This is a genomic window from Streptomyces sp. NPDC086519 (assembly GCF_040686075.1).
GTDB classification, from domain to species: domain Bacteria; phylum Actinomycetota; class Actinomycetes; order Streptomycetales; family Streptomycetaceae; genus Streptomyces; species Streptomyces shenzhenensis.
In genome coordinates, this window is record NZ_JBFBJL010000072.1 from 1 (window position 1) to 46,088 (window position 46,088).

General features: G+C 71.3%; 46 protein-coding genes. 24 read left to right on the forward strand and 22 right to left on the reverse strand.

Going from position 1 to position 46,088, the window contains the following annotated elements:
* Nucleotides 1–84 precede the first annotated feature (84 nt).
* The 3 genes from AB0P24_RS40395 to AB0P24_RS40405 all read right to left on the reverse strand — a co-directional run bounded on the left by AB0P24_RS40395 (nt 85) and on the right by AB0P24_RS40405 (nt 3,823).
* The gene (locus tag AB0P24_RS40395) at nt 85–867 is read right to left on the reverse strand and encodes a hypothetical protein (protein WP_365803091.1); all 783 of its coding nucleotides are present in this window, start codon (nt 865–867) and stop codon (nt 85–87) included.
* Between the two features lie 296 nt (nt 868–1,163).
* Nucleotides 1,164–2,384, reverse strand: coding sequence for an acetyl-CoA C-acetyltransferase (locus AB0P24_RS40400; RefSeq protein ID WP_365803094.1), 1,221 nt, complete (start codon nt 2,382–2,384; stop codon nt 1,164–1,166).
* Nucleotides 2,385–2,728: 344 nt separating this feature from the next.
* A complete protein-coding gene (locus AB0P24_RS40405; protein ID WP_365803096.1) occupies nt 2,729–3,823 on the reverse strand; it encodes an SGNH/GDSL hydrolase family protein in 1,095 nt (364 codons plus the stop codon).
* Between the two features lie 292 nt (nt 3,824–4,115).
* Between AB0P24_RS40405 and AB0P24_RS40410 the strand changes: the two genes are divergently transcribed.
* Nucleotides 4,116–5,507, forward strand: a complete 1,392-nt coding sequence (locus AB0P24_RS40410) for a cystathionine beta-synthase (RefSeq protein ID WP_365803098.1) — start codon at nt 4,116–4,118, stop codon at nt 5,505–5,507.
* A gap of 384 nt (nt 5,508–5,891) precedes the next feature.
* Here AB0P24_RS40410 and AB0P24_RS40415 read toward each other — a convergent pair whose 3' ends face one another.
* Nucleotides 5,892–6,308, reverse strand: coding sequence for a hypothetical protein (locus AB0P24_RS40415; protein ID WP_365803101.1), 417 nt, complete (start codon nt 6,306–6,308; stop codon nt 5,892–5,894).
* A gap of 71 nt (nt 6,309–6,379) precedes the next feature.
* Nucleotides 6,380–7,003, reverse strand: coding sequence for a carbonic anhydrase (locus tag AB0P24_RS40420; RefSeq protein ID WP_365803103.1), 624 nt, complete (start codon nt 7,001–7,003; stop codon nt 6,380–6,382).
* Between the two features lie 344 nt (nt 7,004–7,347).
* Here AB0P24_RS40420 and AB0P24_RS40425 point away from each other — a divergent pair, with 344 nt between their 5' ends.
* From AB0P24_RS40425 to AB0P24_RS40435, 3 genes are all read left to right on the forward strand, one after another.
* Nucleotides 7,348–8,856 (forward strand): aromatic amino acid ammonia-lyase, encoded by a 1,509-nt coding sequence (locus AB0P24_RS40425; protein ID WP_365803105.1) that lies wholly within the window; start codon nt 7,348–7,350, stop codon nt 8,854–8,856.
* Nucleotides 8,853–9,695 (forward strand): MurR/RpiR family transcriptional regulator, encoded by an 843-nt coding sequence (locus tag AB0P24_RS40430; protein WP_365803107.1) that lies wholly within the window; start codon nt 8,853–8,855, stop codon nt 9,693–9,695. The genes AB0P24_RS40425 and AB0P24_RS40430 overlap by 4 nt, the downstream gene beginning before the upstream one ends.
* Before the next feature lie 80 nt (nt 9,696–9,775).
* A complete protein-coding gene (locus AB0P24_RS40435) occupies nt 9,776–10,378 on the forward strand; it encodes a hypothetical protein (protein ID WP_365803109.1) in 603 nt (200 codons plus the stop codon).
* A gap of 7 nt (nt 10,379–10,385) precedes the next feature.
* On the opposite strand, the gene AB0P24_RS40440 is transcribed toward AB0P24_RS40435, so the two are convergent.
* The 5 genes from AB0P24_RS40440 to AB0P24_RS40460 all read right to left on the reverse strand — a co-directional run bounded on the left by AB0P24_RS40440 (nt 10,386) and on the right by AB0P24_RS40460 (nt 14,075).
* The gene (locus tag AB0P24_RS40440) at nt 10,386–10,760 is read right to left on the reverse strand and encodes a hypothetical protein (RefSeq protein ID WP_234533499.1); all 375 of its coding nucleotides are present in this window, start codon (nt 10,758–10,760) and stop codon (nt 10,386–10,388) included.
* Nucleotides 10,761–10,776: 16 nt separating this feature from the next.
* Nucleotides 10,777–11,289 (reverse strand): roadblock/LC7 domain-containing protein, encoded by a 513-nt coding sequence (locus AB0P24_RS40445; RefSeq protein WP_365803111.1) that lies wholly within the window; start codon nt 11,287–11,289, stop codon nt 10,777–10,779.
* Nucleotides 11,290–11,320: 31 nt separating this feature from the next.
* Nucleotides 11,321–12,133, reverse strand: a complete 813-nt coding sequence (locus AB0P24_RS40450) for a transcriptional regulator (protein WP_365803113.1) — start codon at nt 12,131–12,133, stop codon at nt 11,321–11,323.
* Nucleotides 12,130–12,519 (reverse strand): hypothetical protein, encoded by a 390-nt coding sequence (locus AB0P24_RS40455; RefSeq protein WP_365803115.1) that lies wholly within the window; start codon nt 12,517–12,519, stop codon nt 12,130–12,132. The genes AB0P24_RS40450 and AB0P24_RS40455 overlap by 4 nt, the downstream gene beginning before the upstream one ends.
* Nucleotides 12,520–12,692: 173 nt before the next feature.
* A complete protein-coding gene (locus AB0P24_RS40460) occupies nt 12,693–14,075 on the reverse strand; it encodes a diaminopimelate decarboxylase (RefSeq protein WP_365803175.1) in 1,383 nt (460 codons plus the stop codon).
* A gap of 164 nt (nt 14,076–14,239) precedes the next feature.
* Here AB0P24_RS40460 and hutU point away from each other — a divergent pair, with 164 nt between their 5' ends.
* From hutU to hutI, 4 genes are all read left to right on the forward strand, one after another.
* Nucleotides 14,240–15,904 carry a urocanate hydratase gene (gene hutU / locus AB0P24_RS40465; protein WP_365803117.1) on the forward strand — a complete coding sequence of 555 codons (1,665 nt, stop codon included), beginning with the start codon at nt 14,240–14,242 and terminating at the stop codon, nt 15,902–15,904.
* A gap of 260 nt (nt 15,905–16,164) precedes the next feature.
* Nucleotides 16,165–17,367, forward strand: a complete 1,203-nt coding sequence (locus tag AB0P24_RS40470) for an allantoate amidohydrolase (RefSeq protein ID WP_365803119.1) — start codon at nt 16,165–16,167, stop codon at nt 17,365–17,367.
* Nucleotides 17,364–18,704: a formimidoylglutamate deiminase gene (locus tag AB0P24_RS40475; RefSeq protein ID WP_365803121.1), complete on the forward strand. Its 1,341-nt coding sequence runs from the start codon at nt 17,364–17,366 to the stop codon at nt 18,702–18,704. Before AB0P24_RS40470 ends, AB0P24_RS40475 begins: the two co-directional genes overlap by 4 nt.
* Nucleotides 18,705–18,739: 35 nt before the next feature.
* The gene (gene hutI, locus AB0P24_RS40480; RefSeq protein ID WP_365803123.1) at nt 18,740–19,918 is read left to right on the forward strand and encodes an imidazolonepropionase; all 1,179 of its coding nucleotides are present in this window, start codon (nt 18,740–18,742) and stop codon (nt 19,916–19,918) included.
* Between the two features lie 25 nt (nt 19,919–19,943).
* Here hutI and AB0P24_RS40485 read toward each other — a convergent pair whose 3' ends face one another.
* Nucleotides 19,944–20,837 carry an RNA polymerase sigma factor SigF gene (locus AB0P24_RS40485; protein WP_365803125.1) on the reverse strand — a complete coding sequence of 298 codons (894 nt, stop codon included), beginning with the start codon at nt 20,835–20,837 and terminating at the stop codon, nt 19,944–19,946.
* Nucleotides 20,838–21,161: 324 nt separating this feature from the next.
* Between AB0P24_RS40485 and AB0P24_RS40490 the strand changes: the two genes are divergently transcribed.
* The 6 genes from AB0P24_RS40490 (at nt 21,162) to AB0P24_RS40515 (ending at nt 26,545) form a co-directional block, all read left to right on the forward strand.
* A complete protein-coding gene (locus AB0P24_RS40490; RefSeq protein ID WP_365803127.1) occupies nt 21,162–21,581 on the forward strand; it encodes an STAS domain-containing protein in 420 nt (139 codons plus the stop codon).
* Between the two features lie 178 nt (nt 21,582–21,759).
* The gene (locus AB0P24_RS40495; protein WP_365803128.1) at nt 21,760–22,278 is read left to right on the forward strand and encodes an ATP-binding protein; all 519 of its coding nucleotides are present in this window, start codon (nt 21,760–21,762) and stop codon (nt 22,276–22,278) included.
* A gap of 242 nt (nt 22,279–22,520) precedes the next feature.
* On the forward strand, nt 22,521–23,237 hold the full coding sequence (locus AB0P24_RS40500; RefSeq protein ID WP_365803131.1) for an LPXTG cell wall anchor domain-containing protein: 717 nt from the start codon (nt 22,521–22,523) through the stop codon (nt 23,235–23,237).
* A 28-nt stretch (nt 23,238–23,265) separates the two neighbouring features.
* Entirely contained in the window at nt 23,266–24,147 is an 882-nt protein-coding gene (locus AB0P24_RS40505) for a hypothetical protein (protein WP_365803134.1), read from the forward strand.
* 71 nt (nt 24,148–24,218) lie between these two features.
* On the forward strand, nt 24,219–25,232 hold the full coding sequence (locus AB0P24_RS40510) for a hypothetical protein (RefSeq protein WP_365803177.1): 1,014 nt from the start codon (nt 24,219–24,221) through the stop codon (nt 25,230–25,232).
* 2 nt (nt 25,233–25,234) lie between these two features.
* The gene (locus tag AB0P24_RS40515; protein WP_365803136.1) at nt 25,235–26,545 is read left to right on the forward strand and encodes a hypothetical protein; all 1,311 of its coding nucleotides are present in this window, start codon (nt 25,235–25,237) and stop codon (nt 26,543–26,545) included.
* Between the two features lie 142 nt (nt 26,546–26,687).
* Here the strand turns inward: AB0P24_RS40515 and AB0P24_RS40520 are convergent, their stop codons facing one another.
* Entirely contained in the window at nt 26,688–28,184 is a 1,497-nt protein-coding gene (locus AB0P24_RS40520) for an oligopeptide:H+ symporter (protein WP_365803138.1), read from the reverse strand.
* Nucleotides 28,185–28,670: 486 nt separating this feature from the next.
* On the opposite strand from AB0P24_RS40520, the gene AB0P24_RS40525 reads away from it, so the two are divergent.
* Both AB0P24_RS40525 and AB0P24_RS40530 read left to right on the forward strand, forming a co-directional pair.
* The gene (locus AB0P24_RS40525) at nt 28,671–29,348 is read left to right on the forward strand and encodes a response regulator transcription factor (protein WP_016436346.1); all 678 of its coding nucleotides are present in this window, start codon (nt 28,671–28,673) and stop codon (nt 29,346–29,348) included.
* A gap of 118 nt (nt 29,349–29,466) precedes the next feature.
* On the forward strand, nt 29,467–30,738 hold the full coding sequence (locus AB0P24_RS40530) for an ATP-binding protein (protein WP_365803140.1): 1,272 nt from the start codon (nt 29,467–29,469) through the stop codon (nt 30,736–30,738).
* A gap of 13 nt (nt 30,739–30,751) precedes the next feature.
* On the opposite strand, the gene AB0P24_RS40535 is transcribed toward AB0P24_RS40530, so the two are convergent.
* Nucleotides 30,752–31,255 carry a GtrA family protein gene (locus AB0P24_RS40535; protein ID WP_365803142.1) on the reverse strand — a complete coding sequence of 168 codons (504 nt, stop codon included), beginning with the start codon at nt 31,253–31,255 and terminating at the stop codon, nt 30,752–30,754.
* A 217-nt stretch (nt 31,256–31,472) separates the two neighbouring features.
* On the opposite strand from AB0P24_RS40535, the gene AB0P24_RS40540 reads away from it, so the two are divergent.
* The 4 genes from AB0P24_RS40540 (at nt 31,473) to AB0P24_RS40555 (ending at nt 35,602) form a co-directional block, all read left to right on the forward strand.
* Nucleotides 31,473–32,612, forward strand: coding sequence for a 5-(carboxyamino)imidazole ribonucleotide synthase (locus tag AB0P24_RS40540; protein WP_365803144.1), 1,140 nt, complete (start codon nt 31,473–31,475; stop codon nt 32,610–32,612).
* On the forward strand, nt 32,609–33,130 hold the full coding sequence (gene purE, locus AB0P24_RS40545; protein ID WP_365803146.1) for a 5-(carboxyamino)imidazole ribonucleotide mutase: 522 nt from the start codon (nt 32,609–32,611) through the stop codon (nt 33,128–33,130). The genes AB0P24_RS40540 and purE overlap by 4 nt, the downstream gene beginning before the upstream one ends.
* 21 nt (nt 33,131–33,151) lie before the next feature.
* Nucleotides 33,152–34,330 carry a dipeptidase gene (locus AB0P24_RS40550; protein WP_365803148.1) on the forward strand — a complete coding sequence of 393 codons (1,179 nt, stop codon included), beginning with the start codon at nt 33,152–33,154 and terminating at the stop codon, nt 34,328–34,330.
* A 165-nt stretch (nt 34,331–34,495) separates the two neighbouring features.
* Complete coding sequence (locus AB0P24_RS40555) at nt 34,496–35,602, forward strand: dipeptidase (protein ID WP_365803150.1); 1,107 nt, start codon at nt 34,496–34,498, stop codon at nt 35,600–35,602.
* A gap of 53 nt (nt 35,603–35,655) precedes the next feature.
* Here the strand turns inward: AB0P24_RS40555 and AB0P24_RS40560 are convergent, their stop codons facing one another.
* Nucleotides 35,656–36,045, reverse strand: a complete 390-nt coding sequence (locus AB0P24_RS40560; RefSeq protein ID WP_365803152.1) for a VOC family protein — start codon at nt 36,043–36,045, stop codon at nt 35,656–35,658.
* Between the two features lie 76 nt (nt 36,046–36,121).
* A complete protein-coding gene (locus AB0P24_RS40565; RefSeq protein WP_365803154.1) occupies nt 36,122–36,481 on the reverse strand; it encodes a VOC family protein in 360 nt (119 codons plus the stop codon).
* Between the two features lie 117 nt (nt 36,482–36,598).
* On the opposite strand from AB0P24_RS40565, the gene AB0P24_RS40570 reads away from it, so the two are divergent.
* Nucleotides 36,599–37,105 carry a CGNR zinc finger domain-containing protein gene (locus tag AB0P24_RS40570; RefSeq protein WP_365803156.1) on the forward strand — a complete coding sequence of 169 codons (507 nt, stop codon included), beginning with the start codon at nt 36,599–36,601 and terminating at the stop codon, nt 37,103–37,105.
* A gap of 225 nt (nt 37,106–37,330) precedes the next feature.
* On the opposite strand, the gene AB0P24_RS40575 is transcribed toward AB0P24_RS40570, so the two are convergent.
* Nucleotides 37,331–38,674, reverse strand: a complete 1,344-nt coding sequence (locus tag AB0P24_RS40575) for a UDP-glucose/GDP-mannose dehydrogenase family protein (protein WP_365803158.1) — start codon at nt 38,672–38,674, stop codon at nt 37,331–37,333.
* A 178-nt stretch (nt 38,675–38,852) separates the two neighbouring features.
* Here AB0P24_RS40575 and AB0P24_RS40580 point away from each other — a divergent pair, with 178 nt between their 5' ends.
* Nucleotides 38,853–40,010: an acyl-CoA dehydrogenase gene (locus AB0P24_RS40580; RefSeq protein WP_365803160.1), complete on the forward strand. Its 1,158-nt coding sequence runs from the start codon at nt 38,853–38,855 to the stop codon at nt 40,008–40,010.
* 147 nt (nt 40,011–40,157) lie between these two features.
* Here AB0P24_RS40580 and AB0P24_RS40585 read toward each other — a convergent pair whose 3' ends face one another.
* The 5 genes from AB0P24_RS40585 to AB0P24_RS40605 all read right to left on the reverse strand — a co-directional run bounded on the left by AB0P24_RS40585 (nt 40,158) and on the right by AB0P24_RS40605 (nt 43,060).
* A complete protein-coding gene (locus tag AB0P24_RS40585; RefSeq protein WP_365803162.1) occupies nt 40,158–40,643 on the reverse strand; it encodes a hypothetical protein in 486 nt (161 codons plus the stop codon).
* A gap of 84 nt (nt 40,644–40,727) precedes the next feature.
* Nucleotides 40,728–40,952, reverse strand: coding sequence for a DUF397 domain-containing protein (locus AB0P24_RS40590; RefSeq protein ID WP_365803163.1), 225 nt, complete (start codon nt 40,950–40,952; stop codon nt 40,728–40,730).
* Nucleotides 40,953–41,527: 575 nt separating this feature from the next.
* The gene (locus AB0P24_RS40595; protein WP_365803165.1) at nt 41,528–42,358 is read right to left on the reverse strand and encodes a helix-turn-helix transcriptional regulator; all 831 of its coding nucleotides are present in this window, start codon (nt 42,356–42,358) and stop codon (nt 41,528–41,530) included.
* Nucleotides 42,355–42,885 (reverse strand): DUF6879 family protein, encoded by a 531-nt coding sequence (locus tag AB0P24_RS40600; RefSeq protein WP_365803167.1) that lies wholly within the window; start codon nt 42,883–42,885, stop codon nt 42,355–42,357. Before AB0P24_RS40600 ends, AB0P24_RS40595 begins: the two co-directional genes overlap by 4 nt.
* Nucleotides 42,869–43,060: a hypothetical protein gene (locus tag AB0P24_RS40605; protein ID WP_365803179.1), complete on the reverse strand. Its 192-nt coding sequence runs from the start codon at nt 43,058–43,060 to the stop codon at nt 42,869–42,871. The genes AB0P24_RS40600 and AB0P24_RS40605 overlap by 17 nt, the downstream gene beginning before the upstream one ends.
* A 359-nt stretch (nt 43,061–43,419) precedes the next feature.
* Here AB0P24_RS40605 and AB0P24_RS40610 point away from each other — a divergent pair, with 359 nt between their 5' ends.
* The gene (locus tag AB0P24_RS40610) at nt 43,420–43,785 is read left to right on the forward strand and encodes a four-helix bundle copper-binding protein (RefSeq protein ID WP_365803169.1); all 366 of its coding nucleotides are present in this window, start codon (nt 43,420–43,422) and stop codon (nt 43,783–43,785) included.
* A gap of 207 nt (nt 43,786–43,992) precedes the next feature.
* On the opposite strand, the gene AB0P24_RS40615 is transcribed toward AB0P24_RS40610, so the two are convergent.
* Complete coding sequence (locus AB0P24_RS40615; RefSeq protein ID WP_365803171.1) at nt 43,993–45,291, reverse strand: LCP family protein; 1,299 nt, start codon at nt 45,289–45,291, stop codon at nt 43,993–43,995.
* A gap of 120 nt (nt 45,292–45,411) precedes the next feature.
* On the opposite strand from AB0P24_RS40615, the gene AB0P24_RS40620 reads away from it, so the two are divergent.
* The gene (locus tag AB0P24_RS40620) at nt 45,412–45,960 is read left to right on the forward strand and encodes an acyl-CoA thioesterase (protein ID WP_365803173.1); all 549 of its coding nucleotides are present in this window, start codon (nt 45,412–45,414) and stop codon (nt 45,958–45,960) included.
* The last annotated feature ends 128 nt before the right edge of the window (nt 45,961–46,088 follow it).

Sequence of the window (46,088 nt, forward strand, 5' to 3'; positions counted from 1 at the left end):
GTTCCCCGCGCCCCCTTCTTTTGCTTTCAGGGGCGCGGGGAACTGCGCGACCAGCCCCCACGCACCCGCACCCGGCGAAGCACCTCAGAGCGACGCTATGACCCTGTCCGCCAGGATGTACACGTTCTCTTCTCCGCAGGCGAACGTCAGCGTGTACGCGCCGGAGATCCCCGACCCGCCCAGCAGGTACGGCGTCTCCCCGGCGGTCAGGGCGGCGGCCAGCCGTTCCGCCGTCTCGCGGTGCCCCGGCGTCATGCACAGGGTCGTGCCGTCGGCGAAGACGTAGACGTCCAGCGTGCCCAGCGGCCCGGGGCGGACGTCGGAGAGTTCGACCTGGGACTCGGCCAGCTGCTCCAGCGTCGCGACCGTACGCTCGTGGTCGTTCACCACCGGCGACTGCACCGGCACGAAGTCGGGGTGGGACGGGTGACGCCGGCGCGCGGCCGCCAGTTCCGGTGACTCCCCGGTGAACTCGTCCGTCTCCGCGGCCGGCTCGGCGACCGGCTCCAGGCCCACGAAGTCCGTCTGCCGGGGCAGGAACGGCTCGCCGTCCGCCAGCCACAGCAGCGACGGCGCGTCGGAGACGTCACGCGCCTCCTGCGCCGCCCAGAAGGCCCGTGCCTCGGCGAGCTCCCGCTCCCGCTCCTCGGCCAGCGCCTCCGCCACCGCGGCCCGTATCTCCTCGGCGTCCGCGTGGCTGCGGGCCGCCGGCATGAGCGCGCGCAAGGTCGCGGCCTGGTTCTGGGCGAGCTGGGTGTGCAGCTCGGCGACCTGACGGCGCAGCTTCAGAACGGTGCGCAGGACAGCGACGCCCACGGCGCCCGTGGCGGCCGTGGTGAGCAGCAAGGCGATCGGCATGGCGCTCACTGACGTACTCCCGGTTCAAAGTCGACCCCCGACTTCCTACATCAGCTTGAAGGGCGGACTATCAAGCTGTCAGTGCGTAACGTCACGAAACGGACAGAACTTTGGGTCTGGGGTTTGCTCGCACCATCATGCTGACCTGCGGTGATGCCTCCCTGGAGGGAGATAGGTCACATCCTGGGGGAGATTGGATCACAAATCGGCCCGGTGTTCGGGGTTTTCTCGAACACCGGGCCGCGGTGTCACGGTGGGTTCCGTGACGGTCACTCAGGGGTGACCTGGGGGTGGTGCGGTGGGGCTCAGCTGAGGCGCTCGATGACCATCGCCATGCCCTGGCCGCCGCCGACGCACATCGTCTCCAGACCGAACTGCTTGTCGTGGAACTGGAGGGAGTTGATGAGCGTGCCGGTGATGCGGGCGCCGGTCATGCCGAAGGGGTGGCCGACGGCGATGGCGCCGCCGTTCACGTTCAGCTTCTCCAGCGGGATGCCCAGGTCGCGGTAGGAGGGGATCACCTGGGCGGCGAACGCCTCGTTGATCTCGACCAGGTCGATGTCGTCGATGGTGAGGCCGGCGCGGCCCAGGGCCTGCTTGCTCGCCTCGACCGGGCCGAGGCCCATGATCTCGGGGGAGAGGCCGGAGACGCCGGTCGACACGATGCGGGCGAGCGGGGTGAGGCCGAGCTCGCGCGCCTTGGTGTCGGACATGATGACGACCGCGGCGGCGCCGTCGTTCAGCGGGCAGCAGTTGCCGGCGGTGACCATGCCGTCGGGGCGGAAGACCGGCTTCAGGCCTGCGACGCCCTCCAGGGTGACGCCGGCGCGCGGGCCGTCGTCCTTGCTGACGACCGTGCCGTCGGGGAGGGTGACGGGGGTGATCTCGCGCTCCCAGAAGCCGTTCTTGATGGCTTCCTCGGCGAGGTTCTGGGAGCGGACGCCGAACTCGTCCATGTCCTGACGGGTGACGCCCTTGATGCGGGCCAGGTTCTCGGCGGTCTGGCCCATCGCGATGTACGGGTCGGGGAGCAGGCCGTCCTCGCGCGGGTCGTGCCAGGTGGAGCCGGTCGACGCGGCGGTCGCGGCGGTACGGGCCTGGGCCTCGGCGAAGATCGGGTTCATGGTGTCCGGCAGGCCGTCCGAGCTGCCCTTGGCGAAGCGGGAGACCATCTCGACACCGGCCGAGATGAAGACGTCGCCCTCGCCGGCCTTGATGGCGTGCAGGGCCATGCGGCTGGTCTGGAGGGACGAGGAGCAGTACCGGGTGATGGTGCAGCCGGGCAGGTGGTCCATGCCCATCTGCACGGCGACGATACGGCCGAGGTTGTAGCCCTGCTCGCCGCCGGGCAGACCGCAGCCGAGCATCAGGTCGTCGATGTCCTTCGGGTCCAGCTCGGGGACCTTGGCGAGGGCGGCCTGGACGATCGTCGCGGCGAGGTCGTCGGGGCGCAGGTCCTTCAGGGAGCCCTTGACGGCGCGGCCGATCGGGGAACGGGCGGTCGAGACGATGACGGCTTCGGGCATCACGGCTCCATTGGCATGCGGGGACTGGCAGGGGTGATTGGGAAGTTACCCGTACGTATGTCATCGGTCACCGGTGTCGGAGTGTGACACTGACCGCACTTTCTAAGCGCTTGCTTGGCTGTGGGCTCGGCCGCGGACCGGTGGGGGCTGGTCGCGCCCACGCGGCGGAGCCGCACATCGACACAGCCCCGCGCCCCATACGGGGCGCTGTCCAGCCGCTCCTTTCCGGCCACTCGGCCGCGGGCAGGCGTGCCGCAGGGCGGCACGGGTGGGCGCAGCGGCACCCTGCGAGCGCCGGTCAGCGGCACCCTGCGAGCGCCGGTAAGCGCCCCCGTCCCGGGCCCCTACTCGGTCGTCCCGGCCCGCGACCTCGCCTCTTCGGAAGCCGCGTCGGGCGGGACGGCGGGCGGCTCCACGTTCCGGCGCCGGCGGCGTTTGAGCAGGGCCCACGGTCCCCGCGCCCCCGTCGGCATCGCCGCCGTGACCTCCGTGCCGGCCTCGGCCGCCGCCTCCGCCGCGGCCCGGGCGACCGGCAGGAAGCCCTCGCGGCGGGTGACGTCGGGGCGTTCCTCCTCCGCCGGCCAGAGGCCGAGGGCGGCGCAGACCGTCGGCAGCACCGCCATCGCCGCTGTGGCGTAGCCCTCCGCCGAAGGGTGGTAGTTGTCGGGGCCGAACAGCTCGCGGGGGTTGGCCGCGAACTCCGGGCCCAGCAGGTCGCCCAGTGACACCGTGCGGCCGCCCTGTTCCACCGTGCCGATCGTCTGGGCGGCCGCCAGCTGCCGGGACGCCCGCCGGGCCAGCCAGCGCAGCGGCTGTCGTACCGGCTCGATCGTGCCCAGGTCGGGACAGGTGCCGACCACCACCTCCGCGCCCGCCGTGCGCAGCCGGCGCACCGCCGAGGAGAGGTGGCGGACCGAGCGGGTCGGCGGCATGCGATGCGTGACGTCGTTCGCGCCGATCATGATCACGCAGACGTCGGGGACCGGCGAGGCCGAGCCCAGGACCAGCGACACCTGGCGGTCCAGGTCGTCGGACTGGGCGCCGGGCAGTGCCACGTTGCTGAGCTCGACCGGGCGTTCGGCCACCGCCGCGAGACCCGATGCCAGCAGCGCGCCCGGCGTCTGGGCGGCCCGGTGCACGCCCTGCCCGGCCGCCGTGGAGTCGCCGAGCATCGTCAGGCGGATGGGCGGCTCACCGAGGGCGTCGTACCCTCCCCCACTCTCGGCTTCGCTCGGGTGGGGGGACCCCCACCCGTAAAGGCCGTCCGCCGTCGGCACCCGGCCGCCGCTGTTGCCGTTGTGCACCGCCGTCCTGGCCATCCGCACCTCGGCCAGCACCAGGCCCACCGCGGCCGCGCCGACCAGCCCGACCCCGCCGCCGCCGTACGCCGCCCCGGCCGCGATCCGCCGGGCCACCCGCGCCCTCGACATGTTCGTCATGCGCCGCCGCCACCTCCTCGTTGCCGCTCATCCACTCCTTGCCCCGTACCGCCCGCGCGCCAATCTCAACGGGGAGTGAACCTCCGAAGCGGGCCTCAGGGTCCGTCCGGCGGACCCCGCCGCGGACGCGGGGTGTGACGCGCACTCGCCCGCTCACGCGGGAGGCACCCCCATCACCCCGCTCACCTGCGCCGATGAGTGCCGTTACGTTCCTGCGACCTGATCCGCCGGTCAGGCCCTAGGCTGGCGGCACCACTAGGACCACATCTTTTGCAAGCAACCGGAGACAACGGTGCGATACCACGACTCGATGATCAGCCTCGTCGGCAACACCCCGCTGGTGAGACTCAACAGCGTCACCCAGGGCATCCAGGCCACCGTGCTCGCCAAGGTCGAGTACTTCAACCCGGGCGGCTCCGTGAAGGACCGCATCGCGCTGCGGATGATCGAGGCCGCCGAGAAGAGCGGGGAGCTCCGGCCGGGCGGCACCATCGTCGAGCCGACCAGCGGGAACACCGGGGTGGGGCTGGCGATCGTGGCCCAGCAGAAGGGGTACAAGTGCATCTTCGTGTGCCCCGACAAGGTGAGCACCGACAAGATCAACGTGCTGCGGGCGTACGGCGCCGAGGTCGTGGTCTGCCCGACGGCGGTCGACCCGGAGCACCCGGACTCGTACTACAACGTCTCCGACCGGCTGGTCCGCGAGACGCCCGGTGCCTGGAAGCCGGACCAGTACTCCAACCCCAACAACCCCCTTTCGCACTATCACTCGACCGGACCCGAGCTGTGGGAGCAGACGGAGGGGAAGATCACCCATTTCGTGGCGGGGGTGGGCACCGGGGGGACGATCTCCGGCACCGGCCGGTATCTGAAGGACGTCAGTGACGGTCGCGTCCAGGTGATCGGCGCCGACCCGGAGGGGTCCGTGTACTCCGGCGGATCCGGGCGCCCGTACCTCGTCGAGGGCGTGGGCGAGGACTTCTGGCCGACCGCCTATGACCGGACCGTCGCGGACGAGATCGTCGCCGTGTCGGACAAGGACTCCTTCCAGATGACCCGCCGGCTGGCCAAGGAGGAGGGGCTGCTGGTCGGGGGCTCCTGCGGGATGGCGGTCGTCGCGGCGCTGCGGGTGGCCGAGCGGCTCGGCCCGGACGATGTCGTGGTCGTCCTGCTGCCGGACAGCGGCCGCGGTTACCTGAGCAAGATCTTCAACGACGAGTGGATGGCCGACTACGGCTTCCTGGAGGACGAGGGCCCGAGCGCCCGCGTCGGCGACGTGCTCAGCGACAAGGCCGGCGGCTCCATCCCCTCCCTCGTCCACATGCACCCGGACGAAACCGTCGGGCAGGCCATCGAGGTGCTGCGCGAGTACGGCGTCTCGCAGATGCCCGTCGTCAAGCCGGGCGCCGGTCACCCGGACGTGATGGCCGCCGAGGTCGTCGGCTCGGTCGTCGAACGCGAGCTGCTCGACGCGCTGTTCAGCAAGCGGGCCTCTCTGGAGGACCCGCTGGAGAAGCACATGTGCGCCCCGCTGCCCCAGGTCGGCTCCGGCGAGCCGGTCGCGGACCTGATGTCGGTGCTGGGCGCGGCCGACGCCGCGATCGTGCTCGTCGAGGGCAAGCCCACCGGTGTGATCAGTCGGCAGGACCTGCTGGCGTTTCTCGCCAAGGGCGGCAAGCAGTAGCGAACGTCCGGTGAACGGCCCGTGACACCGCGGAACTTGCTGTTCCCGGTCCGCGTGGTGGACTTCGCGGAAGTGGTACGAGCGTGTCACGTGCGCGCAGCACACGCTTAACACGGGTCCGGCAGATTAGTGGGCGTCGGCAGGGCGGGAGCGGCTCCCCGCCCCGGCCGGCACCGAACGTCCAAGGACCTCCGGAGCGGCTCCCGGACCTCCATGGACGCCCGGACGTGAGACCCGGCCCTGACCCGGTCCACGTCCCTCGCGGGGACCGCCGTCGTCCCGCCCCCCTTTTAGGGGGTGCGGCGGTCCCCGCGCACACCTCTCTGCGGCTGTTGCCGGCGTCGGCCGACCCGCGAGGTCCCCCCGTTCCGGCTCCGGCCCCGGTCAGTCCTCGTCGCCGCGGTCGCGCCGGTGGAACAGGCCGGGGTTGAGGCGGACGACCTGGGCCACGTTGACCCCCACGACGCCGCACCACGTGACCAGCAGTCCCGGCAGATGCGCTGTGCCGGCGCCGATCGCCGACAGCGGTATCGCCAGCACCAGCGAGACGATCCCGAAGCCGAAGCGCTCGCCCCACGAGTCGGTGCCGCTCCTGGCGCCGCGCGCCCCGCGGGCCACCTGCATCTGCTGCTCGGCGAGGGTCCTGCGCAGCCGGCGCTCGACCGCGCCGTCGATGCGCTGGTCGATCTTCTCCAGGAAGGAGTCGGCCAGTTCCGACTCGTACTCGGGCCCAAGCTCCCTGCGGGCGTGCAGAGTGGCGTCGAGTTCCTTCTTCAGGTCGGTGTCCCGCGCGTCCGTCATGGTGCTCACGGTAGGGATCCAGGGCCCCCGCCGCACTGGGGAAATCCCCCGCATCCGGCAGGGGGCCGCCCTCAGGACAGCAGCGACACCAGTCCGCTGCCGGAGTCGAACCGGGCCGCCATCACCGACGCCCCCGCGAACCCGCAGTCCGCGCGGATCGCGTCCCGCGCCCACACCGTCTGGGCCCGCATGGTGTGCTCGGCCCAGTCACCGGGCAGCGACCTGGTGCGCAGGGCGGCCGGCGCGATCTGGTCGGCGAGCAGTTCCAGATGACCGGGGACGGGCGCGCCGGTGCGCAGCCGGGCGAGGGTGGCGGCGACGGCCCCGCAGCCGTCGTGGCCGAGGACGACGACAAGCGGGACGCGCAGTTCCTGTACGCCGTACTGGAGGGAACCGAGAACCGCCTCGTCCAGCACCTGGCCGGCCGTCCTCATGCTCAGCAGATCGCCGAGGTCCTGGTCGAAGACCAGTTCCGGGGCGGCTGGGGAGTCCACGCAGCCGAGCACCGCCGCGAGCGGGCGCGGTGCGGCGGCCCGGCGCCGGCGGGAGCGGCCGGTGGCGTACCGCCGGTTGCCCTGGAGCAGTTCGTCGAGGGCCGCGCTCGCCGAGGCGGGGACGACGGCCGCCGACGAGTGGGCGACGGCCTGCGCGCCGACGGCGGTGGCCGTCGGAAGGGCCGTGGGGTTCCGGGCCATGACGCTTCCTCAGGTGCTGGCGCTGATGGTTCTCATTACTGTACGCGTCGGAAAGATTACGTTCAGTATTGGTTTAACGGCTCTTGGCCGGATCATCGCCCGCGCGATACCGATCGCGGTGGCCCCGGTCGGTCGGCGGCCGGCGCCCAGGGCGGCCCGTGCCGCTTCGTGCGGGCGGCCGCCACCTCCTCCTCTTCGGCCCGGCCCGGCATCCCCGGCCGTGGGTGGATCATGAGATGTCCCTTGCCTGACTGTATAAAGTCATGCAGAGTTGTCGGTATGTGAATAGTCCGTCAACGGCCTGGCGCCCGTTGACGGACGACCGGAAGGCAAGGTTGGGCGTGATGTCGTCTGGTGCTGCGGACGCTCCCGGAATTGACCATTCCGGCCTGGTGGTCCTCGACGGCGTCGGCATGGGCGTCGAGGACGTCGTACGCCTCGCCGACGGCACCGCCCGCCCGGTCCCGGGCACCGGGGCGATGCGCCGCGCGGAGGAGTCCTGGAACGCCGCCCGGCAGATCGCCGCGACCGGCCGCGTCTACGGCCGTTCCACCGGCGTCGGCGCCAACCGGAACGAGGACGTGCCCACCGAGGCGGCCGCCGGCCACGGACTGCGGCTGCTGCGCAGCCACGCCGGGGCGATCGGCGAGGAGCTGCCCGCCCGGCAGGTGCGCGCCATGCTCGCGGTGCGGGCCAACCAGCTGCTGGCGGGCGGCGCCGGCCTCAGGCCCAGTGTCGTGACGGCGCTGTGCGAGGCGCTGGAGTCGGGCGCGTACCCGGTCGTCAACGAGTTCGGCTCGGTCGGCACCGGGGACATCGCGGCGCTGGCGCAGACGGGCCTCGCGCTGGCGGGGGAGCACCCCTGGCGGGGCTTCGGCGCGCCGGAACCCCAGCCGCTGGACAACAACGACGCCCTCGCCCTGATCAGCAGCAACGCCCTCACGCTCGGCCAGTCGGCGCTCGCCCTGCACGAGCTGCGCGGGCTGATCGAGGCCACCCAGGTGGTGGCGGCCCTGTCCCTGCTCGCCGTCGACGGCTCCCACGAGGCGTTCGCGGCGCCCGTGCACGCGGCCCGTCCGCACCGGGGCAGCGTCGAGGTCGCCCGGCGGATGCGGGAGCTGATCGGCGCCGCCGACCGGCCGACCCCGCCGCTCGGCCGGATCCAGGACCCCTACGGCTTCCGCTGCCTGCCCCAGATCCACGGCCCGGCCCACGACGCGGCCGACGCCCTGGAGGGCGTCCTGGCGATCGAGATCAACGCGGCCGCCGAGAACCCCCTCATCTCCCCCGAGGATCTGGCCGCCTACCACCACGGCGGCTTCTACGAGGCCCAACTCGCCCTCGCCCTGGACCACTTCCGGCTCGCCGTCACCCAGGTCGCACGCCTGTCCACCTCCCGGCTCTCCACCCTCAACGAACCCGCCTACACCCGGCTGCGACCCTTCCTCGCCGACCACGAACCCGCCTCCTCCGGCGTGATGATCCTGGAGTACGCCGCCGGCGCCGCCCTCGGCGACCTGCGCGCCTTCTCCGCGCCCGCCTCCCTGGGGCACGCTGTACTCTCCCGAGGCGTCGAGGAACAGGCCAGTTTCGCCTCGCTCGCCGCCCGTCAAACGCTGCGCGCCTGCCGTGCGTACCGTCTGGTGGTCGGCTGCGAACTCGTCGCCGCCGTAAGGGCGCTGCGCCAGCGCGAGCTGCGTCCCGACCCCGGGCTCGGGGCGGGGCGGGCGCTGGAGCTCGCCGAGGCGGCGCTGGAGGCGGACCCGGCCGACCGGCCGCTCACGGACGACGTCACCGCGGCGGCCGGGCTGCTCGACCGGTTCACGGACATCTGGAGGGGGAGCACGTCATGAACGTGACCGACAGCCCTGCGACTCGGTTGCAGGCGCTCTTCGAGGGGCACCGGCTCACGCCGACCCAGCGGCGCATCGCGCACAGCATGGTGCGGCGCGCCGTCGACGTGCCCTTCCTGTCCAGCGTGGAGCTGGCCGAACTGGCCGGGGTCAGCCAGCCCTCCGTCACCCGCTTCGCGGTCGCCCTCGGCTTCGACGGCTACCCGGCGCTGCGCAGGCACCTGCGCGAGGTGGTCCCCGCCGAACACGCGCCCGGCTCCGGGGCGTACAACGAGTACCAGCAGGCCGTCGAGGCCGAGATCGAGAACCTCCGGCACCTCGCCGAGGCGCTCGCCGACCCGCGCCCGGTGCAGCAGGCCGGCCGGCTGCTGGCCGCCTCCCGGCCGCTCCCGGTCCTCGGCCTGCGCGCCGCCGCCTCCCAGGCCTACGGCTTCACCTACTTCGCCGCCAAGGTGCACCCGGACGTACGGCTGCTCAACGAGGGCGGCACGATGATCCACGACCGCGTGGACGCGGCCGTCCTCGCCGGCGCCACGGCCCTGCTGTGCTTCGCGCTGCCCCGGCATCCGCGCGAGGTCGTGGACACCCTGGCCTACGCCAAGGAGGCCGGGCTGACCGTCGTGACCGTCGCCGACTCCGCCTTCGCCCCCGTCGCCAAGGTCTCCGACCTGCTGCTGCCGGCCGCCGTCGGCACCGGGCTCGCCTTCGACACGGCCTGTGCGCCGATGCTGCTCGGCCGGGTGCTCCTGGAGGCGATGTGCGACGACCTGCCGGACGCGCAGGCCCGCCTGGAGGAGTTCGACACGCGGGCGGCGGCACGCGGTCTTTTCGTCGAGTAGGGCTTTAAGACTCGTCTCACGTTCGCTGGTTAGCGTTCCGCCGTACGGACTGGGCCGAGAGCGGCGAGGAGGCTGCGGACATGGCGCGTGCGGGACGAGGGGCACGAGGAGGGCAGGGACTTGCCCGGGTGGCCGTGGTCGTACGGGCCGGGGCCGCGCCGCTGTGGTGGTCCGGGGTGTTCGCGGCGGGCGTCGGCGTGCTGCCCTCCGGGATCACCGGGCGGCGGATCGGCGTCATGGCCGGGGCCGCGCTGTTCATCATCGGCGCCGCCGTCGTGGCGCTCACCCGCCGCAAGCGCTACACCGCGCTGGTGCACGGCGCCGCCCGGGCCGGCAAGCACGACGTCCTCCAGGACCGGGCGGTGACCGTGCGGAACTGGCGCCGGGGACACCGCTGGTGGCTGCTGCTGGCGTTCGCCGCCGCCCTCGGCAGCTCCTTCGCGCTGCCCGCGGCGGGCGGCATGCTGCTCGCCGGGACCGGCACCGGGCTGCGCCTGAAGGCGGCCTGGCTGGGCCGCCGGGAGAGGGCCGGCGAGCACCTGGTGTGGCTGCGCGTCGACTGGCTCGACAAGCGCGGCGGCCGCCCGGCCGGCAAGGCCGTCAAGGCCTACCGCGGTACCGGCATCGCGGCGGGCGACGCGGCCCCGGGCGGGGCCCGCCGCCGCACCGCGGCGCTGGTGTGAGGCCCGGTCAGACCTCCAGGTCCTCCTCGACCCTCTTCAGCTGGTGCCGGGCCATCGCCAGGTTGGCGCGCGACTGGTCGAGCACCAGGTAGAGGAAGAGGCCGTTGCCGCCCCGGCCCTTGAGCAGCCGGATCAGGTGGTACTGGTTGGAGAGTGTGATCAGTATGTCCTCGATCTCGCCCTTGAGACCGAGGTGCTCCATGGTGCGCATCTTGGCGCGGATCACGTCGGTGTTGCCGGCCGCGGCCACGTTCAGGTCGAAGGACTTGCTGCCGCCCATGGTGCCCAGCGCCATTCCGCTGGTGTAGTCGACGAGCGCGACACCCGTCGCGCCCTCGATGGAGGTGAGGCACTCTTTCAGGGCGGTTTCGGTGTTGGCCATGACTTTCTGGTTCCTTTCAACTGTCGGTTGCGGTGCGCGCCTCGCTGCTGGTGCTGGTGCGTGGCGTGCGCGTGGTTCTGGTCCGTGTGGCCGCGCTGCGGGCCGGGCGCAGGGCCTTGGCGGCGGCCTCGGCCGCGGCCTCGGCGGCGTCGACCAGCTCGCCGATCCGGGCGGCGGCCCGGCGGCCCTCCAGGTGGAGCCGGCCGACGTTCACCCGGTCTTCGGCGAGCAGGGTGAGCACGGCGCTGCGGCCGGCGGCATAGGTGGCGACATAGCCGTCCTCGCCGCGCACCACCAGCTCCTTGAGTTCGCCCTTGCCGGTGGCGTCGGAGACCCGGACGGCGACGCCGAGCTCGGCCGCGGTGAGCGCGGCGAGGCCCTCCGGATCGACGCCCGGGCAGTCGTGGGCGATGACCAGGCCGTCGACACCGGCCGCGAGGGCGCCGGTGAGCTGGGGCATCCGGGTGCGCAGCCGACGAAGTTCGTCGAGGACTGCCTCTCTGCCGGAGCTGCCGGGTTCTGCGGCCATCAGCTGTCTCCTCTCGGCGGGGCGGTGCCGTTCAAAGGGCCTCCAGCGCATCCCTGAGCCTCTTCAGCAGCGCGATGTCGGGGTCGGTGACCGGGGGAAGCGGGGGCGGCAGGGGCACGGTGTTCCTCGGGACGAGGAGTCCGGCCGCCGCCAGCCGCCGTACGTCCACCAGCGTGTGGAAGGCCGGCCTGCCCAGCTCCCGGGCGATCTGCGGGGCCGTGCGGACGCCGTCCACCCGGTCCAGGACCGCCCGCTGCCGGGGGGTGACCGGTGGTGGCGCGACGGGGTCGGCGCGGATCAGCGGGGCGCCGTCCGCCGACGGATCGGGCCAGATGCGGTGCAGCAGCTCGCGGCGGCGCAGGGTCTCGTGCTCCAGGGCGGTGACGGGAACCGCGCGCAGCGGTCGGACCGCGCCCGGCGGGCCGGCGGCGGCCGTGGTGGTGCCGTAGCGGAACCGGCCCGGGGTGCTGCTGGGCGCCAGCGCGAAGTATCCGGCGTCGTACAGGGCGCCCAGCCGGCACAGCTCCAGGGCACCCCTCGGGAGCAGGCCGGCGGCGAGCAGCCGATGGGTGGCGGCGGGTATGTCGTCGGTCCAGGGCCAGGCCGCCGCGTCGAGTGTGCCGTGGGCGGTGAGGAGCACGTCGAGGCCGGGGGCGAGGGGGCTCTCGGCATGCACCACGCGGCCCTCGGCCAGGTGCAGGGTGCCGTGCTCGCGGACCAGGGCACCGGTGGCCCGCTCCTCGGCGAGGCGCGTCAGCATCGGTGAGAGCGCGCCGGGCGCTCTCTCGTGCGGGGCCGTCCGGTCCCGGACCGGCAGCGGCGGCGGTATGTCGACCACGGTCATCCCAGCACCAGCCGCTCGGCCATCTCGCCGAGCCGGATCCGGGCGAGGGCGAGATTGCCGTCCTCGCGGGCCAGCCACAGATGCAGGAACACGGTGGCGTCGAAGGACGTGACCACGAACCGCAGCAGGTGGTAGCTGTCCCGGTTGCTGACGATCAGGTCCTCCACCGGAGGAGTCACCTCGGTGTCGTCCGTCGTGCTGAACGCCCCGTGCTCGGCGGCCAGCCGGGCCAGTTCGGCGGCCTCCGCGGCGGTGGTCTCGTGGTCACCGCCGGGCGCCTCCCCGACCGTCCCCAGGGCCAGCCCGCTGGTCCAGTCGACCAACGCGGCGCCCCGGGCACCGGGCAGGCGCATCGCTTCCAGTAAGCACTCGTCGATTCCGGGCACCGTGGCTCCCCTCCTGCCGCGTGGCTCTCCGGTTGAGTGACGCAGACACTACGCACCGTGTGCGGGAGGGGAGCAGGTGTTTGGCATTTTCCGGTGGAACATGCGTCCGGCAGACTAGTGTTGGTCAACTGGACTGCTTTTCACACCAGTTGATCGCCGCCGTCCGAGGTGTCTCAACGGCTTCCGGTGGCGCGCAGGGTGGTGAGCGCGTCGGCGTGCGCCCCTCCGGATTCGGCCACCACCTCGGCGACCGTCTGCGGGTCCCGTACGACGGCGAACGCCACGCCCCCGTCGCCGTCCGGCGCGAAGCCGTAAACCCCGGGCCGGGCGAGGGAGTTGTAGGAGTAGTGGGTGCCGAAGTAGTACGCCCCGGTGTCCAGCGCGGCCGCGAAGTCCCCCTGGTCCAGCGGCGGCAGGGCGCGCCCCTCGGCGAGCAGGTCGCCCGAGAAACAGGCCGGACCCGCCACGTCCTGCACCACCGGCGCCCCCTCCTTGGGCCGCCCCTTCGCGTCGTACGCGGCGATCCTGAGCGGCCACGCCCCCGGCACGTACACCGTCCGCGGCGCCACCTGCACCCCCGCGTGCGTCACCGCGATCCGCCGCCCGCCGGAGCTCTTCGCGTACTCCACCCGGGCCACCACCGTGCCGTGCCGGGCCAGCAGCGACCGCCCGAACTCCGTCACCAGCCCGTACCGCCCGTCGAACAGGCCCGGCACCGCCTCCGCCAGCAGCCGCGCGTACTGCGCGTACGTGGGCTCCGTCGCCTCCGAGGCGAAGTTGACCGAAAGCCCGCCCCCGATGTCGAGGGTGTCCACCTGCCGCCGCCCGGCGCGCGCGTTGATCTCCTCGGCCAGCGCGTACGTCTCCGCCACGCCCCGCGCCAGCAGCGACAGCGAGATCCCCTGCGACCCGACGTGCGCGTGCAGCCGCGTCAGCCACGGCCGCTCCGCGAACGCCTGTACGACCCACTCCCGGGCCCCCTCGTCCCGCAGCCCCACCCCGAACTTCGAGGTCGCGGTCGCGGTGGAGGTGGCCCCGATCGTCCCGGCCCCGATCTGCGGGTTCACCCGGATCCCGAGCGGCGAACGGGTGCGGCCGGACTGCCGGAGCGCGTCGATCCTGGTGAGCTCCTGCGGGTTGTCGGCGTTCACGGCCATGCCCAGTGCCAGTGCCTCGCGCAGCTCCGCCTCGGTCTTCGCGGGCGCGTCGAACACCATCAGCTCCGCCGGCATCCCGGCCGCCCGCGCCAGCGCCAGCTCGCCCGCGCTGGCCACCTCGGCGCCCAGGCCGGCCTCGGCCAGCAGCCGCAGGACCGGGACCAGCGGGTTCGCCTTCACCGCGAAGGCGTGCAGGATCGCGGTGCCGGGCGCGGCGACCGCCTCGAACGCCCGGCGCAGCGCCGCGGCCGACGCGCGGATGCCCCGTACGTCCAGCAGACCTACGATCGGCGCGTCCGGCCCCAGCAGTCCCTGCTCCACCGCTGCCCGCACGGCGTCGTCCCGCCGCCCGACCCGCTCGTCCTCGTCCCCGCGTCCGTCCACGACGTCCCCCGACATGTCGTCGTCCACACCCTTAAGGCCCATAAGTCCAGCCAAACACCTGGGCTGCGGCCGCGCTGCCGGACCCCTGTATTGACTAGTTCTATTCAGCAAGCCAGGATGTGAATAGCCGTAGGAACACTTCGTCGGCCGCTGATCCCGGATCCGCTAGGAGGCAGACCATGTCAGGACCCCGCCCCGTACGAGCGCCGCGCGGTACGGAACTGAGCGCCCTGGGATGGCAGCAGGAAGCCGCCCTGCGGATGCTGCAGAACAACCTGGACCCCGAGGTCGCCGAACACCCCGACAAGCTCGTCGTCTACGGCGGCACCGGCAAGGCCGCCCGCGACTGGCGCTCCTTCGACGCCATGGTGCGCACCCTTCGCACCCTCAAGCAGGACGAGACCATGCTGGTCCAGTCCGGCCGCCCGGTCGGCGTGATGCAGACCCACGAGTGGGCCCCGCGCGTCCTCATCGCCAACTCCAACCTCGTCGGAGACTGGGCCAACTGGGAGGAGTTCCGCCGCCTGGAGGCCCTCGGCCTGACCATGTACGGCCAGATGACCGCCGGCTCCTGGATCTACATCGGCACCCAGGGCATCCTCCAGGGCACCTACGAGACCTTCGCCGCCGTCGCCGCCAAGAAGTTCAACGGCACCCTCGCCGGCACCATCACCCTGACGGCCGGCCTCGGCGGCATGGGCGGCGCCCAGCCCCTCGCCGTCACCATGAACGACGGCGTCGCGATCTGTGTCGACTGCGACCCGCGCGCCATCGAGCGCCGCATCGAGCACCGCTACCTCGACGTGAAGGCCGACAGCCTCGACCACGCCCTCCAGCTGGCGACCGAGGCCCGCGACGCCCGCCGCCCGCTGTCCATCGGCGTCCTCGGCAACGCGGCCGAACTGGTGCCGCAGCTGCTCGCGATGAACGCCCCCATCGACATCGTCACCGACCAGACCTCGGCCCACGACCCGCTGTCGTACCTGCCGGTCGGCGTCGCCTTCGAGGACATGGCCGACGCGGCCGCCAAGGACCCGGCAGGCTTCACCACCCGCGCCCGCGAGTCCATGGCCCGGCACGTCGAGGCCATGGTCGGCTTCATGGACGCCGGCGCCGAGGTCTTCGACTACGGCAACTCCATCCGCGGCGAGGCGCAACTGGCCGGATACGACCGGGCGTTCGCCTTCCCCGGCTTCGTCCCCGCCTACATCCGCCCGCTCTTCTGCGAGGGCAAGGGCCCCTTCCGGTGGGCGGCCCTGTCCGGCGACCCCGCCGACATCGCCAAGACGGACCGGGCCATCCTCGACCTCTTCCCGGAGAACGAGTCCCTCGCCCGCTGGATCAAGATGGCCGAGGAGCGGGTCCACTTCCAGGGGCTGCCCGCGCGCATCTGCTGGCTCGGCTACGGCGAGCGGGACAAGGCCGGCGAGCGGTTCAACGACATGGTGGCGAGCGGCGAGCTGGCCGCGCCGCTGGCGATCGGCCGCGACCACCTCGACTGCGGCTCCGTGGCCTCTCCCTACCGCGAGACGGAGGCCATGCTGGACGGCTCCGACGCGATCGCCGACTGGCCGCTGCTGAACGCGATGGTCAACGTGGCCTCGGGTGCGTCCTGGGTCTCCATCCACCACGGCGGCGGGGTGGGCATGGGGCGGTCGATCCACGCGGGGCAGGTGACGGTCGCCGACGGCACGAAGCTGGGCGGGGAGAAGATCCGACGGGTTCTCACCAACGACCCCGGCATGGGTGTCATCCGGCACGTGGACGCCGGGTACGACATCGCGGAGTCGGTTGCCGAGGAGCGGGGGGTTCGGGTTCCGATGCGTGAAGGTGAGTCCGCGTGACGAGGGGCGGGGACTCCTCGGTGGGGGCTGAGCTCTCGTTGCCGGGTGCGGGTGCGGCTGTGCCCACCCGTTCCGCCCTGCGGAACGACTGCCCACAGCCTGTACGGGCCGAGGGCCCGCAGCCTGTACGGGCCGAGGGGCCGCAGCCTGTGCGGGGCGAGGGGCCGCAGCCTGTGCGGGGCGAGGGGCCGCAGCCTGTGCGGGGCGAGGGGCCGCGGCCTGGTGCCGCGTCGGCCGACAGCGCTGCCTCCTTCCATGCCATGTGGCGTGAGCTGCTTCCCGTCGGCCGTCACCCCGACTCCCACGGCTACCGGCGGTTCGCCTGGACCGGGGCCGATGCCGAATGCCGGGCCTGGTTCCAGGGGCAGGCCGAGGCGCGTGGGCTCGCGTACGAGGTCGACCGGAACGGGAATCAGTGGGCCTGGCTCGGGGATCCGGAGGCCGGGGACGCCGTCGTCACCGGGTCGCATCTGGACTCCGTGCCGGACGGCGGGGCCTTCGACGGGCCCCTCGGTGTCGTGTCCTCCTTCGCCGCGCTGGACGAACTCCGGCGGCGGGGAACGGAGTTCACCCGCCCCCTCGCCATCGTGAACTTCGGTGACGAGGAGGGTGCCCGGTTCGGGCTCGCCTGTGTCGGGTCCCGGCTGACCGCGGGGCACCTGACCGTCGAGCAGGCCCACCGGCTCACCGACGGCGACGGCATCACCCTGCCGCAGGCCATGGCGGCCGCCGGCCACGACCCCGACGCCATCGGCCCCGACCCCGAGCGGCTCGCCCGCATCGGCGCCTTCGTCGAACTGCATGTCGAACAGGGCCGGGCGCTGGACCTGTCCGGCGACCGGGTCGGCATCGCCAGCGCCATCTGGCCGCACGGCCGCTGGCGGTTCGACTTCCGGGGCGAGGCCAACCACGCCGGCACCACGCGGCTGGCGGACCGGCACGACCCCATGCTGTCCTACGCCGAGACCGTGCTCGCCGCCCGCCGCGAGGCCGAACTCGCCGGTGCCGTCGCCACCTTCGGCAAGATCGCCGTCGAGCCGAACGGCGTCAACGCCATCCCCTCCCTGGTGCGCGGCTGGCTCGACTCCCGCGCCGCCGACCAGGCCACCCTCGACACCGTCGTCGGCGGCATCGAGACGGCGGCCCGGGAGTACGCGCAGGCGCACGGCATCGACCTGGACGTGGTCCGCGAGTCGTTCACGCCGGTCGTGGAGTTCGACCACGCCCTGCGCGACGAACTCGGCCGGATCCTCGGCAAGGACACCGGTCTCACCGTGCCCGTCCTGGGTACCGGGGCCGGACACGACGCCGGGATCCTCTCCGGCAGCGTCCCGACGGCCATGCTGTTCGTGCGCAACCCCACCGGCGTCTCGCACTCCCCGGCCGAGTTCGCGGCCGAGGACGACTGCATGGCCGGGGTGAGCGCGCTCGCCGACGTACTGGAAGGGCTGGCCCGCGAGTGACGACACGGACGACGTACTGGTTGGAGTACGCCTGGCTGGACCCGCACGTCCAGCCGGGCGTCGCCGTGGAGGTGGCCGGCGGCCGGATCACGGCGGTGCGCACCGAGGTGCCCGCGCCGCCGCCCGGGGCCGAGGTGCTGCGCGGCCTCACCCTCCCCGGTCTGGCGAACGCCCACTCGCACGCCTTTCACCGCGCGCTGCGCGGCACCGTCCAGGTGGGCTCCGGGACCTTCTGGACCTGGCGTGACGTGATGTACGGCTTCGCCGGCCGGCTGACCCCGGAGACCTACCACGCGCTCGCCCGCGCGGTGTACGCCGAGATGGCCCTGGCGGGTGTCGCCTGCGTCGGCGAGTTCCACTACGTCCACCACGCTCCCGACGGCACCCCGTACGCCGACCCCAACGCCATGGGCGAGGCGCTGATCGCGGCGGCCGCCGACGCCGGCATCCGGATCACGCTCCTCGACACCGCCTACCTCTCCGCGGGTTTCGGTGAGCCGCCCAACGCCCATCAGCGGCGCTTCTCCGACGGCAGCGCGGAGGCCTGGGCCGAACGCTGTGCAGTTCTCAAGGAACGGGATCACGCACGGATCGGGGCGGCGATCCACTCCGTACGGGCGGTGCCCGCCGCGCAGCTGGCGACCGTGGCGCAGTGGGCCGACGAGCGGCGGGCCCCGCTCCACGTGCACCTGTCCGAGCAGACGGCGGAGAACGACGCCTGCCGGGCCGCCCACGGCTGCACGCCCACCCGCCTGCTCGCCGACCACGGCGTCCTCGGCCCGCGCACCACCGGCGTCCACAACACCCACCTCACCGACGAGGACATCGCGCTGATCGGCGGCTCCGGCACCGGCACCTGCATGTGCCCGACCACCGAGCGCGACCTGGCCGACGGCATCGGCCCCGCCGTCGCACTCCAGAAGCAGGGCTCGCCGCTCTCCCTCGGCTCCGACAGCCACGCCGTCATCGACCTGCTCGAAGAGGCGCGCGCGATGGAGCTCGACGAGCGGCTGCGCACCCGCACCCGGGGCCACTGGACGGCCGCCGCCCTGCTGCACGCCGCCTGTGCCGACGGCCACGCCGCCCTCGGCTGGGACGACGCCGGCACCATCGGGACCGGCATGCTCGCCGACCTCACCACGATCGCGCTGGACTCGGTCAGAACGGCGGGGCCGCTGCCCCGCCTCGGCGCCGAGACGGCCGTATTCGCCGCGACCGCGGCGGACGTACGGCACACGGTCGTCGGAGGCCGGCACGTCGTACGAGACGGTGCGCACACCCTCGTACCCGATGTGCCACAGGCCCTCGCGCGGGCCGTCGAAGCCCTTCGCGCCTGACGACCGACCCACTCAAGGACTCCGACGAGGCCACTATGAGCAGCAGCACCGTCATCACCAACATCGCCACGCTGGTCACCAACGACCCCTCCCTCGGTGACAACTCCCCTCTCGGTCTGATCCAGGACGCGGCCGTCGTCATCGACGGCGACCGTGTCGTGTGGACCGGTGAATCCAGCAAAGCACCCGCCACTGACAATCGGGTCGACGCGGGCGGCCGGGCGGTGCTGCCGGGCTTCGTGGACTCCCACTCCCACTTGGTCTTCGCGGGCGACCGCACCCAGGAGTTCAACGCCCGCATGTCCGGCCGCTCGTACACGGCGGGCGGCATCCGCACCACGGTGGCCGCGACCCGGGCCGCGTCGGACGAGGAACTGGAGCAGAACCTCACCCGTTACCTCACCGAGGCCCTCCGCCAGGGCACCACCACCTTCGAGACGAAGTCGGGCTACGGCCTGACGGTCGCCGACGAGTCCCGCGCCCTGCGCATCGCGGCCCGGCACACCGACGAGGTGACGTACCTGGGCGCCCACATCGTCTCGCCCGACCACGCCGACGACCCGGCCGCGTACGTCGCCCTCGTCACCGGCGAGATGCTGGACGCCTGTGCGCCGTACGCCCGGTGGATCGACGTCTTCTGCGAGAAGGGCGCCTTCGACGGCGACCAGGCCCGGACGATCCTCACCGCGGGCAAGGCCAGGGGCCTGACCCCGCGCATCCACGCCAACCAGCTCTCCTACGGCCCCGGTGTCCAGCTCGCGGTGGAACTCGACGCGGCCAGCGCCGACCACTGCACCCACCTGACGCCCGAGGACGTGGACGCCCTCGCCAACAGCCGGACGGTCGCCACCCTCCTGCCCGGCGCCGAGTTCTCCACCCGCGCCCAGTGGCCCGACGCCCGCCGCCTCCTCGACGCCGGCGCGACGGTCGCCCTCTCCACCGACTGCAACCCCGGCTCGTCCTTCACGTCCTCCGTCCCCTTCTGCGTCGCCCTGGCCGTCCGCGACATGCGGATGACCCCCGACGAGGCGGTCTGGTCGGCCACGGCGGGCGGCGCGGCGGCCCTGCGCCGGGACGACATCGGCCGCCTGACCCCGGGCGCCTACGCCGACCTGCTCCTGCTGGACGCCCCGAGCCACGTCCACCTGGCCTACCGGCCGGGGGTGCCGCTGGTCAGCGAGGTGTGGCGGCGGGGCGTACGGGTCGCCGGCTGAGTCGGCCCGTCCCCGCCCACCGGGGCTATTCGTCCAGGGTGAGTGCCCTGCGCAGCCGCACGAGGGTGCGGGACAACAGGCGGGACACGTGCATCTGGGAGATCCCGAGCTCGTCGCCGATCTCCGACTGGGTCATGCCCGCGACGAAGCGGAGGGAGAGGATGGTGCGGTCCCTGGACGGGAGTTCCGCGATGAGGGGCTTGAGGGACTCGATGTACTCGATGCCCTCCAGGCCGTGGTCCTCGTAGCCGATGCGGTCCGCCAGGGCGCCCTCGGACTCGTCCTCCTCGGGTTGCGCGTCGAGGGAGGAGGCCGTGTAGGCGTTGGACGCCGCCATGCCCTCGACGACCTCCTCGCTGGAGAGGCCGAGGCGTTCCGCGAGCTCCGCGACGGTGGGGGCACGGTCCAGTTTCTGGGCCAGTTCGTCGCCCGCCTTGGCGAGGTCCAGGCGGAGCTCCTGGAGGCGGCGCGGGACCCGTACCGACCACGACGTGTCGCGGAAGAAACGCTTGATCTCGCCGATGATGGTCGGCATCGCGAAGGTGGGGAACTCGACGCCCCGGGAGAGCTCGAAGCGGTCGATCGCCTTGATCAGGCCGATGGTGCCGACCTGGATGATGTCCTCCATCGGCTCGCTGCGGGAGCGGAAGCGGGAGGCGGCGAACTTGACCAGCGCGAGGTTCAGTTCGACGAGGGTGTTGCGGACGTACGAATATTCGTGGGTGCCTTCCTCCAGCGACTCCAGCCGCTCGAAGAGGGTCTTGGACAGGGCTCGCGCGTCGACCGCGCCGACCTCGTCGTACGGGGGGATCTCCGGGAGGCCGAGTCCGGCGAAGAATCCCTCGATGGCATCCAGTGTTTCCGGTGGGGGAGTCGACGTCGCCGTCAGGGGGTACGAGGCGTCGAGCCGGGGTGACATGGTGTCCTCCATCGTTCTCGGCAATAAGGCTGCCGGAGCCGTGCGTGCACTGCGGTGTGCGGCGCCTCCAAAGCCGGCCGTGTCGGTTGACGTGTTCTTACCTGTGTTCGTGTCCCTACTAGCCCTACCCGCTCCGTCGAGCCACTCGCAAGTCCGTTCTATTATCTTTTGTCCCGTTCTACACGGTTGTTCGGGTGTCGGGTTGCGTGCAGAAGGCGTAATGTTCGAGGGCGTCGGCATGGCGTTCGGCAGACATCGGTGGGCATCGTCGGACATCGGTCAGACGGTGGCGAAAGCGGTCACGACCTCGGGAGAGAGACGGCAATGGACCACGGGACGGTCGGCAGCGCACAGTCGGGCCGGCTGCTGGTGGAGGTGCGGGAAGAAGGCTCCAGCGCCGTCGTGATTCCGGCGGGTGAGCTCGATCACCACACCGCCGACCTGCTGCGCGAGCCGCTGGACGATCTTCTCGACAAGGGGTTCTCACGCCTTGTCGTCGACTGCTCACGCCTTGAGTTCTGCGACTCCACCGGACTGAACGTGCTGCTCGGCGCCCGCCTGCGGGCCGAGGCCGCCGGGGGCGGGGTGCATCTCGCCGGGATGCTGCCCGTCGTCGCCCGGGTCTTCGAGATCACGGGGGCCGAGGCCGTCTTCACCGTCCACGACTCCGTCGAGGCGGCGCTGGCCGACGAGGGCGCCGACGACGGGGGCGGCGGTACCGACACGGCCGGTGGCGAGGACTGAGCCCCGGTCCGGCGTCCGGAACCGGGGGGTGTTCCCGTGGATCGCTCGGGCAGGAGAGATTCTGGATCTGTCGCCGCCGGCCCGGCCCCGTCCGAGCCGATCGCGCCCCAGGCCCGTATGAACTGCAGCAACGCGAAATTTTCCATGTGAACCGGTGAATCGGTGAGGTGAAGCGCTGATGAGCACCACCCGGCCTTACCCGCCGGGCGACCGCGGCCCGGAGCCCAGCGGCGCTTCGGGGGTGTCCGAGGAGGCGGCGTCCGATGCGCCACCCACCTCGACGGGGGGTCGTCAGGTCCGCAGGCTGCGCCTCGACGGCGAGAGCGGGGTCGTACCGCTCGCCCGCGATTTCACCCGCCAGGCGCTGCACGCGTGGGGGTGGCTGCCGGCCGCGACCGCCGACCACCGGGCCGCCGCCGAGGATGTGCTGCTCGTCGTCTCCGAGCTCGTGACGAACGCGTGCCTGCATGCGGAGGGGCCGGACGAGCTGTTCCTGGCCTGCGACAAGAAGGTGATCCGGGTGGAGGTGTCGGACCGGGGGACCGGGCAGCCGGCGCCGCGGACGCCGCACCGGGCGGGGCGGCCCGGGGGGCACGGCATGTTCATCGTCCAACGGCTCTGTCTGGACTGGGGGGTTGTACGGACGGCGGGGGCGGCCGGGAAGACGGTCTGGGCGGAGCTGGGGGCACCCGCGTAACAGGGGCACCCGCGTAACAGGGGGCGGCGCTTCCTGGGGCGTCCTTCGGCTGGCGGCCGGTGAGGGCCGGCCGCGCCCACGCCGCGGTAGCCGCCTGTCGGACACAGTCCCGCGCCCCTGACGGCGCGCCACAGCTCACGGGCCGCTTTGGCATCCCCACACTTCCGCCACGCCCTTTCTCTTCCCTCCTCATGGGCCCCGGCGTACCTTGACGGCCGAATCTGATACCTCGTCAGTAGCGAATGGGGTGGCCGACCGTGTCGTCGTACCCGAAACGTACCGCCGTGCTCGCGTCCGCCGCCGCCCTGGCCGGATCGGCGGTGCTGCTCGCCGCCCCCGCGGCGCACGCCACCGTGGTCAACGTCAACTACAAGTGCCAGACGCCGATCGGCCCGAAGAGCGCTGTCTCTCCGATCGACATCAAGGGCGTCAAGAGCGGCAGCGGCTACAGGATCACGATGTCCTGGCAGAAGGGCGTCTCCTCCAGCCCCGTCGAACTCGGCAAGGGCGCCGTGAACCCGAGTGCCGTCATCAAGCTGGGCGGCGCCGACAGCGGCACCCTGAACGTCACCGGAGCCGCCAACCAGGCCGCGATCCCCGCCAACACCCCCATCAAGATCAACGACTTGAGCGGCACCTACACCCCGGAGAAGTCCGGCAAGGTGACGTTCACCGCGGGCACGCTCACCATCAAGGCGCTCGGTACGACGACCACCTGCACCCCCGCCAACAACCCCGGCCCGTCCCTGACCCTGGACGTGACCGCGGCCGGCGGCGGGTCGGGCGGTTCCGGCTCGTCGTCGTCCGGCAGTACCAGCACCGACTCCGGAGGCACCCTCCCGAAGACCGGCCCCGAGGACTCGTTCGTCGCCCTCGGCACCCTCGGCGGCACCGTGCTGCTCGCGGGCGCGGCCGGCACGCTCTGGCTGACCCGGCGGAACCAGACCGCACGCCGCTGACCTCCGGGTCCGACCGCTGGAGCCGCCCATGCCGTCCGCCCAGTCCGCCGCCCGCGCCGCCCGGTCCGCCGCCCGGGTCCTCGGCCTCACCGCGCTGGTCCTGCTCGCCACCGCCCCGCGCGCGTCGGCCGCCGAGGGCTGGTCCCTCGCGCCCGCGGGCGGCGGCCGCCCCTCCTTCTACGCCGAGGGCGCCCCCGGGGCGGTCCTCCAGGACACCGTGTCGGTGACCAACCCCGGCGGGCACCCGGTCACGGTACGGCTGGCCGGCACCGGCGTCCCCGTCGTCTTCGCCGAGCCGACGGTCCGGGTCCCGGCCCGCACCCGAGCCGACGTCCCCTTCACCATGACCGTCCCGGCCGGCGCGACCCCCGGCGACCGCCCCGCCGCCCTCGTCGCGAAGGACACCGACGGCCGCACCGCCACCGCCCGCATCCACCTGCGCGTCGGCGGCCCCGTGCTGTCCGCGCTGACCGTCGAACACCTCGCCGTCCACGGTGACCGCATCACGTACGAGCTGGTCAACCGGGGTACGACCGTACTCGCACCGAAGCTGGCGGTGCGCGCCCACGGCCTCTTCGGGCGCGTCCTGCTGGACCGGTCACCGCGCACCCTCCCGGTCCGCCTCGCCCCGGGCACCCGCACCGCACTCAGCGAGCCCTGGCCCGGCCACCCCGCCCTGGACGCGGTCGACGTCCGGCTGACGGCGACGGCGGCGGGCGGCGCCCACGACACGGCGGACACCGCGGCACGGTTCGTGCCCTGGGGCGCGGTCGCGGTCGCGGGGGCCGGGGGCGCGCTGGCGGCGGGGGCCGCCGTGACGGCCGCACGACTGCGCGGGCGCCGCAGCCGCGACGACCGCCCGGCCGAACCCCGGTCCGAGGACGTCGAGTTGACAGGAGCAGCGAGGTGAGAGTGCGTGCGGTCCCGGTCCTGGCGGTACTGACGTCGCTGGCGGCGTTGTTCTCGCTGCTCCTGGTGCCCATGGCGGCGGCCGCCGACGGGCCGGCCGTCAAGGTGGCCAAGTCACAGGCGGGCACCGGTGGTTCGGTCACCGTCAGCGGCACCGGCTGGCGGCCGCACACCCTGCTGATGATGCTGATCTGCGGCCAGGCCAGCCCGTCCCGGGGCGTGATCGGCGGCACCAACTCCTGCGCCAACGCCGACGGGCGGGCCGTCACCACCGACGCGGACGGCGCCTTCAGCAAGCAGCTCCCGGTCGCCGAACCGCCGGTCCCGTGCCCCTGCGTGGTGCACGTGGCCACCGTGACCGGCACCAGCGCCGACGCGGACGCCGCCTTCCAGGTCGCCGGACACCCCGTCAAGGCCCTGCCTCCCGAGTCCACCGGCGGCAGCCTGTCGATGCTCACCGACACCCGCCTCGACGGCTCCTCCGGCCTGCTGACCTGGTTCGGCGCGCCCCCCGCCCGCACCCTCGTCTTCACCATCGGCAACGCGGGATCGAGCACCCTCAAGGATCCGGTCTTCCAAGTCGGCACCGCGCACGGTGTGTTCGCACCCCAGTGGGACGAGCAGCAGTGGCACGGCACCCTCGCGCCCGGCAAGAAGGCCCAGGTCGAACTGCCCGTGGAACTCTCCGCCGGGGCGCACGGCGACTACACCGTCTCTCTCAAGTACGACGGCAAGGTCCTGGCCGAGGAGCCCTGGGGCGTCGGCCGTCCCTGGGGCGTGACCCTCTTCTGGATCCTGCTCGGCGTGGTCGTACCGGCGGCCGTCTTCCGCATCGGCATGGCGGTGGTGGACCGGGTACGGCCGCCCCGCGCCGGCGGCATCCGCCACCGGGGAATGCCCCGCCCGGTCTTGCGCGTGCCGCGCCTGCGCGCCGCGGAGCCCGCACGCTCGACGACCGCCACCACCTCGACCCTGCCGTGGTTCACCCCGGACTCCGATCCGGGCGCGACGGCCGGCCGGCTCTCCGCACCGCACGACGACAGCTCCACGAGTCCTCCGACTCCGACCACGAAAGGACCCACGTGATCATGCGAAGGAGAGTGACACCGGTACCGGCCAGAGCGGGCGCGGCAGCGGCCGCGCTGGTCCTCGCCGCGGCGGGCGCCCTGCTCGGCGCGGCGGCGGGGACCGCCCAGGCGGCCGAGGTGTCGTACGCCACCCACTGCGTACCGCCCGCCGGGGTCGCCGACCCGATCGACGGGACCACCAAGGTCGCGATCACCGCGCCCGCCACGGCGAAGGTCGGCGACACCGTCGACATCACCTGGAAGTTCGTGCAGGCGGCGTCCAAGAACCCGGACATCATCGACCTGCCCGCGAACTCGGTCCAGCCGTCCGGCACGCTCAAGGCGGCCGGCGCCCAGACCGCCGACATCGCCATGCAGGGGCCGCGCGAGAACCCGGCGATCCCCAAGGGCGGCGACATGGTGCTGTCCGACATGACGGGCACGCTGAAGCTGACGTCGCCCGGTGAGGTGACCCTCACGCCGGACGCGTACACGGTCAACGCCTTCTCGACGGACACCGTGTGCACGCCGAAGGAGACGGTCCCGAAGGCGGCGACGATCGAGGTCACCGGCAGCGGTTCGAGCGAGTCGGCGAGCCCGTCGGACAGCGCGTCGGCCTCGGCGTCGGCCTCGGCGTCGCCCTCCGACTCCGCGTCGGCGTCGGCCTCCGCGTCCGCTTCCGCCTCCGACGGCACGGGCAGCGGCCAGACCGACTTCACGGGCAAGGAGGTCGAGGTCCCCTACGCCTGCAAGACGCCGATCGGCGACAAGAGCGCGACCTCGCCGGTGCAGATCAACGCCAAGAAGAACGGCGGGAGTTTCGATCTCACCGTGCAGTTCAAGAAGTCGGTGATGGACAGTCCCGCCGACATCCCGGCCGACTCGGTGAAACCGTCGATGGAGGTGGTCCTGGGCGGCGCCGACAAGGGCACGGTCCATGTGGAGGGCCCCACCAACTCCTCCGCGATCAAGTCCGGCGACCCGATCGAGATTCCCGACCTGACCGGTACCTACAAGCCGGGGGCGAGCGGTACGTCGACACTGTCCCCGGGCGTCCTGACGATCAAGGCGCTCGGTACGACGACCACGTGCACGCCGACGAAGACCGAGGTCTCCCTGACCCTGGACACGACGCAGCAGGCGAGCGGAGCGTCGGGCAGCACCACGTCGGGAAGCAGCGGCAGCGGTGGCGGCAGCAGTAGCAGCGGTGGCCTGGCGGAGACCGGTGACAGCAGCAACGGCGCGCTGAAGGCGCTGGGCCTGGTGGCGGGCACCGCGATCCTCTTGGGCGGCGCCGTGTTCACGTTCATGCCTCGGAAGAGGACGAGGTGACTTCCCTGCTTTCAGGGGCGCCGGACCGTATCTGATGTGCGGCTCCGCCGCGTGGGCGCGATCAGTTCCCACGCACCGTTGGCCGACCACGCACGAGGGCCACCCCATCCACAAGATGCGGTGGCCCTCCGTCAGAAGACGATCAGTGAACGTCTCCCATGAGCTCCCGAACCTTCTTCCGGTACACCCACACAGCCGCACCGGCGAGCACCGCCAGCGCCGCCTGGAACGCCACGATCCCCGTCTTGTTCAGGTCGACGCCCGCGATGGACAGCAGACCGGTCGTCGCGTCACCCGCGGTGACCGCCAGGAACCACACCCCCATCATCTGGGACGCGTACTTCGCCGGCGCCATCTTGGTCGTCACGGACAGACCCACCGGGGACAGCATCAGCTCACCCACGGTCTGCACGAAGTAGATCCCGACCAGCCACATCGCCGCGGCCTTGTGCCCGCCCTCGGCGATCGACAGCGGCGCGAGGAACAGGAAGAACGACGCACCGATCAGCACCAGGCCGCCGGCGAACTTCACGGCCGTGCTCGGCTCCTTGCCCCGCCGGGCCATCGCCAGCCACGCCCAGGCGAAGACCGGCGCGAAGGCCATGATCATGACCGGGTTGACGGACTGGTACCAGGAGACCGGGAAGTTCCAGCCGAAGACGGTGTTCTTGGCGGACGCGTCGGCGAACAGGGAGACGGTCGAGCCACCCTGGTCGTAGATCATCCAGAAGACCGCGGCGGCCACGAAGAACCAGATGTACGCGCTCATCTTGGACTGCTCGGCGCGGTCCAGGTCCTTGTCCCGCTTGATGCGGGCGATGACGACGACCGGGATCAGCAGACCGGCGACGGTGATCGGCACCAGCAGCCAGTTCAGCGTGTAGACGCCGGAGACACCGACGACGACGTAGAAGACCGCGGCGACGGCGGCCCAGAAGCCGGCCTTCGTCAGCGTCGCCTTCTTCTCCGCGGCGGACAGCGGGGTCGGGACGATGTCCGAGCGCGAGCTCAGGTGGCGGGTGCCGAGCAGGAACTGGGCGAGACCCAGCGCCATGCCGACCGCGGCCAGCGCGAAGCCCAGGTGCCAGTTGTAGTTCTCGCCGACCGTGCCGATGACCAGCGGCGCGGCGAACGCGCCCAGGTTGATGCCGATGTAGAAGAGCGTGAAGCCACCGTCACGGCGCGGGTCGTCCGGGCCGTCGTACAGGTGGCCGACCATCGTGGAGATGTTGGCCTTCAGCAGACCGGAACCGACCGCGACCAGGCCGAGGCCCGCGAAGAAGGTGCCGGAGCTGGGCAGCGCCAGCGTCAGGTGGCCGAGCATGATGACCGTGCCCGCGACGGCGACCGTCCGGCGGGGGCCGAGGACCCGGTCGGCGAACCAGCCGCCCGGCAGGGCGAGCAGGTACACGAGCGACAGGTACACCGAGTAGATCGCCGTCGCCGTGGCCGCGCTCATGTGCAGGCCGCCGGGAGCGACCAGGTACAGCGGGAGCAGGGCCTTCATGCCGTAGTAGGAGAACCGCTCCCACATCTCGGTCATGAAGAGGGTGGCCAGTCCGCGGGGGTGGCCGAAGAAGGTCTTCTCGGAACCGGGGGTGCCCGGTCGGACCGAGTCCTTCGTCAGGCTGGACGCCATGGTCGTTCCTTGCTGGTCGGAGCGCGCGGTGGGGCTTTGCGCGCCCGTGGGGGGAGCGGCCGGACCGGCGTCCACCCGTCCACCCCACGCCCACGGGGATTCCGCTCCGGGTCGCGGAGCGGCGGAGGGTGACCACCGGGGATCCACGCCCCGTGACGCTGTGTCGCGTCCGGAGCCCGGCCAGAGGTCATTCCTTTCAAGGCTGGCAGGCCAGCCCGCACACAAAAGAGACCTTCAGTGTCGAGATGCCCACCAAAGGTCACCGGGTGTACTACAGGCGTTCACGTCACTCTACGTCATGACACTGCCGGATATGGAAGGACTTGAGATACGGATCACAGGTGTCGGGGGAACCGCGCACTGGTTTCGAAGGTCTGTCTCCGGTCTCACCCTTCGCTCACAGGTTCGCACCACTGTGCCCCAAGGTAAGAATTCCCCGTGCCGATCACACCCCAGCACTGCGCGTAATCGGACTACCATCACCTCATGACCCGTGTACTGCTCGCCGAGGACGACGCGTCCATCTCGGAGCCGCTGGCCCGCGCACTGCGCCGGGAAGGCTACGAGGTCGAGGTGCGCGAGGACGGACCCACCGCGCTCGACGCCGGAATGCAGGGCGGCGTCGATCTGGTCGTGCTGGACCTCGGGCTGCCCGGCATGGACGGCTTGGAGGTGGCTCGTCGGCTGCGTGCCGAGGGCCACGCCGTGCCGATCCTCATCCTGACCGCGCGGGCCGACGAGGTGGACACCGTCGTCGGCCTGGACGCGGGCGCCGACGACTACGTGACCAAGCCGTTCCGTCTCGCCGAACTGCTCGCCCGGGTGCGGGCGCTGCTGCGGCGCGGTGCCGCGGAGCCGGCGCAGCCGCCGGCCACGCACGGGGTACGGATCGACGTCGAGTCGCACCGGGCGTGGATGGGTGACGAGGAACTCCAGCTCACGGCGAAGGAGTTCGATCTGCTGCGGGTGCTGGTGCGGGACGCGGGACGGGTCGTCACGCGGGACCAGCTGATGCGGGAGGTCTGGGACACGACCTGGTGGTCGTCGACCAAGACGCTCGACATGCACATCTCGTGGCTGCGCAAGAAGCTCGGCGACGACGCGGCGAACCCTCGGTACATCGCTACCGTGCGTGGTGTCGGGTTCCGTTTCGAGAAGAGTTGAGTGCGATTCGTCGTGGGTGGTACGGGCACGTGTGCGACTGACCGTCGTGGTGGGCTGATCGCGCCCGCGCGGCGGCGCCGCACATGTCCGCGCCCCGCGCCCCTGAAGGGGCGCTGACGTGCGTCGTCGTCTGATCCAGTCCACCCTCGCCGTCGTACTGGTCGTCATCGCCGTCTTCGGCGTCTCCCTCGTGATCGTCGAGTCGCGGACCATCAGCAACAGCGCCCAGGAACGCGTCGACTCCGAGGCGCTCCGTCTCGCCAGCATCGTGGACAGCCGGATTCTCGGGGACGAGGACGTCACCGCCGAGATACTGCGCAGCCAGGTCGGCAAGGAGCAGTACGCCGTCATCCGGATCCCGGGCAAGGCGCCGATCGAGCTGGGTGTGAAACCCGAGGGCGATGTCATCCACTACACGGCCGACGGCGAGGAAGGCGAGACGGTCACCGTTCAGGAGCCGCGGTCGACCGTGACCCGGGAGGTCGGCCGTACGCTGCTGATCATCGGTGCCGTCGCGCTGCTCGCCGTGATCGCCGCCGTGCTGCTCGCCATCCGGCAGGCCAACCGGCTGGCCTCCCCGCTCACCGACCTCGCGGAGACCGCGGAGCGGCTCGGCTCGGGCGACCCGCGGCCCCGGCACAAGCGGTACGGCGTCCCGGAGCTGGACCGGGTCGCCGATGTGCTGGACTCCTCCGCCGAGCGGATCGGCCGGATGCTCACCGCCGAGCGGCGGCTGGCCGCCGACGCCTCCCACCAGCTGCGCACGCCCCTGACCGCGCTGTCCATGCGGCTTGAGGAGATCACCCTCACCGACGACCCGGACATCGTGAAGGAGGAGGCGAACGTGGCGCTCACGCAGGTGGAGCGGCTGACGGACGTCGTCGAGCGGCTGCTGACGAACTCCAGGGACCCGCGCACCGGCTCCGCCGTCTCCTTCGACCTGGACGAGGTCATCCAGCAGCAGCTCGCCGAGTGGCGGCCCGCCTACCGCAGTGCGGGCCGGGCGATCGTCAGCTCCGGCAAGCGGCATCTGCGGGCGGTCGGCACGCCGGGCGCGGTGGCGCAGGTGCTGGCCGCGCTGATCGAGAACTCTTTGATGCACGGGGGCGGCACGGTCGCCCTGCGCACCAGGGTGACCGGCAACCAAGCGGTGGTCGAGGTGACCGACGAGGGCGCCGGGGTCCCCGCCGACCTGGGCAACCGCATCTTCGAGCGGACCATCAGCGGCCGTAACTCCACCGGGATCGGGCTGGCCGTCGCGCGTGATCTCGCGGAGGCCGACGGAGGCCGCCTGGAGCTGCTCCAGGCCCAGCCGCCGGTGTTCGGCCTGTTCCTGTCCCGCACCCCGCCACCGCACAAGCCGGACGACGACCGGCCCACGGTCCGCTAGGGCCTGTTGCGCCCTAACGGACCCGCTGCTTGGGCTGCTCGGTGTCGGCGGCCCGCTCCAGGAGGGCCTCCGCGTCCGCGACCGTCTCACGGGCCGGCAGCGTCCTGAACACCCACGTGCGGTACGACCAGAAGCGGAACAGGGTCGCCACGCCGATGCCGACGAACTTGAAGACGTTGCTCTGCAGCGGGCTGTCCCAGCCGAAGCCGTAGGTGGCCAGGTACAGCAGACCGTTCTCGATCACCAGGCCGACGGCGCTGAACAGCAGGAACAGGGTGAGTTCCTTGGTGCGGCCGTGCTTGTCGCGGTCCCGGTACGTCCAGTAACGGAACCCCAGGTAGTTGAAGACGATGGCGACGACCGTCGCTATGACGCTCGCCCGTACCACCGGCAGGTCCGTGACGTGCCGGACCAGGTTGAAGACGCCGAGATTGACGAGAATGCCGGCACCGCCGACCGCGCCGAACTTGGCGGCCTCGCGTACGAGACGTTGCAGCCCCGAGGAACGACGTTCCATGGTTGTGCGGGCTCCCGTCCGTAGGTATTGCGACCCAGCCACTCTAACGACCCAGTATCTCCGGCGCCTGTGGATGGCGACACAGGTCGGGAACGGCTTGGAAAGAACACCGGAAGGCCACGGGAAAAGCAGGGCAAGAGGAGGCGAAGCGGCGGGTAAGAGCCCTGCTCCAGGACGGGGAAACCGGCCACCCTGGCGCGGCCGATACCCTAGGGGAGTGACATTCCCGGTAGTCGGCATGATCGGCGGGGGGCAGCTCGCGCGTATGACGCACGAGGCGGGCATCCCGTTGGGCATCAGGTTCAAGCTTCTCAGCGACACCCCTCAGGATTCCGCGGCCCAGGTGGTGAGCGATGTCGTCGTCGGCGACTACCGCGACCTGGAGACACTGCGCGCGTTCGCGCGCGGCTGCGATGTGATCACCTTCGATCACGAGCACGTGCCGACCGAGCACCTGCGGGCCCTGGAGGCGGACGGCATCCCCGTGCGCCCCGGCCCCGACGCTCTGGTGCACGCCCAGGACAAGGGCGTGATGCGGGCGAAGCTCGACGCGATCGGCATCCCCTGCCCGCGCCACCGCATCGTGGCCGATCCGGAGGACGTGGTCCGGTTCGCGGCAGAGGGCGACGGTTTCCCCGTCGTCCTGAAGACCGTGCGCGGCGGCTACGACGGCAAGGGCGTGTGGGTCGTGGAGACCGCCGAGGAGGCCTCCGACCCGTTCCGGGCCGGTGTGCCGGTCCTCGCGGAGGAGAAGGTCGACTACGTCCGCGAGCTCGCCGCCAACGTCGTACGCTCCCCGCACGGCCAGGCCGTCGCCTACCCGGTGGTCGAGTCCCAGCAGGTCGACGGCGTCTGCGACACCGTCATCGCGCCCGCACCCGACCTGGACGAGACGCTCGCCCTGCAGGCCGAGGAGATGGCCCTGCGGATCGCCAAGGAACTGGGCGTGGTCGGCCACCTGGCCGTCGAGCTGTTCCAGACCCGCGACGGCCGCATCCTCGTCAACGAGCTGGCGATGCGCCCGCACAACTCCGGCCACTGGAGCCAGGACGGCGCGATCACCAGCCAGTTCGCCAACCACGTCCGCGCCGTCCTCGACCTGCCCCTCGGCGACCCGCGCCCGCGCGCCAGGTGGACGGTCATGGTCAACGTCCTGGGCGGCGACTACCCCGACATGTACTCCGCCTACCTGCACTGCATGGCCCGCGACCCCAGACTGAAGATCCACATGTACGGCAAGGACGTGAAGCCCGGCCGCAAGGTCGGCCACGTCAACACCTACGGCGACGACCTGGACGACGTTCTCGAGCGCGCACGTCACGCTGCCGGCTACCTGAGAGGCACGATCACCGAATGAGCCCCGTTGTAGGCATCGTCATGGGTTCCGACTCCGACTGGCCCGTCATGGAGGCCGCCGCCGAGGCCCTGGACGAGTTCGAGATCGAGTACGAGGTCGATGTCGTCTCCGCGCACCGGATGCCGCGCGAGATGGTCACGTACGGCGAGCAGGCGGCGGAGCGCGGTCTGAAGGTGATCATCGCGGGTGCCGGGGGCGCGGCCCACCTGCCGGGCATGCTGGCCTCGGTCACGCCGCTGCCGGTCATCGGCGTCCCGGTCCCGCTGAAGTACCTCGACGGCATGGACTCCCTGCTCTCCATCGTGCAGATGCCGGCCGGCGTCCCGGTCGCCACGGTCTCGGTCGCCGGTGCCCGCAACGCGGGCCTGCTGGCCGCCCGCATCCTGGCCGCCCACGACGAGGAACTGCTCGGCCGGATGCGTGACTTCCAGCAGGACCTCAACGACCAGGCCACCGAGAAGGGCAAGCGGCTGCGCGCCAAGGTCGAGGGGTCGGGCGGCTTCGGCTTCGGCAAGTAGGACTCCGGGAAGTAACACGCAATGACGTCCCTGGATGAAGCCCGGTCCCTGCTGCGTGAGTTCCCGGTGGTCGACGGTCACAACGACCTGCCGTACGCACTGCGCGAGCAGGTCCGCTACGACCTCGACGCACGCGACATCGCCACCCACCAGAACGCGCACCTGCACACCGACATCCCGCGCCTGCGGGAGGGCGGCGTCGGTGCGCAGTACTGGTCGGTGTACGTCCGCTCGGACCTGCCGGGCGCGGTCCCGGCGACCCTGGAACAGATCGACTGCGTACGGCAGTTGATCGCCCGGTACCCGGCCGACCTGCGGGCCGCGCTGACCGCCGCCGACATGGAGGCGGCGCGCGCGGAGGGCCGTATCGCCTCCCTGATGGGTGCGGAGGGCGGCCACTCCATCGACAACTCGCTGGGCACCCTGCGCGGCCTGTACGAGCTGGGTGTGCGCTACATGACGCTCACCCACAACGACAACAACGACTGGGCGGACTCGGCGACCGACGAGCCGAACGTGGGCGGCCTGTCGGCCTTCGGCCGCGAGGTGGTGCGGGAGATGAACCGACTGGGCATGCTCGTCGACCTCTCCCACGTCGCGGCCACGACCATGCGCGCCGCCCTCGACACCACCACCGCCCCGGTGATCTTCTCCCACTCCTCCTCCCGGGCCGTCTGCGACCACCCCCGCAACATCCCGGACGACGTCCTCGAACGCCTCCCCGGCAACGGCGGCATGGCGATGGTGACGTTCGTGCCGAAGTTCGTGCTCCAGGCGGCGGTCGACTGGACGGCGGCCGCCGACGACAACATGCGCGCCCACGGCTTCCACCACCTGGACACCACCGAGGCGGCGATGAAGGTCCACCGGGCCTTCGAGGAGACCCATCCGCGCCCCGTCGCCACGGCCGCCACGGTCGCCGACCACCTCGACCACATGCGCGAGGTCGCCGGCATCGACCACCTCGGCATCGGCGGCGACTACGACGGAACCGCCTTCACCCCCGACGGCCTGAACGACGTCTCCGGCTACCCCAACCTCGTCGCCGAGCTCCTGGACCGCGGCTGGTCCAGGTCCGACCTGGCCAAGCTGACCTGGCAGAACGCGGTCCGCGTGCTGGGCGCCGCGGAGGACGTGGCCCGCGGCCTGCGGGAGACGCGGGGGCCCTCCCACGCGACCATCGCCGAGCTGGACGGCTGACCGGAGAGAGCGGCGCGACCACTCGGCGGGGCCGCCCCGCGAGGGACCGGGCGTTCGGGGCGTACCCCCGAACGCCCCGTCCACCAGGAACCCTCCCGGGCAGGCGTGCGACGGTGAGCTACAGCCCCTTCACGACGTAGCTCACGACGACGTACGGAGCCCTTCATGGCCGACCTCCAGCACGACATCCCCACCACGACCGAGGTCGGCAGGGAGGACCGCCTCCCGGACGACCCCTTCCCGGTGGAGTCCGGCGTCGCGTTCCTGGAGCGGGCCCACGCGCTGCTGGAGGCGTATCCGGTCGCGGACGGCTACAGCGGGCTGCCCCGGGCGCTGGGGCCGCTGCCCTGGTACGACCTCGAACTGGGCGAGACGGCGGTGGACACGGACGTGCCCCGGCTGCGCGAGGGGCACGTGGGGGCGCTGTTCTGGTCCTTGCCGGTGCCGGAGGGCGACCGGGGCGACCGGGGCGGCCGGGCCGTGGGGGCCACCCTGGAACAGCTGGACCTGGTGCGCCGGGTGGTCGAGACGCACCCGGAGGGGCTCCGGCTGGTGCGCACCGCCGGGCAGGTCATCGACGCCCGCAACTGCGGCCGGGTCGCCGTGGTGCTCGGTCCCGCCTCCGCCGCCGCCCTCGACGACTCCCTCGGCATCCTGCGGGTCCTGCAGTCCCTGGGCCTGCGGGTGCTCTCCCTGGCCGGTGCCGCCTGGGCGGGGGCACAGGGGCTGACCCGGTTCGGCGAGGAGGTGATCCGGGAGATGAACCGGCTCGGGGTGCTCGCCGACCTGTCCGGCGCCCCGGAGGCCGCCCTGGCCCGGACGCTCGCGCTCTCCAAGACACCGGTCCTGTGCACCCGCTCCGCGGCCGCGGCGGTACGCCCGCACCCCGCCAACCTCTCCGACGGACTGCTGGCGCGGCTCGGGGAGCAGAAGGGCGTGTGCATGGTGCCGCTGGCCGCCGAGCAGACCGGGCCGAGCCTCGCGGACGTCGCCGGCCACCTCGACCACGTCCGCGCGGTCGCGGGCCCCGAGTGCGTCGCCCTGTCCGGCACCTACGACTCCGGCGTTGCCCACCCCCGCGATCTCGACGACGCCTCCCGCTACCCCCACCTGATCGCCGAACTGCTCCGCCGCGGCTGGTCCGACACCGAGCTGTCGCTGCTGACCTGGGGAAACGTCCAGCGGGCGCTGCGCAGCGCCGACTTCACCGCCCGAGCGACCCAGTACCGCAGAGACCCGACCCCGCCCCGCCCGGCCGACACCGACGCCTGATCGGCCGACGCCTGATCAGCCGAGGTCTGATCAGGCGTGCAGTCGAGGCCTGATCAGTCGATCCGGCACAGGCAGAACGGATGGCCTGCCGGATCGGCGTACACCCGGAAGTCCTCCGCGACCGGGTCCTCCTCCCGCCGCAGCAGCCGCGCCCCCAGCTCCAGCACCTTCTTCTCCGCCGCGTCGACGTCCTCCCACGTCGGCCCCGCGTCGAAGTCGAGATGGAACTGCTGGGAGTTGTGGTCGGCGCGCGGCCACTCGGGCGGGGTGTACCCCTCCGCCAGCTGGAAGCCCAGCCGCAACCCGTCCGGCAGCTTCAGTACGACCCAGTCGGCCTCCTCGGCCACCAGGGTGCCGCCGGCGACGGCCGCGTAGAAGGCGGCCAGCGCGTGCGGGTCGGGACAGTCGATCACCACGTTGCGCAGGCGGGCGACGGACGCCATGAGTCCTCCTTGCCTCGTCGCTCTTCCTTCTTCGATCTTCGTCTCTCTTCTTGCGATCTCTTCTTCCGGCCGGCCCTCAGCCTGCGCAGAGACAGAACGGGTGACCCGCCGGGTCGGCGTACACCCGGAAGCTGCGCTCCCGGTCCGCCGCGTCCAGCGGCTTCGCGCCCAGCTCCAGCACCCCCTTCTCGGCCGCGTCCAGGTCGTCCACCACCAGGTCCAGGTGGAACTGCTGCGAGTCGTCGGGCGCGGGCCACTTCGGCGCCACGAATCCGGGCGCCTGCTGGAACGCCAGCGCCTGCCCGCCGGGCACGGTCAGGTCCACCCACTCCCCGTCCCCCTCGACACTGCCGCCCAGCACCCCGGCGTAGAAACCGGCGAGCGCGGACGGGTCGGGGCAGTCCAGGACGACAACACCGAGCTTGGCGAGAGCCATGACTTCCTCCTCGAAGTCGGAGTTACCTGCAAAGCCGTTCAACCAGTAACTGCGGTTACCGCATGCTCCCGCACCGCCGGTAACGTCGCAACCGGATTTCGGAGGTAACTTGCAGGGATGAGTGAGAGATCGCCCGCGCCGGGCGGCCTGGCCCTGGTCGAGGCCCTGGTGAACACACTGGACCTGGAGTCGGGCGCCGACGCGCTCGACACGGCGGACGGCAGGGCACGCCTCGGCATCACGGAGGCCGAGCTCTCACCCGCCCGCGCCCTGCGCGAGTCCCTGCGCGCCGCCCTCCTCGCCCACGCCGGGTACCCCCCGCACCAGGAGGTCACTCCCCTGAGCGAATTGCTCGCGCAGGCCCCGCTGCATGTCGCCGTCGACCCCGCCGACGGCTCGGCGCACCTCACCCCCGCCGACCCGGCCCCCCTGCTCTCCCGCGTAGCGGCGGCCGTCGCCACAGCCCTGGTCGAGGGCACCTGGACCCGCCTCAAGGCCTGCGAGGCGGACACCTGCCACTGGGCGTACTACGACCGCAGCCCGGCCGGCCGCGGCCGCTGGTGCTCGATGCAGGTGTGCGGGGCGCGCGCGAAAATGCGCCGGTACCGGGCCAAGGAGCGGTAAGGCGCAGCCGGTTCACCGGATATGCGTGTGCGGCGTGGTGCAGAATGCAACAAGACACCGGTTCGGCCGACTGAGCCTCGGCCGAACCGGTGTCGTCTTTCGTGCCACGGGCCGGATGCGCTGCGATGGAACGCCCCCGGCTGAGGCGCCCCGAAAGGGGCGCCGGGCTGTATCAATACGCGGCTCCGCCGCGCGGGCGCGACCAGCCCCAACGCGCCCGCTGCCCTACGCGGTCGGACGCCCCATGGCGCGATACGTCCACCCAGCCCGCCGCCAGACTTCAGGATCCAGCGCATTCCGTCCGTCGAGAATCACCCGAGCCGCGGCCACCTCCCCCAGCGCCGCCGGATCCAGCTCCCTGAACTCCCGCCACTCGGTGAGGTGCAGCACCACATCAGCCCCCCGCACACACTCCTCGGCGCTACCGGCATAGCCCAGCGTCGGGAACAGCCGCCGAGCGTTCGCCATCCCCTTCGGGTCGTAGACCGTCACCTGGCCGCCCTGCAGATGGATCTGCCCCGCCACGTTCAGTGCCGGCGAGTCCCGCACGTCGTCCGAGTCCGGCTTGAACGCCGCCCCGAGCACCGCCACCCGCTTCCCGAGGAAGGACCCGCCGCCGAGCGCGTCCCGCGCCATCTCGACCATCTGTCCCCGGCGCCGCATGTTGATGGAGTCGATCTCGCGCAGGAAGGTCAGCGCCTGGTCGGCGCCCAGCTCACCCGCGCGGGCCATGAAGGCACGGATGTCCTTCGGCAGGCAGCCACCGCCGAACCCGATCCCGGCGCGCAGGAACTTCTTCCCGATCCGGTCGTCGTACCCGATCGCCTCGGCCAGCTTGGCGACATCACCGCCGGCGGCCTCGCACACCTCCGCCATCGCGTTGATGAAGGAGATCTTCGTGGCGAGGAAGGAGTTCGCCGAGGTCTTGACCAGCTCGGCGGTCGGGAAGTCGGTCACCACGAACGGCGTGCCCTCGCTCACCGGCGTCGCGTACACCTCGCGCAGCAGCTTCTCCGCGCGCTCGCCGCGCACGCCGACCACGATCCGGTCCGGGTGCAGCGTGTCCTGGACGGCGAAGCCCTCGCGCAGGAACTCCGGGTTCCAGGCCAGTTCGGCGTCGTCGCCCGCGGGCGCGTTCTCGGTGAGGTAGGCGGCCAGCCGCTCCGCGGAACCGACCGGCACCGTCGACTTGCCGACGACCAGCGCGGGCCCGGTCAGATGCGGGGCCAGCGACGCGATCGCGGAGTCGACGTACGACATGTCGCAGGCGTACTCGCCGTGCTTCTGCGGGGTGTTCACGCACACGAAGTGCACGTCACCGAAGGCGCCGACCTCGGCCCAGTCGGTGGTGAAGCGCAGCCGCCCGGTGGAGCCCTCGAAGCCGGCCACGTGCCGGCGCAGCAGCTCGTCGAGCCCCGGTTCGTACATCGGGGTCTCGCCGCGCTCCAGCATCGCGATCTTCTCGGGCACGACGTCCAGCCCGAGCACCTCGAAGCCCAGCTCGGCCATGGCCGCGGCATGCGTGGCGCCGAGATAGCCGGTGCCGATCACGGTGATCTTGAGGCTCATGAATGCTCCAGCTCGGGGAACGTCGGTACGGGCTGCGGCCCGAGCATAACCGGGCCGTGTTCCGGGCAACTTTCCCGCTGTCGCCAAGCTCACGTGACCTATCCGAGGGCCGCGTTCTAAACTTTGAGTTACTTAACAGTAATTAGCGTCAGCACCACTGCGTCTGGAGTGAGGGACCTTGGCCGGATCGGCTGACTTCGACCTGTACCGCCCGTCCGAGGAGCACGACATGCTCCGGGACGTCGTCCGCGCGCTGGTCGAGGCGAAGATCGCCCCGTACGCCGCCGCGGTGGACGAGGAGGCCCGCTTCCCGCAGGAGGCACTCGACGCGCTGGTCGCCAATGACCTGCATGCCGTGCACGTACCCGAGGAGTACGGCGGGGCCGGCGCCGACGCGCTCGCCACGGTCATCGTGATCGAGGAGGTCGCCCGCGCCTGCGTCTCCTCCTCCCTCATCCCGGCCGTGAACAAGCTGGGCTCGCTCCCGGTGATGATCTCCGGCTCCGAGGACCTGAAGAAGAAGTACCTCGCGCCGCTGGCCAAAGGCGACGCGATGTTCTCGTACTGCCTCTCCGAGCCGGAGGCCGGCTCGGACGCGGGCGGCATGAAGACGAAGGCGGTCCGCGACGGCGACCACTACGTCCTCAACGGCGTGAAGCGCTGGATCACCAACGCGGGCGTCTCCGACTACTACACGGTGATGGCCGTGACGGACCCGGAGAAGCGCACCAAGGGCATCTCCGCCTTCGTCGTCGAGAAGTCCGACGAGGGCGTCTCCTTCGGCGCCCCGGAGAAGAAGCTCGGCATCAAGGGCTCGCCGACCCGCGAGGTCTACTTCGACAACGTCCGCATCCCCGCCGACCGCATGATCGGCGCGGAGGGCACCGGCTTCGCCACCGCGATGAAGACCCTGGACCACACCCGGATCACCATCGCCGCCCAGGCCCTCGGCGTCGCCCAGGGCGCCCTCGACTACGCCAAGGGCTACGTCCAGGAGCGCAAGCAGTTCGGCAAGCCGATCGCCGACTTCCAGGGCATCCAGTTCATGCTCGCCGACATGGCCATGAAGATCGCCGCCGCCCGCGCCCTCACCTACCAGGCCGCGGCCGCCTCCGAGCGCGGCGACGCCGACCTCACCTTCCAGGGCGCGGCGGCGAAGTGCTTCGCCTCCGACGTCGCCATGGAGGTCACCACGGACGCCGTCCAGCTCCTCGGCGGCTACGGCTACACCCGTGACTACCCGGTCGAGCGCATGATGCGCGACGCCAAGATCACGCAGATCTACGAGGGTACGAATCAGGTCCAGCGGATCGTCATGGCCCGCAACCTGCCGTAACCGCAAGCGGGTTCCGTCTCTTGGAAAGGCGCCCTCCGGGGCGCCTTTCGCACGCATCGTTCGTGCAGCGAGATCAGATCTCGCGCGATGTGGACCGACGCGCCCGTCGGGACCGGCGCCGCGTGATCCGGCCGCGCTGGCCGTGGTCTACCGCATGGGGCAGACCAGCTCAGGCTGCGAGCGATTCGGGCAGCACCTCACCACTGCCAGGGACAGGTACGAGGGGCGTTCCAGGTAGAAGCCGTACGACACATCAGTGCCCGAGTGCAGTTGTTCGGCAGCGGCGTTCATCAGTCGGGCCAGGTGGGCGGTGTCCCGGTCCGGTACCGCCGCGAACCGGGGCGCGTACTCGGCCAGCTGCTCACCGAGCCATGAGGCCGCCTCCTTGGCTTCCCGCCAGGTTCCGCGAACGAGGGAACGGGGCTTGATGAGCCAGTACGCCGTTTCGATCGGCGGAAGACCGACCGTGGGGAACTCCGCGACCACCTCCCGGTAGCGCTTGAGCAGCCGCTCCGCCTGTACGTCCTGATCGGAAACAGGTGCGGGCGGAGGGGCGGGGTGTGGCGGTCGCCGCAGGGCCTCATCGTCGAAGCGCTCTTTCGGGCCGGTCCATAGGTAGCCGTGGTGGTGCACGAGTCGTTCCCGTTCGAGAGGTGCCAGCCGGGCCGGACCCAGGGACGGGGGATGGACCCGGCCCGACTGACGGGAGGGGGAGGATCAGACGTTCAGGCCGAAGCGCGCCGGGTCGATACCGGCCGCGTCCAGCTCCTCCGTGGTGAACCGCAGCGGCTGCGCGTCCGGCCGCTTGCTGTCACCCAGGGCCCAGGCGTCGTCACCGATCCGCGCCAGGGTTACGCACCCCTCGGTGCAGGGGCCGCCGCACGCCTTCGTGAACGCGGCCCCGCTGATGTCGAGGGCGTACAACTCACTTCCGTCCAGCATCACTGCACCTTCCTGCTCAACTGATCGCGGCCATGACTGACCGCCGCCGCCCACGGCGGGCGGGAGTTCGTGGATTCCACCGCCGGAGTGGATCTCTGCTCGGCGCGAACGACCATGGCGAACGAGGTCCTGATGCGCCGGAAACCGGAGCGACCGGACCGGCCCGTGTGTCTCATGCACTCCACATCGACGGGCGCAGTGATGCGGTGCATCACGAACCGCAGGGCCGCTCTGACGCTCACAGCCCACCCCTACGGCTCCGCGCGTTCGCCGCGGCGACTCTGCTGCTCAGCTCCTCTGACGGGATCTTCGGGGGAGGCTTGTAGTCAGGACACTTCGGGCTCCCGCACTCGCATCGGGGCCAGCGCAAGGCCGAACTCGGCGGCAAGTCAGCGCCTTCAGGGCCAGGATCACTCTTCTGGACCACGAGCACGCCGCCGACGCCGAATGTTCGGGAAAGGCAGGAGAGAAATCCTCGGGCCTCTCTGCTGCCCAGATGATCAGCCGCTTCGGTCCCATGTGCCCTATCGTCGCTCACCATGGCGCCCATCCTCTGGGGGGCCATGGCCGGGCCTCTAGCCTGTTTCCTGTTCCCGCAAGAACTCGTCCCGGATCTCTTCGATCACGGACCGCATGGAGTGCCCGGAAACCGCCACCCGCTCGAATGCCGCGAATTTCTGGATGTACAGGTCGACATCGCGTGGATCAGTGACAATCAGTTCCGCGTGAACCGTCTCCACGGTCACCATGCGGTCGTCCTTGATCGAAAAGGAGTGGCCGGAGAATTCTGTCTGAGGTGCCGACAGCGGTACGACACGGAGGTTCACGGTTGGAAGTCGGGAGACCGCGATGAGCTTGTCGAGTTGCCCGGCCATCATCAGCGGCGGCACGATCCTCCACCGCAACACCTGCTCGGCGACGATAAAATCAAGCTGTCGCCCGGGTTCGTAAAGAATTCCCTGTCGTGCCAGTCTCGCGCCTACGGCACGCGCAAGCTGTTCCTCGCCCAGTTGCTTGCGGCCGAGGACAGCCTTCACATATTCCGGTGTCTGCAACAAGCCAGGAACAAGGGAAGGTTGAAAGAGCCGAAGCCGCGTCGTTCGTGTCTCGATCTCCTGAATCTGCTGTTGCTTCCGGTGATAGCCGAGGCGCCGGTACAGACGCCATGCCGTCGCCTCTGTCGCGGCTGCCCGTGCGGCCGACATGTACTCGGCCTTGACCTCCTCGGAAACCCCCAGGGCCGTGAGGATCTGTTCCACGTCGAGCACGCTCGGCATGACGCTGCCGTTCTCGATCTTCGAGAGTTTCGAGTTGGACATGGCAGCGCTACGGGCGACGGCCTTGGCCTCCCTGCCGGAAGCCTGCCGCAACGCCCGAAGTGCGGACCCGAGTTCAGCCTTGTTCACTCCCCGTGCAGCGCCCACCACTCGGTGAACGGGACCGCATGCGCAAGTGCCGTGTCCCGGCAGGAGCGGAACTCGGACAGCCGGTCCGCTCTCACGAATTCGCTCCCGAGGTATTTCCCGGCTCCGTTGTAGGACATCACCGCCGCCACCCGGTCGTCGAACATCCAGAAATCAGGCGAGTTCGGGATCGGATTTTGGGTGTCCGTGATGTCGAGGATGAAGAACTCCTCGCCGGCAGTCATGTTCCGGCGGTATCCCCAGGACAACTCGAACCGAAGATAGTCTGTCAGTGGACGGGACAGAATATGCACGCGATAAACACGCTTGCCGCTCTTGGTGGCGTTCCCTACCGTGGTCATCCATGAGGCCGTCCGGTACGATTCCGGCTGTTCCTCTCCCGCCAGAAACGCCTGGTAGGCGTCGACTCCTCCGGACTGGCTGTAGTCGTCCAGCGTCTCCAGCCGGAATGCCTCCCGCTCGAACTCGGTGAACCACTCGCCGAGGGATCGACTAGATGAGGTTGTCACGGATGACCTCTCGGATCAGCTCGACGGGAATCTCGACGAGGGCTTCGTGTGCCGGGAGGTCCCTGGTGTGGTCGGTCAGGAGAATTCCCTGGACGACGAGTGTTCCGCGATCGGTGCTGTACAGCGTCGGGCACTCGCCGTCCTCGCACTCACCCACCAACCGTGTCAGTTTCACCATTGTGCTTTCCCCCGTCCGTGGGCCGTCCTCCTGCGACCGATCGTCCCCGTTGCGCTGGATGCCCCGCAAGAGCTCGCGGTTTCGGGTTCTGGAAACTGCCCAGACGGGTTCAGGAACCTGTTTCCGCCAGGTACGAGAGGGAGACTGGCCCAGGCGGTGGGTGGGCGTGCGGGACAGCCACCCGCGTATCCCCGCGCGCGTCGGCGAGTCACCCCGGGCCAGGGCCCGCTCGCCTCGTAGGGCACGGTCTGCGTCTCGTGCCGGAGCGTGTGCTCGAATGGCACTACCGGACGGTCGGGCTTAGGACGGGAACCAGACGGGGCCGCCCCGGACCCCTCACCCACCCTGGAGGAGCCATGACCCAGACCGGACCCATGTCGGCCATGTCCAAGCAGATGCAGGAGTGCGTCAACGCGTGCATGGCCACTCACACGATGTGCGAGGAGACCCTGAGCTCCTGCATGTCGATGGAGGGCGGCCAGGCCCACATGCGCATCATGCGCGCGCTGATGGATTGCTCCGAGGCGACCCGCATGTGCGCCGACATGATGATGCGGCGTTCGCCGCTGTCGCCCGAGATGTGCGCGATGTGCGCGAAGGCCTGTGACATGTGCGCCGAGGCGTGTATGTCCATGCCCGACGACCCCCAGATGAAGCGCTGCGCGGAAGCGTGTCGCCGCTGCGCCGAGATGTGCCGCTCGATGGCGACCATGCCCATGTGACGCCTCTCGCCGGCGCGGTCAGGGACCTCCGGGCGGGGTCCCTGATACGCGTTGCGGGACCCTGACCAAGGGGCATTGATCATCGTCGTCCGTACCGTGCCGCCGTTCGACGCGCTGTAGCCGACTGCACCGACGGGGAAGGGCGGCCGGCCCTTCCCCACGTGGCGCTGCTTGCCGTCGGGACGGCTCAGTCGGTCGGTCGGCGGGTCAGTTGCCGGAGACGGTGACCTTCTCGTCGTTCTTCAGTTCGTCCACCAGGGTCTTCATCTTCGCCTTGTCCCAGACGAGGTTGCCGCCGGTGGAGCCGGATATCGGCATGTTCATCGAGACGCCGTCGCCGCCGTTGACGTCCTTCATCGCGAAGAACATCGACGCCAGGTTCCACAGGCTCATGTCCTTGTCGACGGTGAGGGAGTCGAGGCCCGCGCCGAGGGTGGGGTAGAGCTTGAAGGGGTTCAGGACCGTCGACGGGGTGGCCACCTCGTGGGCCAGGGCCGCCAGGAACTTCTGCTGGTTCTTGGTGCGCTGCAGGTCCGACGTGGCGAAGGCGTGCCGGGTACGGACGAAGGCCAGGGCCTCCTCGCCGTTCAGCGTCTGCTTGCCCGCCTTGAAGTTCGCGCCCGAGTAGCTGTCCTTGAAGCCCTTGTCGATGGTGATCGTGACACCGCCGACCGCGTCCACGATGTCCGCGAAGCCGGCGAAGCCGATCTCCACGTAGTGGTCGATGTGCAGACCGGTGTTGTACTCGACCGTGCGGACGAGGAGCGTCGGCCCGTCCTCGGCGTAGGCCGCGTTCAGCTTCGTGTGCCGGCCGGTGCCCTGGTAGACCTTGCCGGACGTCGACCCCTGGTAGGAGGGGATCTCCACGTCCGAGTCACGGGGGAGCGAGATCAGCGTGTCGCCGTTGTCGCCGACGTGCAGGATCATCATCGAGTCGGTGCGCTGACCCTCGGCCGACCCGGTGTGCAGCTTCTTCTTCTCCTCGGCCGACATGCCCTTGCGGCTGTCGGAGCCGACGATCAGGTAGTTGGTGCCCTTGCCCGCCGCGGGCCGGTCGATGACCTTGGACAGGTCGACGTCCCGGTGCAGCTTGGAGTCGGCCCAGAAGTAGGTCGCGACGGATGTGACGATCAGCACGCTGACGACGACGATCGCCGTCCACTTGATCCGCTTGCGCCAGTTGGGAGCCGGCCGCGGCCCGCGCTCACGGGTGCCGGCGGGCCCGCCGCCCCCGGGGCCGCCGCCGTAGACCTGGCCGGTGTTGTAGCCGCTGTCGTAGCCGTCGTGCCCGCCACCGCCGTCGTACCCGCTGTTGTACGACTGCTGCTGCGGGACCCCGCCGTATCCGCCGCCGCCCTGCTGCGGGGAGCCGTACGGCGGTGCCGACGGCTCTCCCCGCCGTACCTGGCGCATCACGCGGGCGCCCTCAGGCTGCGCGCTTGCGCTACCGCGTCCGTACCGGTCGCCGCGGTTGTCGTTCGACCGTCCCTGGGGCCATTCGCTCATGGGCCCCAGTGTGCAGGCAGCGCCTGTACCTCTTACAAGGGTCGTCGGAAAATCAGGTCACCCCTGTTGCGAAGCCGACACAAAATTCCGTGAATGTCGCTTCGGCATAAGGTGGGGGCCATGACAGACCAGGCCACAGAGGCGGAATCCGACATACCAGGCAAGCCGACGTCCGCGTCCCGGACCACACTGAGCCACATCATGACCCACAGCGACACCAACCTCCTCGGGACGGTGCACGGCGGCGTGATCATGAAGCTCGTGGACGACGCGGCGGGCGCGGTCGCCGGCCGCCACTCGGGAGGTCCCGCCGTCACCGCGTCCATGGACGAGATGGCGTTCTTGGAGCCGGTCCGCGTCGGCGACCTCGTCCACGTCAAGGCCCAGGTCAACTGGACCGGCCGGACGTCGATGGAGGTGGGGGTGCGGGTCCTCGCCGAGCGCTGGAACGAGTCGACTCCCGCCACCCAGGTCGGCTCGGCCTACCTGGTCTTCGCGGCGGTGGACGCGGACGGCAAGCCGCGCCGGGTGCCGCCGGTGGTACCGGAGACCGACAGGGACCGCCGGCGCTGCCAGGAGGCCCAGATCAGGCGCACGCACCGGCTGGCGAGGCGACGGGAGATCCGTGAGCTGCGCGAGCGGAGGGTGGCGGAGGGGTACGAGGACTAGGCCGGCCGACGGTCGGGTGCGGGTCGGTGGGGGCTTGTCGCGCAGTTCCCCGCGCCCCTGAAGGGGCGCACTGCAGCGCTCGTTCTTTTCAGGGGCGCGGGCGAAGTTCTTCACGGCGGCCGGGCGGC

Bases quoted from the DNA above. Each gene is read 5' to 3' on its own strand.
- AB0P24_RS40425 (WP_365803105.1), top strand. From the start codon at position 7,348: ATGTCGTCTGGTGCTGCGGACGCTCCCGGAATTGACCATTCCGGCCTG.
- hutU (WP_365803117.1), top strand. From the start codon at position 14,240: ATGTCAGGACCCCGCCCCGTACGAGCGCCGCGCGGTACGGAACTGAGC.
- AB0P24_RS40570 (WP_365803156.1), top strand. From the start codon at position 36,599: ATGAGTGAGAGATCGCCCGCGCCGGGCGGCCTGGCCCTGGTCGAGGCC.
- hutI (WP_365803123.1), top strand. From the start codon at position 18,740: ATGAGCAGCAGCACCGTCATCACCAACATCGCCACGCTGGTCACCAAC.
- AB0P24_RS40505 (WP_365803134.1), top strand. From the start codon at position 23,266: ATGCCGTCCGCCCAGTCCGCCGCCCGCGCCGCCCGGTCCGCCGCCCGG.
- AB0P24_RS40510 (WP_365803177.1), top strand. From the start codon at position 24,219: ATGGCGGCGGCCGCCGACGGGCCGGCCGTCAAGGTGGCCAAGTCACAG.
- AB0P24_RS40565 (WP_365803154.1), bottom strand. From the start codon at position 36,481: ATGGCTCTCGCCAAGCTCGGTGTTGTCGTCCTGGACTGCCCCGACCCG.
- AB0P24_RS40450 (WP_365803113.1), bottom strand. From the start codon at position 12,133: ATGACCGTGGTCGACATACCGCCGCCGCTGCCGGTCCGGGACCGGACG.
- AB0P24_RS40445 (WP_365803111.1), bottom strand. From the start codon at position 11,289: ATGGCCGCAGAACCCGGCAGCTCCGGCAGAGAGGCAGTCCTCGACGAA.
- AB0P24_RS40515 (WP_365803136.1), top strand. From the start codon at position 25,235: ATGCGAAGGAGAGTGACACCGGTACCGGCCAGAGCGGGCGCGGCAGCG.
- AB0P24_RS40590 (WP_365803163.1), bottom strand. From the start codon at position 40,952: ATGCTGGACGGAAGTGAGTTGTACGCCCTCGACATCAGCGGGGCCGCG.
- AB0P24_RS40485 (WP_365803125.1), bottom strand. From the start codon at position 20,837: ATGTCACCCCGGCTCGACGCCTCGTACCCCCTGACGGCGACGTCGACT.
- AB0P24_RS40405 (WP_365803096.1), bottom strand. From the start codon at position 3,823: ATGACGAACATGTCGAGGGCGCGGGTGGCCCGGCGGATCGCGGCCGGG.
- AB0P24_RS40415 (WP_365803101.1), bottom strand. From the start codon at position 6,308: ATGACGGACGCGCGGGACACCGACCTGAAGAAGGAACTCGACGCCACT.
- AB0P24_RS40420 (WP_365803103.1), bottom strand. From the start codon at position 7,003: ATGGCCCGGAACCCCACGGCCCTTCCGACGGCCACCGCCGTCGGCGCG.
- AB0P24_RS40520 (WP_365803138.1), bottom strand. From the start codon at position 28,184: ATGGCGTCCAGCCTGACGAAGGACTCGGTCCGACCGGGCACCCCCGGT.
- AB0P24_RS40400 (WP_365803094.1), bottom strand. From the start codon at position 2,384: ATGCCCGAAGCCGTCATCGTCTCGACCGCCCGTTCCCCGATCGGCCGC.
- AB0P24_RS40535 (WP_365803142.1), bottom strand. From the start codon at position 31,255: ATGGAACGTCGTTCCTCGGGGCTGCAACGTCTCGTACGCGAGGCCGCC.
- AB0P24_RS40615 (WP_365803171.1), bottom strand. From the start codon at position 45,291: ATGAGCGAATGGCCCCAGGGACGGTCGAACGACAACCGCGGCGACCGG.
- AB0P24_RS40440 (WP_234533499.1), bottom strand. From the start codon at position 10,760: ATGGCCAACACCGAAACCGCCCTGAAAGAGTGCCTCACCTCCATCGAG.
- AB0P24_RS40525 (WP_016436346.1), top strand. From the start codon at position 28,671: ATGACCCGTGTACTGCTCGCCGAGGACGACGCGTCCATCTCGGAGCCG.
- AB0P24_RS40500 (WP_365803131.1), top strand. From the start codon at position 22,521: ATGGGGTGGCCGACCGTGTCGTCGTACCCGAAACGTACCGCCGTGCTC.
- AB0P24_RS40610 (WP_365803169.1), top strand. From the start codon at position 43,420: ATGACCCAGACCGGACCCATGTCGGCCATGTCCAAGCAGATGCAGGAG.
- AB0P24_RS40560 (WP_365803152.1), bottom strand. From the start codon at position 36,045: ATGGCGTCCGTCGCCCGCCTGCGCAACGTGGTGATCGACTGTCCCGAC.
- AB0P24_RS40430 (WP_365803107.1), top strand. From the start codon at position 8,853: ATGAACGTGACCGACAGCCCTGCGACTCGGTTGCAGGCGCTCTTCGAG.
- AB0P24_RS40575 (WP_365803158.1), bottom strand. From the start codon at position 38,674: ATGAGCCTCAAGATCACCGTGATCGGCACCGGCTATCTCGGCGCCACG.
- AB0P24_RS40435 (WP_365803109.1), top strand. From the start codon at position 9,776: ATGGCGCGTGCGGGACGAGGGGCACGAGGAGGGCAGGGACTTGCCCGG.
- AB0P24_RS40620 (WP_365803173.1), top strand. From the start codon at position 45,412: ATGACAGACCAGGCCACAGAGGCGGAATCCGACATACCAGGCAAGCCG.
- AB0P24_RS40490 (WP_365803127.1), top strand. From the start codon at position 21,162: ATGGACCACGGGACGGTCGGCAGCGCACAGTCGGGCCGGCTGCTGGTG.
- purE (WP_365803146.1), top strand. From the start codon at position 32,609: ATGAGCCCCGTTGTAGGCATCGTCATGGGTTCCGACTCCGACTGGCCC.
- AB0P24_RS40460 (WP_365803175.1), bottom strand. From the start codon at position 14,075: ATGTCGGGGGACGTCGTGGACGGACGCGGGGACGAGGACGAGCGGGTC.
- AB0P24_RS40470 (WP_365803119.1), top strand. From the start codon at position 16,165: ATGTGGCGTGAGCTGCTTCCCGTCGGCCGTCACCCCGACTCCCACGGC.
- AB0P24_RS40495 (WP_365803128.1), top strand. From the start codon at position 21,760: ATGAGCACCACCCGGCCTTACCCGCCGGGCGACCGCGGCCCGGAGCCC.
- AB0P24_RS40550 (WP_365803148.1), top strand. From the start codon at position 33,152: ATGACGTCCCTGGATGAAGCCCGGTCCCTGCTGCGTGAGTTCCCGGTG.
- AB0P24_RS40555 (WP_365803150.1), top strand. From the start codon at position 34,496: ATGGCCGACCTCCAGCACGACATCCCCACCACGACCGAGGTCGGCAGG.